Below are 57,671 nucleotides of genomic sequence, written 5' to 3' on the forward strand. Positions count from 1 at the left end.
CCGGAGGGCGGCACCGCCCCGAGCAGCGCCCCGCCGGAACCGGTGAACCTGGCCCGGCGGGAGGAGGAGTTCGGCGGCCCCCTGTGGCAGTTGGGCCAGCGGTGGCTGCTACCGCTGCGCGACGGCCGGCTCGCCACGCTGCACGGGCGGGGAGCGCTCTCGCTGGGGATCCTCGCGCCGGACACGGGAGACATCACGGACCTAGCGAGCCCGCACACCGAGTGGACGGCCAAACTCGCCGTCGCGGGCGCGGACGGCCGGACCCTCGTGGGGATCGCCGCCTCCCCCGACATCCCGGCCGAGGTGGTCGCCGTCTCCCTTTCCGACGGAACGTGGCAGCCGCTGAACAGGGCGTCCGGAGCGGCCGAGGACGACCCCCACCGCGCCTACTTCCCGAATCCGCGGGAACGGCGGTTCACCGGCCCGGACGGACGCGAGATCCACGCCAGTCTGTACCCGCCGCGCAACCCGGACGCGGCCGCGCCGCACGGGGAGCTCCCCCCGTACGTCGTCTGGGCCCACGGCGGTCCGACGGGCCGCTCGCCCATGGTGCACGACCGGGAGATCGCCTACTTCACCAGCCGCGGTCTGGGCGTCGTGGAGGTGAACTACGGCGGTTCCACCGGTTACGGCCGCGCCTACCGGGAGCGGCTCCGCGGGAACTGGGGGGTCGTCGACGTGCAGGACTGCGTGGCGGTGGCCCGGGAGCTGGGCGAGGAAGGCTCCGTGGACCCGCAGCGGCTGGCCATCCGAGGCGGCAGCGCCGGGGGGTGGACCACCGCCGCGGCGCTCGCCTTCACGTCGGTCTTCCAGTGCGGGACGATCCTGTGCCCGATCGTGGACCTGGTGGGATGGCGCACCGGCGAGACGCACGACTTCGAGTCGCAGTACCTGGAAACCCTGGTCGGCCCGTGGCCGCGGGAGAGGGAGCGCTACGAGCAGCGCTCGCCGGTGAACCACGCCGCCTCCGTCACAGCGCCCTTCGTCCTCCTCCAGGGGTTGGAGGACGAGATCTGTCCGCCCGTGCAGTGCGAACGGTTCCTCGCGGGCTTCGAGGGCCGCGACGTACCGCACGCCTACCTGACGTTCGCGGGTGAGCAGCACGGCTTCCGGAAGGCGGAGAGCGTCCGCGCGGCGGTGCAGGCCGAGCTCTCGCTGTACGCCCAGGTGTTCGGTTTCGAGACGGACGCGGCCGCGGTCGCGCTGCGGCCGCACGGATGAGCCCCGGCCTCACCCGGCCGCCGCGGTTGCGGCCCGGCGACCGGGTCTCCGTCGTGGCTCCGTGCAGCCCGGTGGCGCGCGACCAGCTCACCACGGCGCTGCGGACCCTGCGCTCGTGGGGGCTGGATCCGGTTCCCGCACCGCACCTGTGGGACCGTCATCCCGGCTTCCGCCACCTGGCGGGCGAGGACGCCAACCGGGCGCGGGACCTGCGGGATGCCTGGCTGGACCCGGACACCTCAGCGGTGTTCTGCGCCCGCGGCGGCGACGGCGCGCACCGGGTCCTGGACCTGCTGGACTTCGACGCGCTGCGGCGGGGGCGGGTCAAACCCCTCGTCGGGTTCAGCGACGTGACAGCGTTGCACGAGGCGTTCGCCGTCGAGCTCGGAGCCGCCACCCTGCACGGTCCGGTGCTGGCGAGCAGGTACTTCGCCGAGGACGCGGTCAGCGCGGAGGAACTGCGCGCCACCCTGTTCGACCCCCGGTCCCGGCAGCGGTTGACCTCACCGCGGGCGCGCCCCCTGTTCGGCGGAACCGCGCGCGGGGTCACGCTCGGCGGCAACCTGAGCCTCCTCAGCGACAGTGTCGCCGCCCCGCACAGCCGCCCCTCGGCAGCGGGCGGGCTGGTGCTTCTGGAGGACGTGGGTGAGGACGTCTCGCGGATCGACAGGATGGTCACCCACCTGCTGCGCAGCGGGTGGCTGCGGGACGCGGCCGGGGTTGTGCTGGGCTCGTGGACGGACTGCACCCCGGACCCGGAGGCGGTCCGGAGACTGATGCGGGAACGGCTGGCTCCGCTGGGTGTGCCGGTGGTGTGGGGACTGTGGTTCGGGCACTGCGGCGGGCAGCTCACCGTCCCGCTGGGGGTCGGCGCGACACTGGACGCGGACGCCGGCACGCTCACGCTGGACGAGCCCGCCCTGCGGTGATCTCAGGGGCGCGGCTCGCCGAGGAAGGCGCGCAGCAGGACCTCGCTGCCCTCCAGGTGTTCGCCGATGGCGGCGCGGGTGGCGTCCGGGTCCTGGGCGAGGATCGCCTCGACGATGGTGCGGTGCTGGACGTTGCTGTGTTCCAGGTTCCTGGCCAGCATCGGCATCGCGTTCAGCAGCTCGTTGATCCGCATCCGGACGTCCGCCAGCGTCGTCGACAGCGAGGCCGAACCGGCGAGCTCGGCGATGGTGAGGTGGAAGTCGGTGTCGTGGCGGCGGTAGTCCTCCACGGCGGCCGCCTCCACCTCGGCGAGGCGTGTGTTCAACAGCTGGCGCTGTTCGCTGGTGAGGCCGGTCTCCGCCAGTCGGACCCCCGCGCCGACCTCGAGGACGCGGCGGAAGGCGAACAGGTCCTCCAGACCGCCGTCGAGGGTGTGCAGCACCCGCAGCGCCTCCTCGCGGCTGGGCCGGGGTGGCACGTAGGTGACGAAGGTGCCTCCGCCCCGGCCGCGGCGAGGCTCGACGTACCCGGCCTCCTGGAGTGCGCGGATGGCCTCGCGCAGCGTGATCCGGCTGATTCCGAGTCGGGCGGCGAGGTCGCGTTCGGCGGGGAAGCGCTCGCCGGGGACCACGACGCCCAGCTTGATGGCCGAGAGCAGCCGCTCCACGGTCTCCTCGAACGCGTTCCCGCCGCGGACCGTGCGGAAAACGGCGCCGAACGCCGGGCCGACCTGTGGCTCCGCCCCGTCCTGCATCGCGCCCTTTCCGACAGTTGCCGCTCCCGCCCCCACCCTAGGCCCTGTGGGACGGACGCTCGTCCCGCCGCGCGTCGCGCGGCGCCGCGCCGGCGGCGCAGCAGCCACCGGCCGTGCCGGCTCGGCGCTGGCCACGCCGCCCGCGACGAACAGCGTCCGCCGCACGGGGCCCGGAACCGCCCGGGGGTCAGCTGAGTTCGGACTCGGCGCGCTCGAGCATGGCGAACTCCTCCTCGGGGGCGTTGGCCACGAGCCGGTGCCGGGAGTAGGTCAGGAAGTAGACGAGGAACACGGCGAATATGGCCGCGGCGATACCCGCGCCCACCATGTCGACGAAGAACGTCGCCGCCACCGCGCACAGCGCCAGTGCCAGCGCTGTTCCGGTGGTGAGGGTTCCTCCCGGTGTGCGGAAGGGGCGCCGCAGTTCCGGTTCGCGGCGGCGCAGCACGATGTGCGACACCATCATCAGGGCGTAGGAGACGGTGGCCCCGAACACCGCGATGTTGATCAGCTTGTCGCCGTTGCCCACGGCGGTGGCCAGCGCGAACCCGATGGTTCCCGGCACGATCAGGGCGAGGTAGGGGGTCTTGCGTTTTCCGGTGACCGAGAGCCACCGGGGCAGGTAGCCGGCGCGGGAGAGCGCGAACAGCTGCCGCGAGTAGGCGAAGATGATGGAGAAGAAGGAGGCGACGAGGCCTGCCAGGCCGACGTAGTTGACGATGTCGGCGATCAGGGGGTTGCCGCCGTAGGCCTCCCGCAGCGCCTCGGGCAGGGGGTTGTCCGAGCTGGCGAGCGCGCTCGCGCCCGCCCCGCCGGGTGCGAGTACCAGCATGCAGGCGGCCGTCACCAGCAGGACGCCCATACTCGCGATGATGCCGCGCGGCATGTCCCGGGCCGGGTTGCGTGCTTCCTCCGCGGCGAGGGGGACTCCCTCGACGGCGAGGAAGAACCAGATACCGAACACGAATGCGCTGAGCACCCCGGCGTACCCGAACGGGAGGAAGGCGCTGGCTCCCGCCGCGTCGGTGGGGGTGATGTCGACGAGGTTCCCCGGGTCGAACCGGGGGATCATGCCGACGGTGAACACCGCCAGGGCGAGCATGGCCACCCCGGTGATGACGAACATCAGTCGCAGCGCCTCACCGACGCCCCACACGTGGATGCCGACGAACACCGCGTAACAGGCGAGGTAGACCGGCCAGGCGTTGGTAATCCCGAACAGCCCGAGCGCCTCGACGTAGCCGCCGATGAACACCGCGATCGCGGCCGGGGCGATGGAGTACTCGATGAGGATCGCCGTTCCGGTGGCGAACCCGCCGATCGGCCCCATGGCGCGGCGGGCGAACCCGTATCCGGCGCCCGCCGTGGGGAGGGTGGAGGCCAGTTCGGCCAGACCGAGCACCATGAAGAGGTACATCGTGCCCATGAGGACGGTGGCGATGAGCAGCCCGCCCCAACCGCCCTCACCGATTCCGAAGTTCCACCCGGCGAAGTCCCCGGAGATGACGTAGGAGACGCCGAGCCCCGCGAGCAGCAGCCATCCCGCTGCTCCGCGTCTCAGCTGGCGGTTACGTAGGTACTCGTCGTCGACGTGCGCGTAGCCGGCACCGTGTGCATGCGTCGGCGGCCGCTGGGTCATAGTGTGCGCTCCCCTCACGCTGGGTGGTGCTGGGGACCGTCCCCCGCCCCTATCCCGCCGGTTCCGGAAGGCCGCGAACCGAAAGGTATAAGGTCGGTCCTTTCTGTGATTTGAGCGATCATGCGCCGGGCACAGCGCAGCTGTCAAGGGAGGTTGCACCCCATTGACACTCCGCTGGGGAGCTGCTTCCATGCAACAAATGGTTTGCTTCTGAGCCTTAAGGAGGCTCCAGGGTGCACGCGAACGACAACGGCCACCCCCTCGCCCTGGGCGAGCTGCGCGCCGCCATCGAATCCGGCGAGATCGACACGGTCCTGGTGGCCTTCACCGACATGCAAGGACGACTGCAGGGGAAACGGCTCTCCGGACGCTTCTTCCTCGAGGACGTACTCGAACACGGCACCGACGGGTGCGACTACCTGCTCGCCGTCGACGTCGAGATGAACACCGTCGGCGGCTACGCCATGTCCTCCTGGGAGACGGGCTACGGCGACTTCGTCATGCGTCCCGACCTCGCCACCCTGCGCCGCACACCATGGCAGCCCGGACAGGTCATGGTCACCGCAGACCTCACCTGGCACGACGGCTCTCCCGTCGCTCCCTCGCCCCGGCAGGTCCTCAAGGCCCAGACCGACCGGCTCACCGAGCGGGGCTGGCGGGCCATGGTGGGCACCGAACTGGAGTTCCTCGTCTACCGCGACTCCTACGAGGACGCCTGGGACCGCGGCTACCGGAACCTCACCCCGGCCAACCGCTACAACGTCGACTACTCCGTGCTGGGCGGCGCCCGCGTGGAACCACTGCTGCGGCGCGTCCGCAACGAGATGGACGGGGCCGGGCTGTACGTCGAGTCGGCGAAGGGCGAGTGCAACCCGGGACAGCACGAGATCGCGTTCCGGTTCGACGAGGCCGTCGCCACCTGCGACCAGCACTCCATCTACAAGAACGCGGCCAAGGAGATCGCCGCCCAGGAGGGCATGGCCATCACGTTCATGGCCAAACCCAACGAACGCGAGGGCAACTCCTGCCACATCCACATCTCCCTGCGGGGCGCCGACGGCACACCCGTCCTCGCTGACAGCGACGGACTCTCCGCCGCGGGCCGGCACTTCCTCGCAGGCCAGGTCGCCGCGCTGCGCGAACTCACCCTGCTGCTGGCGCCCAACATCAACTCCTACAAGCGCTACGTCCCCGGAAGCTTCGCCCCCACCACGGCGGCGTGGGGACGGGACAACCGCACCTGCGCCCTGCGCCTCGTCGGCCACGGCCCCAGCCTGCGGGTGGAGAACCGCGTCCCCGGCGGGGACGTCAACCCCTACCTGGCGACAGCCGCTCTCATCGCGGCCGGGCTCGACGGGATCGACCGGGAGCTGGAGCCGGGAGAGCCCTGCGACGGCAACGCCTACGCGGGGGAGGCGCCGAACGTTCCCGGGACGCTGCGCGAGGCCCTGGAGCTGTGGGAGAAGAGCGAACTCGCCCGCACCGCCCTGGGCGACGAGGTCGTCGACCACTACGCCAACTACGCGCGGGTGGAGCTGGCCGCGTTCGACTCCGCGGTGACCGACTGGGAGATGTACCGCTGTTTCGAGCGGTTGTGAGGACGGCGGAAGAAAAGGAGCACCACAGTGACAGAGCCCTCGTCGATCGAGGTGATCGACCCGGCCACCAACGAGACGGTCACCACCGTCGCCCTCGCCTCGGCGGAGGAGACCGACGCGGCGGTGGCGCGGGCGCGGGCCGCGCAACCGGCGTGGAGCGCGCGACCTCCCGGGGAGCGGGCCGCCCTGCTGCGCGCGTTCGCCGCCGAGATCGACACGCACCTCGACGAGCTCGCCGAGCTGGAAGTGCGCAACGCCGGCCACCCGATCACCCAGGCCCGCGCCGAGGCCGCCCAGGCGCGGGACGTCCTCGCCTATTTCGCCGGCGCTCCGGAACGCAACTCCGGAAAGCAGATCCCCACCCCGGGAGGATGGAGCGTCACCTTCGCCGAACCGCTCGGCGTGGTGGGGGTGATCGTGCCGTGGAACTTCCCGATGCCGATCCTCACGTGGGGCGCGGCCCCCGCGCTGGCGGCGGGCAACACCGTGGTGGTCAAACCGGCCGAGCTGACACCGCTCACCGCCGTGCGGCTCGGGGAGCTGGCGCGGGCGGCGGGCCTCCCCGAGGGGGTGCTGCAGGTGGTTCCGGGCACGGGCGCCGTGGCGGGCGAACGCCTGGTGCGCCACCCGGACGTCGCCAAGATCGCGTTCACCGGCTCCACCAGCGTGGGTAAACGCATCATGGCGGCGTGCGCCGAGGACATGAAGCGCGTCACGCTGGAGCTCGGCGGCAAGAGCGCCAACATCGTCTTCGCCGACGCCGACCTGGAACGGGCGGCGGCCGCCGCCCCCTACGGCGTGTTCGACAACGCCGGCCAGGACTGCTGCGCGCGGTCACGGCTCCTGGTGCAGCGCTCCGTGTTCGACAGGTTCATGGAACTGATGGAACCAGCGGTCGCCGGCGTGGCCGTGGGGGACCCGTGGAACACGGGCACCGAGATGGGGCCCCTGATCTCGGCGGCCCACCGCGACCGGGTCGCCTCCTACGTCCCCGACGGCGCCCCGGTCGCGATGCGGGGCTCCGTGCCCGACGGCCCCGGCTTCTGGTTCCCGCCCACCGTGCTGGCCCCGGTGTCCCCCGCCGATCCCGCGGTGACCGACGAGATCTTCGGTCCCGTGGTGGCGGTACTGCCGTTCGACACCGAGGAGGAGGCCGTCCGGATCGCCAACACCACCGACACCGGCCTCTCCGGATCCATCTGGACCCGGGACGTCGGTCGGGCGCTGCGGGTGTCCCGCGGTGTCGCGGCCGGAAACCTCTCCGTCAACTCGCACTCCGCCGTCCGGCACTGGACCCCGTTCGGCGGGGTCAAGCAGTCCGGCATCGGCCGGGAGCTCGGACCCGACGCGCTGGACGCGTTCACCGAGACCAAAACGGTGTTCGTCGCCGACGACACCTGACCCGTCATCAACCACGACCAGGGGAGCACTGAGAGAATGCAACGTTTCGCGCAGCGTGTCGCCGTCATCACCGGCGCGGGCGGCGGGATCGGCAGGGCGACCGCACTGCGGATGGCGAGCGAGGGGGCCCGCGTGGTCGCCGTCGACGCCGACCACGCAGCGGGCAAACAGACCGCCGAGGAGGCCGGGGGGCTGTTCGTCCCCGCCGACGTCACGGACGGCGAGGACGTCCGGCAGGCGTTCGCCACCGCCAGGGACACCTACGGCAGTGTCGACGTCGCGTTCAACAACGCGGGCATCTCCCCCTCGGAGGACGCCTCCATCCTGGACACGGACCTGGAAACCTGGAAACGGGTGCAGGAGACCAACCTGACCTCGGTGTACCTGTGCTGCCAGCACGCGTTGGAGCACATGCGGACCCAGGGGCGCGGTGCGATCGTCAACACCGCCTCCTTCGTCGCCACCATGGGCGCGGCCACGTCCCAGATCTCCTACACCGCGAGCAAGGGCGGGGTCCTGTCCCTCAGCCGGGAGCTGGGCGTGCAGTTCGCCCGCGAGGGCATCCGGGTGAACGCGCTGTCCCCCGGGCCGGTGAACACGCCGCTGCTGCAGGAGCTGTTCGCCAACGACCCGGAACTCGCCCAGCGGCGCCTGGTACACGTACCGTTCGGCCGGTTCGCCGAACCGGAGGAGATCGCCGCCGCCACCGCGTTCCTGGCCAGCGACGACGCGTCGTTCATCACCGCCGCCAACTTCGTCGTGGACGGCGGTATCTCCGGCGCCTACGTGACGCCGCTGTGAGCGGGAACCGCCCCACGGAAGGAGAAACCGACGTGGTCCGCCCCGTGATCGGAGTGTCGGGCTATGCCGAACAGGCACGGTGGGGGCAGGCGTGGGACATGCCGACCACCCTCCTCCCCCGCGCCTACGTCGACTCGCTGGTCGACGTAGGCGCCGCACCGGTGGTGCTGCCGCCGGTTCCGGAGGCGGCGGTGTCGGTGGCGGAGCGGCTGGACGGTCTCGTCCTCGCCGGCGGGGGCGACATAGGACCGGAACGCTACGGTGCCGCGCCGGACGGCAACAGTACCGGCGTCCAGCGGTCCCGGGACGGTTCGGAACTCGGCCTGCTGGCGGCCGCCCTGGAGGCCGGGATCCCGGTGCTCGGCATCTGCCGCGGGATGCAGGTCCTGAACGTGGCCCGGGGCGGGACGCTGCACCAGCACCTGCCCGAGGTCCTCGGCAGCGACGAGCACCGGCAACGGCTCGCCCGGTTCGACCCGCACCCGGTGACGGTGGCACCGGACACGCACACCGCTCGCGCTCTGGGACGGACCGAGCTGGACGTTCCCTCCTACCACCACCAGGGCATCGCCGAGCTGGGAGAGGGCGTCGTCGCCACGGCCTGGGCCGCCGACGGCACCGTGGAGGCTCTCGAGTACGCCGGGACACCCGGTGTCCTGGGGGTGCAGTGGCACCCCGAGATGGGCACGGACCCGAGCCTGTTCGGGTGGCTGACCTCCCGCGCCCGGGCCCCCGGACGGCGGAAGGGGGAGACGGCGCGCTGACGCTCACCGTCGGGGCTTCCGGCGCGTCACCGCGGTGCCGCCGGGTCGGGTACCGGTTCCCGCCCCGGCGGGCGTCCTCGACGGGGTCCGGCCCCCTCACGCCCCGCTTCCGTCCGAGAGCGCCCAGTGGCATGCCACGTGGGAACCGGTACCGCCGGGAAGGACGCCGGGGTCCTCGTCAGCGCACCGCTCGGCCACCCCAACGCGTTGGGCCTCCCCCGAGGCCAGAACCGGGCAGCGCACGTGGAACCGGCAGCCGCCCGGGATCCGCGCCGGGTCGGGTGGTTCCCCGGACAGGATCTCCGGCCTGTCCGCGCCGGACTCCGGAAGCACGGACAGCAGCGCCTGGGTGTAGGGGTGGCGCGGGGCCGAGAGCGTATCGTCCACGGCCCCCGACTCGACCACGCGTCCCAGGTACATCACCGCCACCCGGTCGGCGATGTTCCACGCCAGCCCCAGGTCGTGCGTGACGACGAGGGCCGCCAGTCCCAGCTCGTCCCGCAGCCGCAGCAGCAGCTGCAGAATCTCGCCGCGGACGGAGGCGTCCAGGGAGGCGACCGGCTCATCGGCGATGATCACCTCGGGTTCCAGCACGAGGGCGCCGGCGATCACCACCCGCTGGCGCTGCCCGCCCGAGAGCTGGTGCGGGTAGCTCAGGAAGAACCGTTCCGGCGGACGCAGTCCGGCGCGGTACAGCGCGTCGGACACCCTCCGCTCCTCGCCCGGGGTGGTTCCCTCGTGTATGCGCAGCCCCTCGGCGACCGCCTCGTAGACCGTGTGCCGGGGGTTGAGCGCTCCCGTCGGGTCCTGCAGCACGAGCTGCACCCGCCTCCGGTAGCGGCGCAGCGCACGAGCGGTGTAGTCCAACCGCGCCCCGTCGAACACCACACGTCCGGCCGCGGGGCGCTCCAACCCGAGCAGGGCGCGGGCGAGCGTGGTCTTGCCGCACCCGGACTCGCCCACGAGCGCGACGATCTCACCCGCGTGCACGTCCAGGTCGACCCCGTCGACAGCACGGGCGGGCGCGCCTCCCCCGCCCCTCCCGGCGAACTCCACCCGCAGTCCGGCCGCGCTGAGCAGTGGTGCCCGCGCGCTCCCGGCGGGCGCCGCGACGTCGTCTCGTGCGGGGTGGGTGGTCACCGGGTCTCCTCGAATTCGGCGTCGGCGGAGTACACGCGCACGCAGGCCGAGCTGCGGTCCGGCGCCGCGGGCCACAGCACCGGATCCACGGTGGAGCAGCGGTCCTCGGCCACCGGGCAGCGCGGCCGGAAGGCGCAGCCGCTGGGCAGTGCCGCCGGGTCGGGCGGGTCGCCCGGCAGCCCCTGCGGGTTGCGGCGGGACCGGGGGTCTCCGATCCGCGGGAAGGCCGCGCTGAGCGCAGCCGCGTAGGGGTGGCGGGCGTCGCCGAACACCTCCTGGGAGGGCCCCTCCTCCACGACCCGTCCGGCGTACATCACGGCGAGGCGGTCGCACGTGTCGGCCAGCACCGTGAGGTCGTGGCTGATCATGAGCATGCTGATGCCGTGCTCCCCCACCAGTTGGCCGAGGAGCCGCAGGATCTGCGCCTGGATCATGACGTCCAGCGCCGTGGTGGGCTCGTCCGCGATGATCAGGCGCGGCCGGCACGCCAGCGCCATGGCGATCATGACGCGCTGGCGCTGCCCGCCGGAGAGCTCGTGCGGGTAGGAGGAGGAGCGCCAAGGCGGCAGACCCACCTGTTCCAGCAGGGCCCCGACGCGCCGGGACGCCTCGGCCGGTGTGGTGTTCTCGTGCAGCAGGATCGGTTCGGCGATCTGGTCCCCGACCCGCTGCACCGCGTTCAGCGCGTGCATCGCGCCCTGGAAGACGACGGAGGCTCCGGCCCAGCGGACCGCGCGCAACCGTCCCCACCGCATGGCCAGGACGTCCTCGCCGTCGAGGCGGACCTGGCCCTCCAACCGCGCCGAGGCCGGCAGCAGCCGCAGCAGCGCCAGCGCGACCGTCGACTTCCCGCAGCCCGACTCCCCGGCCACTCCGAGGGTGTTTCCGGGTTCGAGCGCGAGGGAGACGCCACGCACCGCGGGGAGCTCACCCGAGGCCGTGCGGTAGGTGACGTGCAGGTCGTCCACGTTGAGGTACGTCACTGGCGCTCCCGCAGTCGGGGGTTGAGCACACCTTCGATCGCGCGCCCGCACAGGGTGAAGGACAGGGCGACCAGTGCGATGGCCAGACCGGGCGGGATCATGTACCACCACACTCCGGAGCTGACCGCTCCGGCGTTGCGGGCGTCCTGCAGCACCCCGCCCCACGAGATCGTGCCCGGGTCGCCCAGCCCGAGGAAGGCCAGGGTCGACTCCATGATGATGGACTCGGCGACCAGCAGGGTGGTCTGTGCCAGCACGACCGGCAGCACGTTCGGGAGGACGTGGCGCTTCATCACGTGCCGGTGGCCCCCGCCGAGGGCACGCGCGCGCTCGATGTAGGGGCGGGCTTCCACCGCTATGGTCTGGGCCCGCACGAGGCGGGCGGTGGTGGGCCAGGCGGTCACGCCGATGGCGATGATGATGGTGAGCGTGCTGCGGCTCATGACCGCCGCCAGCGCCACCGCCATCACCAGGGCGGGCAGGACGAGGAACCAGTCGGTGACGCGCATCAGGACGGCGGAGCTCCACCCCCCGAAGTGCCCGGCGAGGATACCGACCAGTGTTCCCAGGGTCACCGACATGAACGTGGCGAGGAAACCGACGGTGAGGGAGATGCGGGCTCCCCAGATGACAAGGTCCAGCACGGAGCGGCCGAAGTTGTCGGTTCCCAGCGGGTACTCGGCGCTGGGGGGCTCGTAGGCCCCTCCGGGAGCGCCGGTGACGCTCAGCCCCTCCGGCTCCACCAGGAGCGGTGCGGCGAGAGCGAGCAGCACGAACAGCAGCAGGCCCGCCAGACCGACCACCCCGGCGCGGTTGCGCGCGTAGACGCGCCAGAAGTCGGCGACGGCGCGCTTGCGCCGTTCCCACGCCAGCGCACGCGGGGTCAGTCGTTCGGCGGGGTACCCGGAGTCACGCGGCGGCCGTGTCATACGCGCACCCGGGGGTCCAGGAGGGGGTACATCAGCTCGGCGAGCAGGTTCATGATGATCACCGCACCCGCGAAGAGGACGAACAGGGCCTGCACCACCGGCAGGTCGGACACTTCCAGCCCTTCGTAGAACAGGGACCCCAACCCGGGCCAGGCGAACACGGTCTCGACCAGGATGAGCCCGGAGACCACCCGGCCGATGTTGAGGAAGATCAGGGTGACGGTGGGCAGCAGGGCGTTCGGTACCGCGTGCCTGCGCAGCACCAAGGCGTCGCGCAGCCCCTTGGCGCGCGCGGTCGTGAGGTAGTCCCCACCCTTCTCGTCCAGCAGGGAGGAGCGCATGATCATCAGGTACTGGGCGTAGGCCACAGCGACGATCGTGGTGACCGGCAGCACCATGTGGTGCGCCACGTCCAGCGTGACGTCGACGACGCCGCTCGTTCCCGGGCTCATCATGCCCCCGGTGGGGAACAGGCCGGGTACGGGACCGATGCCGGAGGCGAGTACCACGATCAGCAGCAGCCCGAGCCAGAACGAGGGGACCGACCACAGGGTCAGCGCCACGCCGGTGTGCGCCCGGTCGGTGGCCGACCCGCGCCGCCAGCCGGCGCGGGTCCCCAGCACCAGTCCCAACAGCGCCGCCACCAGGGTTCCGGTGCCGAACAGCAGCACTGTGGGGCCGATGCGTTCCCCGATCAGCTCGACGACCGGGGTGCGGTACTTGTAGGAGTTGCCGAAGTCGAGACTGAGCAGGCCGAGGCAGTAGTCCAGGAACTGCTGCGAGATCGGCTGGTCCAGGCCGAACTCCCGGCGCATGGCGACGAGCTGTTCCTCGGTGACGGCGCGCCCCTGGGTCATCGCCTGCACCGGGTCGGCGGGCAGGAGCCGGAACAGGAAGAAACTGGTGAGCATCACCGCCAGCAGCGAGAACGCGGCTGTCGCCAGTTTCCCCCCGACGTAACGCAGCAGCCGCGTCGGGTCGCGACGCGCGCGGGTTCCCCCATCCGGGGCGGCCGTGGCACCGCCCGCGGTCGAGGCCCCGCTCACTCCCGGTCCTCCACGGTCGCGGCTCGCCTGCGCCAGATGACCACGGCCGCACCGGCCACCACGAGCACCACTACCGCGGCGATCCCGGCAGCGGCGGCGGTGGAGATCCCGGACCGCGACTCGTCATCCGCGGGAGTGGCCGACGTCCAGCTCCAGTGGCCGTCCTGCCCCCAGATGTTCCCGTCCGGTTCCGGTTGCACCTGGATGGAGCCGATCTGGTCGGAGCGGTAGGCCTCGATCGCGTCCGGGTAGGCGAGGGTGTTGACGACCGCCTCGTCGTAGAGGATGCGTTGCATGTCAGCCACGTACTCGGCGCGCTGCTCCTCGTCCTCGTACTCGCGCAGCTGCTTCTCGTAGAGCTCGTCGTACTCCTCGTCGCAGAAGTAGGCGTCCCCCCGCATCGTGCCCGGAGTCTCGGGAAGCGCGTCACAGGTGTGGATGCCCAGCACGAAGTCCGGGTCGGGGTTGACGCTCCATCCGGTGAAGATCAGGTCGTACTCCCCCTCGTGCAGGGCGTCGCTGAGAACACCGGGGTCCACGGCGCGGTTGTCCACCTCGATCCCGATGTCCCCGAGGCGTTCCGCCATGATCTTCGCAGCGTTGATGTTCGCCGGCTGGTCGTTGTGCGCGTGCAGGCGCAGTTCCATCCGCTCGCCGTCGGGGGACACCCGCACACCGTCGGATCCCTTCTCGTAACCGGCCTCCTCGAGCATCTCCTCCGCCGCCTGCGGGTCGAAGCCCAGCCGTTGCTCCTCCGGCTGCCAGGAGTACTTGTCGTAACGGGACGGGATGTATCCCCCGGCGGCCTCCGCGTAGCCGCCGTGGGCCTTGTCGACGATCTCCTCCCTGTCGATGGCGCGCATGATGGCCTGGCGCACCGTCTTGTCCTGCAGAGCGGGGTGGCCGTCACCGAACTCGGTGCCGTCCTTGGTCCGCGCCCCGGGATTGATGGTGAACGCCTGGAACCGCTTGCCGGCGGCGTTGTTGACGGTGATGTTCTCCTCGTCGCGCAGCGAGTCCGCCTGTGCCGGTGTCAGCCCGCTGGCGAACGAGACCTCGCCCTTGCGGAGCGCCTCGATCTCGGCGTCCTTGTCGGAGTAGTAGCGAAAGACCAGCCGGTCGAAGTTGGGCGGGTCGCGCCAGTAGTCCTCGTTGGCCTCGAGGGTGACCGACTGGTTGGGCTGGTAGTCCGTGATCTGGAACGGCCCGCTGCCGACGATCGGGAAGTCGTCGTCGTTGTTGAACTGGGCGTAGTCGTCGACGTCCTTCCAGACGTGTTTCGGGACGATCGGGATGTCCAGCGCGAGCATGGTGGACTGGGGCTGCTCCAGCTCGATCCGGACGGTGCGCTCGTCCGGCGCCGTCACCTCGGTGAAGTTCTCCACGAAGTTGCCGTTGGCGGTGGCCGCGCCGTCATCGGACATCATCGTGCTGTAGGTCCAGGCGACGTCCTCGGCGGTGAGCGGCTCGCCGTCGCTCCACTCCACACCGTCCCTGATAGTGAAAGTCCAGGTCAGGCCGTCGTCGGAGGTTTCCCAGGACTCCGCCAGGCCGGGTATGGGCTCGTTGTTCTCCGGGGAGTAGTTGGTCAGGTAGTCGTATGCCAACCGGTGGATACTGGTACTGATCAGGAACTGCGCGAGGAACGGGCTCAGGGAGTCCACCGGCTGTGAGGAGGCGATGGTGAGTGTCTCACCCTCGCCCGCGGTTCCGTCGTCCGCGTGGGCGGCGGGGACGCCGGCGCTCGGCAGCGTTCCGGCGAAGAGCGTCAGGGCCGCGGTGGCGGCCGCCAGCCATCGGGGGGTTTGTCGTCCGGGGGGATCCTGCGGAGTGACCATGGCTGCCTCTGGAGCGTAGGGACGGGGTTGCACCGTCGGTTAGGGGTTATCTACCAGCGGCCGCAGAAAGGCGTCAACGGTACACCGCGGGTCACCACGGTAATTCGCCAGAAGTGCCGGTGAGCGCTACTGTCGTGCCCCATGATGGGGCACTCTCACGCGCTCAGCGGCGTGGCCGGTTGGATGGCGATGGTTCCGCTGCTCCAGGGGACCCAGGCGCTCGGCGTACAGTTCGACCTGGGTCCGGGAGAGATCATCGCCGGTTCTCTCGTCTCCGCCGGGGCGGCCCTCGTCCCGGACCTGGACCACAAGAGCTCCACCATCACCCAGACCTACGGCGTGTTCACCAAGGCCCTCAGCTCCCTGTTCAACTGGTTGTTCGGAGGGCACCGCAACGGTACGCACTCGCTGCTGTTCGCCGTGCTCATGGGCGCCCTGGCGCAGGGGCTTGCCCTGTGGTCGGAACTGGCCGTGCAGATCTACATCTTCCTGCTGGTCGGTATCGCGTTCAACGGCCTGGGCTTCGGCATGGACAAGAACCGCACCGCCTCGGGCGTCATCAACGCGCTGGCGACGGCGGGCATCACCCTGGCCCTCTACGCCTCCGGAGTCGACTACACCTGGGTGGGAGCAGCGGTGGCCTTCGGGTGCCTGCTGCACTTCCTCGGCGACGTCGCCACCGACATGGGGGTACCCCTGCTGTGGCCCCTCACCGACTACCGGTTCGGCCAGGACATCGGCTTCACCACGGACGGCACCGTGGAGCGCCACATCGTCACCCCCGTGCTCACCACGGCCATCGTCCTGTACGCGTTCTACCTGTTCCCCTGGCCCGAGCTCCTACCGGAGCCGGGCATGGCCGGTCTAGGGTGACCGTGTGACACCTGCGACAGAGATCATCAACCCGCACCTGCACGCCTACCTCACGGCGCACAGCACCCCGCCCGACGGGCTGCTCGAGGACCTCGCCTCGGAGACCGCACGGCTCTACCCCGACTCGACCGGCCTGCAGATCTCCCCGGAGCAGGGGACCCTCATGACGCTGCTGGCGCAGCTGTCCTCCGCGCGGGACGCGGTCGAGATCGGCACGTTCACCGGTTACTCCTCGGTCTGCATCGCCCGGGGCCTGCTGCCGGGCGGGACGCTGCTGACGTGCGACGTCAGCGAGGAGTGGGTATCCGTCGCCCAGCGTTACTGGGAACGGGCCGGCCTCTCCGACACGGTCACCCCCCGCCTCGGTCCGGCGCTCGACACGCTGGCGGAGCTTCCCGAGGAGCCACGGTTCGACCTGGCGTTCGTCGACGCCGACAAGGAACGCTACGTCGACTACTGGGAGGCTCTCCTCCCCCGTCTGCGGCCGGGCGGCGCGCTGCTCGTGGACAACGCCCTGGCGGTGTCGCAGGGGAGTGTCACCGACGACCCCCTCCCCACCCCCGCGCTCCGGTACATCCGCGACTTCAACGACCACGCGGCGGCCGACGGGCGCGTGGACGTGGTCGTGGTACCCATCGGTGACGGGCTCACCCTGGCGCGTAAACGCCCCTAGTGTGTTGATTGGTTAGTCCGTTTATGGTTGAGGGCTGAATTTTCCTGGGCCGAAGTTGCCACCGCTGGAGCCGACCGAACAGGAACGAGCTGAGCTTCGGCGGTGGGTCAGACGCCGCAAGTCCGCCCAGGACCTGGCTTTGCGGGCCCGGATCGTGCTTGCCTGCGTCGAGGGCGCCTCCAACGCGGAGGTTGGCCGCGCACGATCACCGATGACCAGGTCGAGGCCGGTAGTGACCGCGCCCCTGGAGAGCAAGCCGGCCACGGGTACGCACTGGTCCACCCGCTCCATGGCCGAGCGCACCGGCCTGGCCCAGAACGCGGTGTGGCGGATCTGGAACACCTTCGGTCTGCAACCCCACCGGCAGGAGCCGTTCAAGCTGTCCACCGACCCGTTCTTCATCGACAAGGCGCACGACGTGGTCGGGTTGTAGCTGGATCCGCCCGAGCAGGCGTTGGTGCTGTGCGTGGACGAGAAATCCCGGCTCCAGGCGCTCAACCGGGCCCAGCCGGTGCTGCCGATGATGCCCGGCACCCCCGAGCGGGCCACGCACGACTACATGCGCGCGGGAGTGAGCAGCCTGTTCGCGGCTCTGGACACCGCGACGGGGCAGGTGATCACCTCGCTGCACCGGCGCCATCGCGCAGCCGAGTTCACAAAGTTCCTGGCCAAGATCGACAGGCAGGTGCCGGCTGGGATGGACGTGCACCTGGTCCTGGACAACTACGCCACCCATAAAACGCCCGAGATCAAGCGGTGACTGGTGTGCCACCCGCGTTTCCACCTGCACTTCATCCCGACCGCTACGTCCTGGTTGAACCTGGTCGAGCGGTGGTCCACCGAGATCACCACCAAGCTAATCCGTCGCAGCAGCCACCGAAGCATCCAGGCGCTGGAGAAGGACATCCGCAACTGGGCGGCAGCGTGGAACGAGGATCCCCGACCGTATGTGTGGACCAAAACGGCCGAGGAGATCCTCGACAGTATAGCTGCGTACTGCGAACGCATCCCAAAACCAACTAACCAATCAGGACACTAGTGGATGTCGGGAGCTCGCTCGCCTTCTACCGGAGGGCTCCACGTCTATGCCCGGCGCACGGACACTCCTTCCGCCGCACCCATTTCAAGGTTTTCATCTTCGGGTGTCCGATTCCAAGCCACTAGGATCACCGCAGTGAGCTGGATCATCACGGAACCCCCTTTTGTTCGCCTGGATCCTAGTATGCGACTTTGTCGCTGAGGATTACTGCATTGGGTGCATATGATCAGCTATCCTCCCATCAGATCCGAGAACGGGAGCGCTTATGAGCGGGCAGGTTGACTGGTCGATCGCTTGGGGTGCGATAGGAGCCATAGCCGGAACCCTGGCACTTGTCATAACATTCGTAAGCAAAATTAAAAGCGGAGCCACAGAGAGGGACGCGGAACCGGATTTCGAAACCCTATTTATCATGGAGGCCCTCCAAGAGCGACACAAGGCAGGAACCTCCTGGAGTATGGAGTATGCAAGATCCATCTCCAAGGCGAGCGGCGAGGCCAGTGATCGACATGAGAGGAGAACGATACCCTGGGCTATCTTGCAAGCCGGAGCTACAATCATAATTGTTATATATGGCGGTTATGGACTGTTTGCATTGGTCGCCTTAACCGCAGGGGCTCCTGTTGCGGATGAAGATGTGATATTTACATTCCTTCTGGTGGCGGCTATGGGTCTTATTCTTTATCGGATCACTTCCTGGCGAGTGACCGCCAATGCAACAAAGAGCTCAAACCTCTACTATCGAATGGTTATATTCGAGCGCATCGGGGAAAGTAAACTTGAGTTCGAAAACGTGGAGATGTATGCGAGCATGCTGGGATGGCCCGGTGATGACTAGAGTCAAGCAATCTACTCTTCAGCCAGCCCTCCAGCCCAAGCAGGGCGTGCGCAAAGTTGATCTGGGGCTGCGGTGGTTCGTTGGCCAGTCGGGACACAAGGCGAGGGCACGGCTTTGATGGGAGATCATCAGGTTGCTGAAGCCTTGACGGTCTACCCGAGAGCCGTGCCCTCGTTTCTGTATCTTCCCCCATTCCCGCCGCACTGCACCAGCCCCCCTTATCCTTGAGTCCCTACGAAGCCGCATCGACGGCCTCTGGCAGACCCTGGAAACGGCCACCGACCCCCGCACCCCCGTGGCGTGCGGTATCCGTTGCCATTACTGTTGATCCTGGCGCTGCTGGCCGCGACCGGCGGCGCGAAGACGTTCCTGGAGACCGCCGAGCATGCCGCGGACCTGCCGGCCTGGCTGCTGAGCGAGCTCGGGGCGTGTTCCTGCGCGGTTACCCCGTCGGGCTGGACCTTCTCCCGGATGCTGGGCAGGGTCGATCACGACGAGCCCGACCAGGCCTTCTCCGGTTGGACGGCCCAGGGTGCAGAGTCGGCCGAGACCGTCACCGTCGATGGCAAGACGATGCAGGCGGCACACACTGGCCAGACCGACATGCCGCAAACCCAGGTAGTAGCCGCGATGAACTCCCACGGCGAGGTGCTGGGCCAGTCCGCCGTGGCCGCCGGTGACGAGAACGCCGCGGCCGAGGCCTTCCACGCCACCCTGAAACGTGAAACCCTCCACGGCCGCGGCCTGAAACGCTGGCCTAGATCGGTGGAGGCCACCCGGTGACGGGGATACCGTCGGCGCGGGACCGGACGGCACGCGGTGGGACAGGGCGCGTCGCACGGCTCCACCCGCGCCGGAACGGCCCGCCCGGACCAGTGGACGCGGCTCCGGTTCCCGTTTCCGGCCGCGAACGCCACCGCCACGTACTACCTTCGGGAAACCATGCGACTGCTGCACACCTCGGACTGGCACCTGGGAAGGTCCTTCCACCGCGAGAGCCTGCTCGACGCGCAGGCGGCCTTCCTCGACCACCTGATCACCACTGTCCGGTCGGAACGCGTCGACGTGGTGCTGGTCTCCGGTGACCTCTACGACCGCGCCCTGCCCCCCGTGGAGGCGGTGCGGCTGTTCGACGAGGCGCTGCACCGGATCCACGCCACGGGCGCGCGGGCCGTGCTCATCGGCGGCAACCACGACTCCCTGGGGCGGATCGACTACGCCTCCGGACTCATCGACACCGCGGGTATCCACGTGCGCGGCTCCCCCGACCACCTCGCCGACCCGGTGGTGATCGAGGACGGACACGGCCCGGTCGCCTTCTACCCGGTCCCCTACCTGGAACCCGACCTCCTCCGGCACCGGTGGGAACTCACCGAACGCAGCCACGAGGCGGCCATGGAACACGCCATGCGCCGCATCCGCGCCGACCTGGCACGGCGCCCCGCGCACACCCGCTCGGTGGTGTTGTCGCACGCGTTCGTGACCGGCGGGTCCGCCTCCGACAGTGAACGCGACATCTCGGTGGGGGGCGCGACACACGTCCCCGCGTCGCTGTTCGACGGGGTCGACTACGCGGCCCTGGGGCACCTGCACGGTAGCCAGCTCATGCGGCCGCACGTGCGCTACTCCGGTTCCCCCCTGGCCTACTCCTTCTCGGAGGAGAACCACACCAAGGGGTCCTGGCTCGTCGACCTGGGGCCCGGCGGGGTGACAGCGGCCGAGTTCGTTCCGGCCCCGGTGTGGCGTCCGATCGCGCGCATCAGCGGCCGGATCGGGGACCTCCTCTCCGAACCGGGCTGGGAGCGCTACACCGACCACTGGCTGCAGGTCACGGTGACCGACCCCGTGCGTCCCACCTTCCCCATGGACCGGCTGCGGGAGCGCTTCCCGCACACGCTCCATCTGGACTTCGCCCCCGACGGGGACGGGGAACCCGCCGACCGGTCATGGGCCCAACGCGTCACCAACCGTTCGGAGCGCGAACTGGCACTGGACTTCGTGTCGTGGGCCCGGGGCGCGGACCCCACCGAGGAGGAGCAGCGGCTGCTGCGCACCGCGTTCGACGACATCAACAGGCGGGAGGTCACACGCTGATGCGCCTGCACACCCTGACAGTCCAGGCGTTCGGGCCGTTCGCGGGCACGGAGACGGTGGACTTCGACAGGTTGGCCCAGGGCGGCCTGTTCCTCATCCACGGCCCCACCGGCGCGGGGAAGACCTCCGTTCTGGACGCGGTGTGCTTCGCCCTGTACGGGCGGGTTCCGGGCGTGCGGGACGCGGCGCGGTCGCCGCACAGCAACCACGCGCCGCCCGACCGGCGCCCCGAGGTGCGGCTGGAGGTGACGCTGCGCGGCAGACGGCTGTCCGTCACCCGCTCCCCGGCATGGCAGCGGCCCAAGAAACGCGGGACGGGCACCACGGAGGAGAAGGCCTCGGTGACCGTCTCGGAGTACGCCCACGGCGCGTGGCACGGTCTGACCAACCGCCCCGACGAGGCCGGGCAGATCGTCAACGACGTGCTGGGCCTCTCCCTGCCCCAGTTCTGCCAGGTCGTGCTGCTTCCCCAGGGGGAGTTCGCGCGCTTCCTCCGCGCCGACGCGCGGGAACGGCGCGAGTCCCTGGAACGGATATTCAGCACCGGCGTGTTCACCAGCGTGGAGGAGTGGCTGGTCGACCACGCCCGCTCGCTCGGTCGCACGGCGACCGACGCCGACTCCGCGGTCGGGGCGGTCGCCGACCTGGTCGCCGAGGTGGGCCGCACCTCCCGCCCGGAGGGCAACGACAGCCGGGTACTCGTGCCGTGGGCGGCCGAGACGGCCCGCGTCGTGGCCGCCGACGCCAGCGACAGCGCGAGCGTGGCCGCCGAGGCGGGTGAGGAACGCGACCGTGCCCACGCCGAGCTCGCCAGCGCCCGGACGCTGGACGAGCGGCAGCAGCGCCACGCCAGCGCCCGCCAGCGCCAGGCCGAACTGATGGACCAGGCCGCGTTTCGGGAGGACATCGACACCCAGCTCGCCGAAGCCGAACGCGCGGCCGCCGTGGTTCCGGTGCTGCGCGGTGAGGAGTACCGGCGCGCCCAGCGGGACAAGGCGGAGCTGGCCGCCGGCGAACGCTTGGAGCTCGTCGACGGGATGGTGGAGGGCGCGGGAACCGGCCCTCCCTCGTCGGTGGGGGCCGAGCCCCTACGCGCGGCCGAGCGTTCCCGCCGGGACGAGCTCGCCCGACTGGAACACCTGCAAGCCGACCTCGATCGCCACGCGGAGATCACCGCGGAGCTGGCGGAGATCGAGGGGAAGGCCGAGGGCATCTACCGTTCGCTGGAACAGTGGCGCCTGCGCAGCCGGGAGCTTCCCGTCCTACGGCAGCGGTGCTCCGACGAACTGGACGCGGCGCGGCAACAGGTCGGAGGGCGCGAGGCGGCCTCGGAGGGGCTGGAGACCGCCCGCCGGGCGCGCGAGGCCGTGCACACGCGGGAACGGTTGCGGTCCGAACTGGCCGAGGCGGAGCAGCGTCGGGTCGATGCCGTGGACACCGCCCAACGGGCGCGCGACGCCCTGTTGGAGGTGCGCCGTGGCCGGATCGACGGTATGGCCGCCGAACTGGCCTCCGAACTGGACGCCGGCACGGCGTGTCCGGTGTGTGGCGCGGTGGAGCACCCCCGTCCCGCCTCGGGGGGCGGGGACCGCCCCACCGCCGAGGAGGAGGAGCGCGCCCAGCGGGCGGCCGACGCCGCCGCGGAGGAGCGCGCCCGGGCGGAGAGCACGGCCGTGTCCCTGGCCGAGCGGTACGCGGCGGCGGAGACCGCCGCGGACGGGATGAGTGTGGAGGCGGCCGAGGAGCTCGTGGGGCTTCGGGAGCGGGAACTGGCGGCGGCGGAGGCCGCGACCGGGCACGTGGACAGGCTCGCCGCGCGGCTCGCGGACATCGACACCGCCCTGACCGACGCGGTTCCGCGGGAGGAGGCCCTCTCCCGCGAGGCCACGGAACTCACCGAACGCCGCGCCACCCTCGCCCGGGAGGCCGAGCGGATCACCCAGCGGTTGGAGGCCGCGCGCGGTTCCGATCCCGACCTGGCGAGCAGGATCGCGCGACTCACCGGGGAGGCGGACCTGCTCGCCTCGGCGGCGGAGGCGGTGCACCACTACGGGACGGAAGTGGCCGAGCTGCGCGCCGCGGAACGGGAGACCGCCCGTGCCCTGGCCGAGTCCGGTTTCGCCAGCACCGCGGAGGTGTGGGCGGCCGAGCTGGGCGAGGAACAGCGGGAACGGCTGCAGGAGCAGGCGCGCGCCCACGACGACGCGCTGGCGGCGGCGCGGGCGGAGCTGGCCGACCCGGAGCTCGCGGCGGCCGCCGACCGGCCGGCACCCGACCTGGCGGGATCCGGTGCCGCCGCGGCCGCCGCCCAGCGTTGGGCCGAGTACACCGCAAGCTGGCGGGACCGGTTGGCCGAACGCGCCAACCGGCTGTCCGAGCTGCGCCTGGAGCTCGACCAGCGGCTGGCGGAGGCGGGTCCGGTACGGCAGCAGCACACGGTCGCCGACGGCCTGGCCCGGCTGGCGGCGGGGACCGGGGCGGACAACCGGCACAACGTGCGCCTGTCCGCCTATGTGCTGGCCGCCCGGCTGGAACGTGTGGTCGCGGCCGCCAACGACCGGCTGGCGACGATGTCGGGGAGCCGGTACGAGCTGCGGCACACGGTCGCCGCCGCGGCCGGGGACCGTTCACGTTCCGGCGGCGGTCTGGGGCTGCGGGTGCTGGACGCGTGGACGGGGCAGGAACGCGACCCGGCCACCCTGTCCGGCGGGGAGACGTTCGTGAGCTCGTTGGCCCTGGCGCTGGGTCTGGGGGATGTGGCCTGCGCGGAGGCCGGCGGGATCGGCGTCGACACGCTGTTCATCGACGAGGGGTTCGGCACGCTGGACGCGGAGACCCTGGAGGACGTGCTCGAGGTCCTCGACGGGCTGCGCGACGGTGGCCGCACGGTGGGCGTGGTGAGCCACGTGGCCGACCTGAGCGCGCGCGTCGGCACCCGGCTCCGTGTCACCAAGTCGCACGGGGGTTCCCGGCTGGAACAGACCTGACCGGGGCCCTCTGGGTGGCTGTCGGTGCGGGTGACACGAGAGCCGGCGCGGCACTGTGGCTACCTGCGTGTGACCAGCGGGGTCACCGCACGCAGGCGACCTGTTCTCCGGTCAGACGATGTCCAGTGGCTGCTTCCGTTCCGGCGGCGGGAAGGCGGCGTCCAGCCGCGTCAGTTCCTCGGCGGTGAGCGCGATCCCGGCCGCGGCCGCGTTCTCCGCGACGTGCTCCTGCCGTGCGGCCTTCGGGATGGCCACGGTCCTCCCGTCGCGGATGGTCCAGGCCAGGGCTATCTGGGCGGGTGTGGCGTCGCGTTCGGCGGCGATGCCGGTCACGGCGGGGTTGCTCAGCAGGTCCCGCCGGAACCGGCCGCCCTGGGCCAGGGGGCAGTAGGCCATGACGGGAAGGTCGCGCTCCCGGCACCAGTCGAGGAGGTCGTACTCGATCCCGCGCGATCCCGCGTGGTACAGCACCTGGTCGGTCGCGCACTCCGGGCCGCCGGGCACCTCCCACAGGTCCCGCATGTCCGCGGTGTCGAGGTTGGACACTCCCCAGCGCCGGATCTTCCCCTCCTGCTGCAGCTCCTGCATCGCCGCCACCGTCTCGGACAGCGGCACGGACCCGCGCCAGTGCAACAGGTACAGGTCGAGGTAGTCGGTTCCGATCCGGCCGAGGCTGCGCTCGCACGCCTCCTTGGCCGCGCGTTTCCCGGCGTTGTTCGGCAGGACCTTGGACACCAGGACGGCCTCGTCCCGGCGGCCGGCCACGGCCTCGCCCACGACCTTCTCGGCGCCGCCGTTCCCGTACATCTCCGCCGTGTCGATCAGGGAAAGCCCCAGGTCGAGCCCGTGGCGCAGGGCGCGCACCTCGGTCTCCCGGTCGCTGGACCGCTCCCCCATGTACCAGGTGCCCTGGCCGATCGGCGGGACCGCAGCGTCGCCGAGGGTGACCGTCGGGGTGTTGGGTGTTGCCACGTGTGGAGACTCCCTAGCTCTCTCGGCACCGGGGTGGCCCCGGTGGTGGTCGTCACATTCGGGGACAAGGTTACGAGCCGGCCTCGGGGATCGGGTCACCCGGTCTGGGGTGGGACAATGCCGGGGTGAGTGCGTTGATCAACATTGCCGTGTTCGGAGTCGTCGGGGCCGTCATGATGGCGGCGCTCATCGGGTTGCTGCTGGCGACCACCGCGCGCCGTTCCGGGGCGTGGGTGGCGTCCGTGTTCAGCACGGTCTCGGTGGTGCTGCTGATCGCCGTTCCCGCTCTGGCCGTGGTCAACGTGCGCGCCACCGTGACCGGAACGGGACTCGGCCAGGCGTGGCTGGTCGCGTTCGCCGTGGTGGCGATCGTCTACGCCGCCAACCTGTTCCTCCTGCCCCTGGTGCGACGGCGTTTCGCCGCGGTGCGGGACGACCGGGGGGCACGGGAGTTGCGGGTCTCGTGGTCCATGCTGGCCGGTGGTGTCGTGCTGTGCGCCCTGCTGGCGGTGTGCGCGACAGCGGTGGCGTTCCCGTTCACCTGAGACCTCCCGGGGTCTCGTTCTCACGCTCCCGGAGCCTCGGGATGACCTCGGCGAGCGCGTCCCGGAAGGGACCGTGCGTGGTGACGTAGCTGAACCCGAACCGTTCACGGTTGGCACGCAGCTCCGCGGCGACCTCGTCGGCCGTGCCCACCAGGACGAAGGGGTTCTCCAGGACGTCTGCGGCGATGTCGATGCCGGGGGCGCCGTACTGCTGGGCCAGCTCGGCGGCCCGTTTCTCCGCGTCGTCGGTGATACCGACGTGCTGGACGAGGACATTGGACTCGATCCGCTCCGCGCGGGCTCCGGCCTGCCGGTGCACGAACTCCACCCGCCGTCGTGTCTCCTCCGGGCCGGCGACCCGGAATGTTCCCATCCGCTCGCCCCTGATCTGGCTCAGCCCCGCGTAGCCGACGATGTCGGCGTGCTGGGCCGCGAGGGCGAGGGTGCGTTCCCCGTGCGCTCCGACCAGCACGGGAGGGCGCGGTGTCTGCGTCGGCAGGGGCTCCTGGCCGCCGGCGAACAGCCGGTCCAGCTCGGCGATACTGTCCCGCAGGCGCCGCACTCGTTGGGCGTGGGGCTGCCAGGGTATGCCGGCGTCGTCGAACTCGGACCTCATGTGCCCGCACCCCAGACCGAGTTCGAGCCTGCCGCCGGACAGCCGGTCGATGGTGGCGGCCTCGCGCGCCAGGACGGCGGGGTTCCAGAACTCGTTGTTGACGACCAGGGTGCCCAGCCGGATCCGGGTGGTCGCGGCGGCCGCGGCTCCCAGGGAGGCGAACGGTGACGCCTGGCCGAGATGGTCACTGGTGTGGACGACGTCGAACCCCATGCTCTCCGCCTCGCGCGCGTACTCCGCCGTGTCCGCGGGGTCCACGCCCTGGAGGTTGACGCCGAACCGGAAGTCTCGCGTGGTTGTCATGCCCCGATTCCACCCGAAAGGACCTCCTCCGTCACGGGAGTTCTCTCTGGGCGATGGCCCCGGCCGTCCCGGCCACCGCCCGGAGGCGGCCGGGCTCCTACCGGCGCCCCTCCCTGGCCCGACGGTCGAGTTCCTGCAGGTAGGCGTTGTAGGCGTCCATGTCGGCGTCGTCCGAGCCGCCGCGTTTGCTGTGCCGCTCACGGCGGCGCTCGATGCGTTCCTCGTCCCGCGACCACTGGACGACCAGCGCGGTCAGCACGACCGAGGTCGGGATCTCCCCGATGGCCCAGGCGATACCGCCGCCGGAGTACTGGTCCTCGGCGAGGCCGTCGTTCCACGGCACCTCGAACTGGCCGTAGTACTCCATCGCCAACGGGGCGGACTGCATCATGATCGTGATGCCGAAGAAGGCGTGCATCCCCATCGCCAGCAGGAGCAGCACCACACGCAGCAGGTAGGGGAGTTTCCGCGGACCGGGGTCCACCCCGATGATGACCCAGTAGAACAGGAAACCGGTCACCAGGAAGTGGACGTTCATCGCCAGATGCCCGAAGTGGTTGTCCATCAGGGTCGGGAACAGCGACGTGAAGTACAGCGCGTAGGGGCTGACCACGAACAGCGGAGCGGCGATGACGGGGTGGGTGACCCACTGGGAGAACCTGCTCTGCAGCAGGATGTTCAGCCACTCCCGCGGCCCCCGGTCCCCGCGCACGGCGGCGGGCCGCAGCGCGCGCAGCGCCAGGGTCACCGGGGCTCCCAGCACCAGCAGGATCGGCGTGAGCATGGACAGCACCATGTGCTGGATCATGTGGGTGCTGAACAGCACCATGGAATAGGTACCGAAGCCGCTGAGCAGCATGGCGACCAGGGTCAGCAGCCCCAGCGCCCAGGACAGGGCCCGTCCCCACGGCCAGCGGTCACCGCGGCGCACCAACCGCGCTATCCCGGCGGCGTACAGCCCGCCGAGAAGCAGCACGGCGACGATGAAGAACAGGTCCGGGCGCCACAGGGTCAGCAGCGTGTGCGCGCTGATCGGGGGCGGCATCGGGAAACCGAGCGTGGCGGTCACCCGGTCCGGGGTGCCTTCGGGCGTGGGCGGCGCGGTTCGGGCGAGGGCGGTGGCCAGCCCCATCACCGCCGCCATGAGGGTGAGTTCGACGCCGGCCAGCCGGACGAACCCGCCCCTGCCCCCGTCCGCGAGGATTCGTGTGACCGTCCATCGGCGGTGCGCCCACCCGATGGCGCCCAGTCCGACGAAAACCGCGATCTTGGCCAGCAGGATCCGCCCGTAGCCGGTGGTGACGAGCTCCTCGGGGCCGAACAGGCGCGTCGCGGCGCTGGCCGTCCCTCCGACGGCGACACCGGCGTAGGCCCACAGGGCCAACCGGCTGAACCGCTCCACCGCTGTCGGCGCGTGTTCGCCACCGCCCCGCAGGCCGTGGAAGGTGACGGCGGCGAGCCCTCCGACCCAGACGCAGACCGCCACGACGTGCAGCGCGACTCCGGTCACGGCGAGCTCGTGGTTGAGCGCCGAGGCCGCGTGCCCGGTCAGCGCGGGGGGAAGGATCCCGCCCAGCGCCATCGCGGCAGCGGCGACGGCGCCGTTGGCGGAGTGCGCCACGCGGCTCACGAACGCGGTGCCCGTGGCCAGGAGAACCACCGCCACCAGCCCCACCCCCTGGTCGGAGGCGCTCGCATGGGCCGTGATGTCCTCCCCGAGGACCTGCGTCGGCGGGAGGCCGGTCAGATCGGACACCTGGAAGACGAGTGTCGCCGCGGCCGCCGCCGCCCACAGCAGTGCGCTCCAGGAGGCCCCGCGCGCGTAGCCGCGCGCTTGGGCGGCCAGTCCTCCGCGGTCCGACGGCAGCAGGAACGCCGCCAGCAGCAGGAGACCGACGGTGAACGCGCCCAGGAGGTGGGTCGCTGTCGTCGCGACGGGCAGTCCCCACCGGGTCACCGGCCCCGGGTCGGGCAGCCCGGGAATGGCTCGGGAGGCCACCGCGCCTCCCCCCAACAGGGCGATGATGAGGGCGATGAGGCAGGAGGCCAGGGCGGAGACGGCGATCACGACAACCGTGTCGGTTCCGCTACCGCGCTTCGGGGCCTGTGGGGTGACCGGGGACGTCACGTGTGCTACTCCGTCGGAGTCGTCGACACTAGTTGTCTCGGTGGTGGCTGACCACCACGGCGGCGATGGCCGCACCGACCAGCAGCCCGAGAACCCCCCAGATCCAGGGGGTGACGGACGTTCCTCCGCCGGCGAGCGCGAGAGCGGCAACTGCGGGGTTCACGTACGGACCACCACCTCGGGCCAGGGTAGACCTATTACTACAGGGCGTCGGCCCCGGGCCGTCGCGAACGGGAAGCGGCACGCCGGCGCGACGACCGGAACGGTACGGAAACAGCGACACAGCCACGTGCGGAGGTACCAGCGTGCCACACTGCGGTGACACACATCTCACACGCCGCGACCGCCCGACGACCGGGTTTCCCGAGGAGTGCGGCCGTGTCCCGCGAAACCGGCGTTCCGCGCCCCGGGAGGAAACGCTCGCGGGGAGAGGCTGCCGACGGAGCGGCCCCGGGAACGGGAACCGCCCGAAACGTACCGAGTCATGGAAGGAGCGGCGATGCCGCACGCCGACCGTGTTATCCGTTCCCAGCGCGTCGTGACCCCGACCGGCGTGGTTCCGGCCGCCGTCAGTGTCAGCGCGGGCAGGATCACCGGCGTTCACGAGCGTGCCGCCGCGCTCAGCGCCGACGAGGAGACCGACCTCGGTCGGGTGGCGCTTCTTCCGGGAGGTGTGGATATCGACGTCGCCGCGCACGCCCCCGGCGGATCGCTCCGGGAGTGCTACACGCACACGGCCGGCGCCGCGCTCCGCGGCGGTGTCACGACCCTGGTGGCAGCACCCGGTCCCGCCGAGCCCGCCATCGTCGACGCGGCAGCGCTCGAATGGCACCGGCGAGCGGCTTCCGCCGCCCCCGCGCACCTGGCGTTCCTCGCCGGAGTCACCGGTGACACCACCCCGGCCGGGATCGCCGAGCTGCACGCGGCCGGCGCCGCGGGGTTCTACTGCTCCCTGTCGGACGGGGGCGGGCCGGACCTCCCCGCCATACCCGAGGGGCAGCTGCGGTCGGTGATGGCCGAGCTCGCCGCCATACCCGCCCCGCTGCTGGTCCACCCCGAGGACGGCGGGGAGATGGCTGCCCACCGTGACGGGGACTCGTCCGACCCCGCCGGGTCCCGGCCGCAGCGTGCGGAACGGCGGGGGCTGGAACGGGTCATGGCGGCCGTACGCGCGACCGGTGCGCCCACGCACGTCTGCCCGTTCACCGCGGCCGACTCCGCCGCCCTGCTGGAAGCGGCACGAGCCGCCAGCCTACCGGTCAGCGCCCAGACCTGTCCGCACTACCTCTGCCTGCCGGTCGGCAGCGCCCCGGAAGGCGGAACGTCCCCGCGGGGACGCCCGCCGCTGCGTTCCGAGGCGAACCGGCAGGCCCTGTGGAGCGCCCTGCTCGCGCGTACCGATCCGGCGCTCACCGCCGTCGGGTCCGGCCACTGTCCCGCCGCCGGAATGGCGACGCTCCCCTGGGCGCTTCCGGCGCTGTGGACCGAAGCCGCACAGCGCGGCCGCGGCCTGGCCGATGTCGCCCGGTGGACCGCGACGAACCCCGCCACGCTCCTCGGGCTGCGCGCCAAGGGCAGGATCGCCGCCGGCCACGACGCCGACCTGGTCGCTTTCGACACCGCCGGCCGGCAGCCCGTCCCGGCGGAGTCGGAGGGTCCGTACGCGGCGCGCCGGCTCTCGGGGCGGGTCACCCGGACCTGGGTAGCGGGACGCAGGGTCCATCCCGCACCGGACCGGGAGCCCGGTCGGGAACGCGCCGGCTCCCCGGCTCAGGGGCCGAACCCCACCGCCGGGGTTACATAGTGTAAAGAAGAAGTGGTATCAGCATTCACGCCGGAGGTTGGCGGGCCGGGCCCGGACACGACACAGTGAATACGTGTCAACGGTGATACGTGAAGGAGAACTACGTGCGCATCGGCGTCCCCCGCGAAATCAAGAACCACGAGTACCGCGTCGCCATCGCTCCGGCCGGCGTCCACGAGCTGGTCATGCGCGGCCACTCGGTCGCCGTCGAACGTGACGCCGGCATCGGGTCCTCCATCTCCAACGAGGAGTTCACCGCCGCCGGCGCGCGCATCCTCGACAGCGCCGACGACGTGTGGGCCGAAGGCGACCTCATCCTGAAGGTCAAAGAGCCCGTTCCGGAGGAGCACCACCGGATGCGGGAGGGGCAGATCCTGTTCACCTACCTGCACCTGGCGGCGTCCCAGCCGTGCACCGACGCGCTCCTGGAGCGCGGGGTGACCGGTATCGCCTACGAGACCGTGCAGCTCCCCGACGGCTCGCTGCCGCTGCTGGCGCCGATGTCCGAGGTCGCCGGACGGCTGGCCCCGCAGGTCGGCGCGACGACGCTGCAACGCCCCAACGGGGGGCGGGGAACGCTGATGGGCGGGGTTCCCGGGGTGCGCCCCACGCGGGTCACCGTCGTCGGAGCCGGGGTGTCCGGGATGAACGCGACCCAGATCGCTGTGGGCATGGGCGCCGACGTCACCCTGCTCGACCTGGACGTGGCCAAGCTGCGGCACGCGGAGGAACTGTACCGCGGCCGGGTGAGGACGGTGGTGTCCAACGCCTTCGAGCTGGAGCGCACCGCCCTCGAGTCGGACCTGCTCATCGGCGCGGTGCTCGTCCCCGGCGCGAAAGCCCCCAAACTGGTCAGCAACGAGCTGGTCTCCCGGATGAAACCCGGTGCGGTGCTGGTGGACATCGCGATCGACCAGGGAGGGTGCTTCGCCGACTCTCGCCCCACCACGCACGACGCGCCCACGTTCGAGGTGCACGACACGGTCTTCTACTGCGTCGCGAACATGCCGGGGGCGGTACCCAACACCTCGACCCACGCGCTGACCAAGGACACGCTGCGTTACACGGTCGCCCTGGCGGACAAGGGGTGGAACCGCGCGCTCAACGACGACCCGGTGCTCGCCGGCGGTCTCAACACCCACGCCGGGGAGCTCACCAACGAGGCCGTGGCCCGGGCGCACGGGCGCACGTACCGCACCGTCGCCGAGACACTCGCCGAGACGGCGTGACCCCGCAGGGAGCGGCCGCGGTCCCCACCCCGGCCGCTCCCCCGCCAGCCTCCCGTCCGTCGGCGCCGCGGTCACGCTGGGGGACACACCCGTGTCCCTCCCAGTCAGCGCGGTCCGGTCCGGCTAGGGTGAGGCGCGATGGCGCGACGCGAACTGTGGACGGGATCGGTTCCGCGCCGGAGCCCGTTCGCGTTTCCCCGCGGATTCTCGGGGCGTCTCGCCGGCCGGATCATGGCCCGCACCAACCGCGCCCGCAACACCGAGGTCAGCGAGGCCCTGGAGATCGGGCCCCAGGAACTCGTCCTGGAGGTGGGACACGGCCCGGGGCTCCTCCTGCGCGACCTGGCGCGGCGGACCGGGGAGCCCGTGACCGGGGTGGACCCTTCCCCGGAGATGGTCGCGATGGCCCGGGAGCGCAACGCCGACCTGGTACGTGAGGGTCGGCTCCGCCTCCGCACCGGTAGCGCCTGTGCCACCGGTGCGGCCACCGACTCCGTGGACCTCGTCCTGTCGATGAACACCATCGCGATGTGGCCCCGCCTCGACGACGGGTTCGCCGAGTTCCTGCGGGTGTTGCGGCCGGGTGGCCGGGTCGTGGTCACCTGGCACCGCCGCCCGCGCCGGTTCGCCCTCACACCGGAGGAACTCGGGACGATCGCGGCGGCGATGCGGCGCAGGTTCTGTTCGCTCGAACGGGTCGTCCTGCGCGAGTCGGTCATGTTCCGCGCCGTCGCGCCACCGGGAACAACGGCCGCCGGTAACGGTTAGGTTCGAGGGCAGGCATTTCACCTGTTCTCTCGTGTTCGTCGACGTAGGGAGGCGGATCCGCGTGTCACGCACGGAACCGGCGGCAACCACCCGGATCGTGGGCATCGAGGCCTTCCTGGTGCGGCTTCCCCTGGTCCACGCCCGGGCCCGGAAGAGCGCGTCCAGGGACCGGCCGCGTTTCGCCCGGCACGCTCTGGTCCGGGTGACCGACCGGGACGGCGCGGCCGGCTGGGGGGAGGTTCCCGACGTCGACACCGCGCTGTGGCAGGCGCTCGTGGAGGAGCACGGCCCCGCCCTGCTCCGGCACTCCTGGAAGCGTCCCACGGAGGTCGAGGACGCGTTCACCGGCCTCGGTGACCTTCCCGCCGTTCGCGCGGGACTGGACACCGCCTGCTGGGACCTGTGGAGCGGGAAGCGCGGAACACCGCTCTCCCACGCCCTGGGGGGAAACCGCACCGCCGTCACGGCGGGGGTGACCCTCGCCCGCCAGCCCTCCGAGGAGTCCCTGGTCAGGGAGGTCAACCGGCACGTCGGCAGCGGGTTCCAGCGGGTCAGGTTGGACGTCGAACCGGGATGGGACGTGGAACCGGTACGCGCGGTGCAGGAACGCTTCCCGTTCCTCGTGCTCCAGGCCAACGCCGAGGGACGCTACACGGAGGAGACGGCGGATCTGGAGGCGTTGCGGGCGCTGGACAGCTACGGCCTGCTCGCCATCGAACAGCCCTTCCCCGCGCCGGATCTGGCGGCGCACGCCCGGCTTCGCCGCGAACTCCGCACACCGGTGGCGCTGAACACCTCGGTCGCCTCCCTCGCGGACCTGGACGAAGCGATCCGCCAGGAAGCCGGCGGCGCGTTGAACGTCCGGATGTCGCGGCTGGGGGGCCTGACCCAGGCCCGGCGCGCGCACGACCGCGCTGTGGACGCCGGATGGGACGTGTGGTGCGGTTCGGACGGGGAGTCCGGCCTCGGGCGGGCGAGCCTGGTCGCGTTGGCCTCGCTGCCCGGCGTCACCCTGCCCAGCGAGATGCCCGGAGCGGGCGGACGGTTCAGCCGGGAGACCGCGCAACCGCCGGTCCGCGCGCAGGACGGTGTCGTTCCCGTTCCGCTGACTCGGCCGGGGGCGGGGCACGACGTGGACCGGAAGGCACTGGACGCACTCACGGAGCGTTCCGCCACGGTGGGCAGTCCCGCCGGTTGACGGCGCCGGGGTCCACCGGTGCCCGGGTCGGCGGTGCCGGTCCCTCCGGGCCCATGGCGCGGAGGGAGCCGGAACGGCGCCGCCGCGCGTTCGTGCCGCACCTCCCGCGCGCGGGAGTGGGCGCGGACCCTTACCCGTACGGGCCGGGAGCGGGTAGCCTAGCCCCGACCACAAACCGGTTGGTCGGTTTGTCGCCAGCTACCCGTAAGGAACCGACGAGTATGCGGACGTTCGCTGACGTATCAGAGCTCGTGGCCGCCCAGGGCGAACACCTGGGCCACAGCGACTGGTTGACCGTGACCCAGGAGCGCATCGACCAGTTCGCGGAGGCCACCGGCGACCACCAGTGGATCCATGTGGACCGGGAACGGGCCGCAAGCGGACCCTTCGGCACGACGATCGCGCACGGCTACCTCTCCCTCTCCCTGCTCCCCCTCCTCGCCTCCCAGGTCTACACCCTGCGTAGGCAACCGAGCATGGGCATCAACTACGGCCTGAACAAGGTCCGTTTCCTGCAGCCGGTGGTGTGCGGGGCCAGTGTCCGGGACGGCATAGAGCTCACGGGGGTGGAGGAGACCTCCCAGGGGCAGCTGTTGACGATGAAGCACCACCTCGAGATCTCCGGTGAGGAACGCCCCGCTCTGGTAGCCGAGTCCCTCTCCCTCGTCGTCCCCTGAGACCGGCCCTCCCGCGCGGTTTCCCCGGTACCGGCACGCCCACACACGGCGCGGATCCCGTCCGGCGGACGCTGATCGTGACGAGCGGCGCGCACGCGTCCGTTCGGACGGGAGCTAACACGCCTCTGGCTCAGGAATGCCGGAGCACGGCAGGACAACGGTCTATGCTCGCCTGGTCACCGTACGTAGTGTGATGACCAGGAGGCGACATGGTCCGCGATCGGCGTGACTCCGGCTCCAGTGACCGGGAACTCGGGATGGACGCCCGGATCGACCGGCGTGACTTCTTCGACGGGGTCGCGGCCCTCGCCGTCGGAGGCGCCGCGACGGCCGCCTTCTCCGGTTGCGCCCCCGAGAAGCGGGACTTCTCGATCAGCCCCAGCCGCCCCGACCCCTACCCGACCAGTGACTATCCGCCCGGTATGACCGGACTGCGCGGCAACACCGACGCCGCCCTGAGTATCCCGCACACCCTCCGGGACGGGAGGCTCGGCAACGTCACCAACACCGAGTCGGTCACCGACACGGGGGAGCACTACGACCTCGTGGTCGTGGGCGCGGGGATCAGCGGCCTCGCGGCGGCGTACTTCTACCGCAAGCGCAATCCCGGCGCCACCGTCCTCATCCTGGACAACCACAACGAGTTCGGCGGACACGCCCGGCGAAACGAGTTCCACCCGCAGGGAAGGGACCAGGTCCTCATCGGGTACGGCGGCACGCAGGCCATCGACACCCCGTCCATCTACAGCGACGTGGCCATGGGACTGCTACGGGAGCTGGGGATCGACGTCTCCCGGTTCAACGAGTACTTCGACCGGGAGTTCTACGGTTCGTTCGGGCTCGCCGAGGAGGGCGACGCGGTGTTCTTCACCGCCGAGGACTTCGACCGCGACCACCTGGCCGTACGGGCCCCGCACATGTCCACCCGGGAGTGGCTCGCCGACGCGCCGATCAGCCAGGCGGGGCTGGAGGACCTGGCCGCGCTGCTGGAGGAGCCCCGGGACTGGATGCCCGGCCTGAGCGACAGCGAGAAGAAGGAACGGCTCGCCGGGATGACCTACACCGAGTACCTCAGCGACGTCGCCGGGCTGGGTCCCGAAGCGGTCGCGTTCTGCGGGACGCTCACCAGCGACGAGTGGGCCGTTCCCGCCTCGGACTGGAGCGCGCTGGACGCGTGGGGCGACGACCTCCCCGGATTCGAGGGCCTGGGGCTCGACGCGTCCGAGGCCTACCCCCTCAACTCGTACTCGATCCGGCGGTTCTGGCACTACGAGGACCCCTACATCCACCACTTCCCGGACGGGAACGCGAGCATCGCCCGGTTGCTGGTGCACCGGCTCGTCCCCAACGCCGTACCCGACGCGGACACCCTGGACATGGACAGTGTCGTCCTCGCCGAGTTCGACTACTCCGAACTGGACAGGCAGGACAACGAGGTACGGATCCGTCTGGAGGCGCCCTGTACCGAGCTGCGGCACGACGGCATGCCGGACAGCGCCGAGCGGGTGAACGTCACCTACTACCAGGACGGGGAGCTGCGCCGGGCGAGCGGCTCGCATGTCGTCATGGCGGCCTGGCACGTGATGGGACAGTACATCCTGCCGGAGGCTCCCAGCCCGCAGCGGGAGGCGATGAAGGACGCGTCCAAGCAGCCGCTGCTCTACGGCAACGTCGTGGTGCGGAACTGGCGCCCCTGGGTCGAGCTGGGTATACGCCACATCCGGTTCACCAGCGGCGACTGGGCGGTGGCCCAGTTGGACTTCCCGGTGAGCATGGGCGGCTACGAGCACTCGCAGTCCCCGGACGAACCGATCGTCATCCAGATGATCAGCGCGCCCTCACCACCGGACAGCGCACCGGCCAAGGCCGCCATCTCCGCCCGGCACGACCTCCTCAACCGCCCGTTCGACAGTTACGAGCGCAGTATCCGCGAGACGCTGAACCGGGCGCTGGGCGACGGCGGGTTCGACGCCAAGCGCGACATCGAGGCGATCACGGTCAACCGGTGGGCGCACGGCTACGCACGCGAGTACGCTCGCCCCTACGACCGGTTCTGGCCCTATGAGCGGACCCCGGCGGAGGTCGCGCGGCGCCCGTTCGGCAGGATCAGCATCGCGAACTCCGACGCCGCCCCCAATGCCTACACCGACATCGCCATCGACGAGGCGCACCGTGCCGTCACCGAGCTGCTGGACGGGCAGCGGTAGGCGGGGAGCCCCGCCGCGAGGGAGCGGGAGAGCCTGGCACAGGGGCAGTTCGCTGGGAGTGGGAACAGATTTTATTCCACAACGGAACTGTCGGATAGGTGACACCGGGATATCCCGGCGGCTGCTGATAGTTTTCTACCAGAGAGCAAGATCGCTCGATCCATCGCACAACCGCGTCAGAGGAAGGTGCGTACATGCCCGCGCCATATTCGCTTCCGGAACTGCCGTACGACTACTCGGCGCTCGAGCCGCACATCTCCGGCAAGATCATGGAGCTGCACCACGACAAGCACCACCTCGCCTACGTCAACGGGGCCAACACCGCCCTGGAGAAGCTGGCCGAGGCGCGCGAGAGCGGCGAGTTGAGCACGGTGAACATGCTGGAGAAGAATCTGGCGTTCAACCTGGCCGGCCACGTCAACCACAGCGTGTTCTGGCCCAACATGTCGCCCGACGGCGGCGACAAGCCCGAGGGTGAGCTGGCCGCCGCCATCGACGACCAGTTCGGGTCCTTCGACGCCTTCCGCGCGCACTTCAGCGCCGTCGCCACCGGCGTGCAGGGCTCCGGCTGGGCCATCCTCGCCTGGGACATCCTCGGGCAGCGCCTGATCATCGAGCAGCTCTACGACCACCAGGGCAACCTGGCGGCCGGCTCCTACCCGCTGCTCATGCTGGACATGTGGGAGCACGCCTTCTACCTGGACTACCACAACGTCAAGGCGGACTACGTCAAAGCGTTCTGGAACGTCGTCAACTGGGCGGACGTGCAGCGCCGCTTCGACGACGCCCGCAAGGTCCAGTTGGCCTGACCCGCGTGTCGGGCGGGTCGGGCGGTGCCGCACGGCGCCGCCCGTCACCGTCCCGCCTCCGTTGCCGTTTCCGCGCCGGTTCGGCGCCCCTCGGCACCGCCCCGACGCTCAGCGCCAGTGCTCGGCCTCCGTCGGGGGAGGGGGCGCCTCCCCGGCGCTGTCCCGCCCGTACTCCGCACGGGCACGTCTGCGGCGCAGCAGGTCCCAGCACTGGTCGAGGGACTCCTCGAGCTCCCGCATCCGTTGCCGTTCCTCCGGTGTCAGACGGTGTTCGCTCTGCTGGCGGAGGTCGTGCTCCTCGGTGACGAGTTCGTTGATCCTACGCAGAATGTCGCCCTCGTAGCTGCCCGTCTCGCTCATGCGGCCATACTGCGTCCCCCGTCCCGGTGAAACAAGCGCCCGGTGTGCGCGTCGCCGCAGCGCACAGCAAATACCGCCCCTCCCGCGGCAGACGCGTTGCCCCGTGGAGGCCCGCCCGACCGCTCCGGCCCTCGCCGCGGGGGCAGCGACACCACTCCGGGAAACACCGATACTCGGGAGAGCGTTGTTCCGGGAACAGACACCCTAATACCGTAAGGGGTATATTTATGGCGGAGCGGAACGAGGGCCAGACGAGCGAGACAATGGCGACCTACGGGTATCACGACAACAAACAGAGCCACCTCAACCGGCTGCGCCGGATCGAGGGACAGATCCGCGGACTGCAGCGCATGGTTGAGGAGGACGAGTACTGCATCGACGTCCTGACCCAGTCCGCGGCGGTGAACAAGGCGCTTAGGTCCTTCGCCCTGTCCATGCTGGACGAACACCTCAAGAGCTGTGTCGGACAGGCCGTGGCTGACGGCGGGGACGAGGCGGACGAGAAGGTGCGGGAAGCCTCCGAGGCCATCGCGCGCCTCGTGCGTTCCTGACACAGGCGCGCTCCCGCACCGGCGGCGACCACCGCGACGCCCCCGGTCACGTCTGCGGCATGTCCCGCAACCGGGCGCTCTCCTCACGCGCCTGGGCGGGATCCAGGTAGCGGTGCGCCTCGGAGTCGACGAACGTGGAGGGTTTCCCCTGGGTGAATCCCAGGCGGGAGACCTCTCCCCCGGTCAACGCTCGGATCGTCCAGTTCGCCAGCACCCGGGCGCGTGCGGGTACCGAGGGCACGTCCCAGAGGTGGTAGGCGCGGGTCACCACGAAGGCCGGGAGCCCGGACAGGTCGTAGCCAAGGGGGCGGGCCACCGCGTCGCGGCCGCCGAGGTCCACCACCAGCCCCATGTCCTCGTGCAGGAACGTGTATCCCGGTTGGCCCAGCAGGGAAGCGATGACGTTGTCCGCGACCGTCCTCCCCTGGCGCTCGGCGTACTGGGCGGTGGGTGGGCAGAGCGCGCCCTCCTCGTCGGTGGAGAGATCGGGTACGGCAGCGGCGTCGCCGACCGCGAATACCCGGTCCAGCTCCGGGACCGCGAGGTCGGAACCGACCTCCAGCTTTCCGCGGTTGGTGGATGCCCCCAGGGACTCCATCAGCGGGCTCGGTGACGTGCCGGCGGTCCAGATCAGCGTGCGGCACGGCAGGGTGCGGCCGTCGGTCAGGGCCACCTTGTTCTCGGTCACCTCGCGGATGGAGACCTCGAGCTTCACCTCGATCCCCAGCCCGCGCAGCAGGTCCAGCGCCTTCTCCCCCAGCCTGGTACCCAACTCGGGCAACAGGCGGGGAGCTATGTCGACCAGGTGCCAGCTGATCGCCGAGCGCAGCTCCGGGTAGCGCTGCGCGGCCTCCTCGGTGAGCCGCCGCAGCGAGGCTGCCGTCTCCACCCCGGTGTAACCGCCCCCGACAACGATGAACCGGCAGCGTTCCTCCCGTTCCACGGGATCGCGGCTCGCGTTGGCGAGCTCGAGCTGGGCCAGCACGTGGTCCCGCAGGACCACCGCTTCGGCGAGGTTCTTGTTCCCGAACCCGTGCTCGGTGAGACCGGGTATGTCGAACACGCGGGTGAGACTCCCCGGGGCGAGGATCAGCCGGTCGTAGCGTTCGTAGGTGACCTCGTCGGAGATCTTGCGCACGATCACGCACTGGCTCTCGGTGTCCACACCGATGGCCGAGCCGGGCACCAGGCGGGTGTTGTTCAGCATCCGGTGCAGTGACACCGCCAGGGACTGCGGGGTGAGCAGCCCGGACGACACCTGTGGCAGCAGCGGGCTGTAGAGCATGTAGTCGTTCGGCGTGACGAGCACGAGCTCCGCGTAACCCTTCGGAATCCTGCTCTCGAGTCGACGAAGCGCGTGCACTCCGGCGAATCCGGCGCCGATCACGACGATACGCGGCCGTGACATCGTGGACCACTCCCCCTTACGCTAGCGCGTGCCGAGTCGGCAGGTCCGGCCGAGCGCAGCCGCCCTTGGCGGACAGACGGTTTCGCTGGCGCACTGCCCCCACCACCCGCTATCAAACGTACGCCCGCCGGGACCAAGAGTCACCGGGCAACGCCCGGTCACGGCCATCGGTGCCGTGGCGGGCGGTCGGACCGGACGCTCCGGGGCGTCGTGGCCCGGCCGGTGTCACCGTTCGGCGCCGGCCGATCCCCCGCACGGGGTGCGCAGCGCCGCTTCCCCCATCCGCAGCAGCATCGTCGACATCCGTTCCGCGGAAAGGGTCCCCGCGCTGTGGGGGGTGGAGTTGAGCAGGCCGAAGGTCGCGTGCACGGCGGCCCGCAGCACCGGAGTCGGCTCCGCCGGACGCAGCTGCGCCAGCACCCCCACCCACACTTCGACGTAGCCGCGTTGCAGCTGCCGGATCCGCCGCCGCTCGGGGTCGGGAACGTTGTCCAGCTCGCGGTCGTGCACGGTGATCAGCGCTGGTTCCTCCAGTGCGAAGGCGATGTGGCCCCGCAACAGGTTCTCCAGCGCCCGCTCGGGGCTGCTGGCAGCGGCGACGCGTTCCGTTCCTCCGGTGGCCAGGCGCTCGCTGATGTCCAGCAGCATGGCGGCGAGCAGGGCCTCCTTGCCCGGGAAGTGCCGGTAGAGAGCGGGACCGCTCGTGCCCATCGCGCGGCCGAGATCCTCGATGGAGACGCCGTGGAACCCGCGCGCGGCGAACAGTTCCGCCGCGGTTCGCAGGATCTCCGTTCGGCGCGTCTCCCCGGTCACGCGCGCCATTGTTCCTCCCGGGGTCGTATCCTCTGGACACCGATGTTAATGGTCATTAACATCGGGTGCCAGCCGTTAGCGATCATTAACATCACTGGCCGGAGGGACAGCATGAGCAGCGCCCCGGTACTCACCTCGGCGGTCGACACCAGCAGCGCCGCCTTCGCGACCAACGCCGAGGAGAACCGCGCTCTCGCCGCCGAGTTGCGGGAACGCGTCACCGCCGCGGCACGGGGCGGACCGGAGAAGGCCCGCAACCGACACGTGGAACGCGGCAAGCTACTCGCCCGGGACCGGGTGGACGCCCTGCTGGACGCGGGCTCGCCCTTCCTGGAGCTCTCCCCCCTCGCCGGTCACGGTCTCTACGGCGAGGACGGACAGGACGCCCCCGCGGCCGGGCTGATCACCGGAGTGGGGCGAGTGTGCGGCAGGGAGGCGGTCGTCGTCGCCAACGATCCCACGGTCAAGGGCGGCAGCTACTACCCGATGACCGTCAAGAAGCACCTGCGCGCCCAGGAAGTCGCCCTGCACAACCGGTTGCCGTGCATCTACCTGGCTGACTCCGGCGGCGCGTTCCTGCCGATGCAGGACGACGTCTTCCCCGACCGGGAGCACTTCGGCCGGATCTTCTACAACCAGGCCACCATGTCACGGTTGGGAATCCCCCAGCTCTCGGCGGTACTGGGCTCGTGCACCGCCGGCGGCGCCTACGTTCCGGCCATGAGCGACGAGGCGGTGATCGTGCGCGACCAGGGGACGATCTTCCTCGGAGGGCCTCCCCTGGTCAAAGCCGCCACCGGGGAGGACGTCACCGCGGAGGAGCTGGGCGGCGGGGACGTGCACACCCGCGTTTCCGGGGTCGCCGACCACCTCGCGGACGACGACGCCCACGCCCTGTCCATCCTCCGCAACGCCGCGGGGACACTGGGACAGCCGCCGGAGGCGGCCTGGCAGCTGCGGGAGCCGCGCCCGCCCGCCCTGGACCCCGGGGAACTGTACGGCGTCATTCCCACCGACACCCGCACCCCCTACGACGTGCGGGAGGTCATCGGCCGCGTCGTCGACGCGAGCGAGTTCACCGAGTTCAAGGCCGAGTACGGCACGACGCTGGTCACCGGGTTCGCGCACCTGCACGGCCATCCGGTCGGCATCGTCGCCAACAACGGCATCCTGTTCGGCGAGTCGGCCCTGAAGGGAGCGCACTTCGTCGAACTGTGCGACCGACGCGGCATCCCCCTCGTGTTCCTGCAGAACATCTCCGGGTTCATGGTCGGCCGCGACTACGAGGCGGGCGGCATCGCAAAGCACGGCGCCAAGATGGTCACGGCTGTGGCCTGCGCACGGGTGCCGAAGTTCACCGTCGTCATCGGCGGCTCCTTCGGGGCGGGGAACTACAGCATGTGCGGGCGCGCCTACTCCCCCCGCTTCCTGTGGATGTGGCCCAACGCCCGGATATCGGTGATGGGAGGGGAGCAGGCCGCCTCGGTGCTGGCCACGGTCCGCCGGGACCAGTTGGCCGCGCAGGGGCAGGAGTGGTCCTCCCAGGCCGAGGAGGAGTTCAAGGACCCCATCCGGGAGCAGTACGAGCGCCAGGGTAGCCCGTACTACTCGACCGCGCGGTTGTGGGACGACGGAGTGATCGACCCCACCGACACGCGCACCGTGCTCGCCCTGGCGCTGGCAGCCGCCCGTCACTCGCCCCTCGAACCCGTGGGCTACGGCGTCTTTCGGATGTGAGGTTGGTAATGGCACAGTCACACACCCGCGGCACTCCCCTCGAGGGCCGCACGCTCCTGGTGGCCAACCGGGGCGAGATCGCCGTTCGGATCGCACGCACCGCGCGCCGCCTCGGGATGCGCACGGTCGCGGTCTACAGCGACGGCGACCCCGACGCGCGCCACACCCGCGCCGCCGACGCCGCGGTACGCCTGGGGGGAGCCGACCTCGCCGAGAGCTACCTCAGCAGCGCGGCCGTCGTCGATGCCGCCCAGCGGAGCGGTGCCACCATGGTGCATCCCGGCTACGGCTTCCTGGCGGAAAGCGCCGAACTCGCCCGTGCCTGCTCCCGGGCGGGCCTCGTGTTCGTCGGCCCCCCTGCCTCGGCCATCGAGACGATGGGGGACAAGATCCGGGCCAAGACCGCCATCGCCGACGCCGGTGTCCCCCTCCTCCCGGGGTTCGCCGAAGAGGCGCGGCAACCGTTGGACGACTCCGAACTCCACCGTGCGGCCGAGGAGGTCGGTTATCCGCTGCTGATCAAGCCCGCCGCCGGAGGCGGCGGCAAGGGGATGAAGAGGGTCGCCGAACCGGCGGAACTCACCGCCGCGGCCGCGGCGGCCCGGCGCGAGGCCCGCTCCTCGTTCGGGGACGACACGCTGCTCGTGGAGCGGCTCGTACAGCACCCGCGGCACATCGAGATCCAGGTGCTGGCCGACCGGGAAGGCAACACCGTCCATCTGGGCGAACGCGAGTGCAGCCTGCAGCGCCGGCACCAGAAGATCGTCGAGGAGGCGCCCTCCCCGCTGCTGACCGGCGAGCAACGCGCCGCGATGGGCGAGGCCGCCGTGGCCGCCGCCAGAGCCTGCGGTTACTCGGGGGCGGGAACGGTCGAGTTCGTCGCCTCCGTCCCGGAACACGACGGCCCCACCACCGCGAGCGAGGCGCCACCGGAGGTGGAGTACTTCTTCCTGGAGATGAACACCCGGCTGCAGGTCGAGCACCCGGTCACCGAGGAGGTCGTCACGGTGGCCGGGCGAAAGCTCGACCTCGTCGAGTGGCAGCTGCTCATCGCCGCCGGCGGGGAACTGCCGTTCTCACAGGACGACGTCGGCCTGACCGGACACGCGGTCGAGTCCCGCGTCTACGCCGAGGCCCCCGACCGCGACTTCCTCCCCACCGGCGGGCGGGTGCTGCTGCTCAGCGAACCCGCCGGCGACGGGGTCCGCGTCGATTCCGGGATCGGTTCCGGAACCGACATCACCTCCGCCTACGACCCGATGCTGGCGAAGGTCATCACCCGCGGGCCGGACCGCGACGGGGCGCTCGCCCTGATGGACAGCGCGCTGGCGGACTACACCCTGCTCGGCTGCGGCACCAACGTCGCTTTCCTCCGCCGCTTGCTGCGCCACCCCGAGGTGGTGGCGGGAGAGCTCAGCACCGAGCTCACCGAGCGGGTACGGGCGGAGCTCACCGCGCAAGACGCCGACGTTCCACCGGGGATCCACGCGGCCGTCGCCATGGACCGCCAACTCGACCTGGAACCGGCGGGGCCCGTACCCGACCGGTTCGACGTACCCGACGGGTGGCGTCCCGGCGGAACCGCCTGGACCACATGGCGGCTGAGCGCCTCCCGGGGCGCCCCGGTGCCCGTGGCGCTGCGGCGCCTCGCCGCCCCGGAGGCACCGCCCGCCACCGCCACCGGCACCGGGCCGGTGGACTACGAGGTGAGTGTCGGCAGCGCCGAGCCCGTGACCGCCCGCGCCTGGCGCTCCGCCGACGGCCGCACGCTCGCCGTGCACTACGACGGCTGGTCCGTGCGCTACACCCGCGCCGCGGACGGGGGCACGCTGTGGCTGGGTTACCGGGGGCGGACGTGGTCCCTGCGCGAGGAGCCCGCGCTCGCCCCGATCCGCACCGTCCGGACCACGCGGGACGGGGCGGTGCGCAGCCCCATGCCGGGCACGGTGCTCTCGGTCCCCGTGTCCCAGGGGGAGAACGTCGCGGCGGGCTCCCCCGTGGTGATCGTCGAGGCGATGAAGATGGAGCACACGGTCACCGCGCCCATCGCGGGGGTGGTCTCCCGTGTGGACGTCGTACCGGGCCGCTCCGTGTCCATGGATGCGGAGATGGCCACGATCACTCCGCCGGAAACGAGCGGGACCGGCGAAACGCAGGACGGCCCCGAAACATCCACCACGACCCGCGAGGAGTGAGCGCGTTGACGCACGGACTCTCGGCAGAGCACGAGGAGCTGCGCCGCACAGTGGAGACGTTCGCCCGGGAGGAGGTGGCGCCGGTCATCGGTGACTTCTACGAGCGTGGCGCCTTCCCCTACGGGATCGTCGCGGCCATGGGACGCATGGGCCTGTTCGGCCTGCCGTTCGACGAGGAGCACGGTGGAATGGGCGGGGATTACTTCGCTCTCTGCCTGGCGCTGGAGGAACTCGCCCGCGTCGACTCGTCGGTGGCGATCACCCTGGAGGCGGGTGTCTCCCTGGGGGCCATGCCGATCCACCGGTTCGGCACGGAGGAGCAGAGGAACCGGTGGCTGCCACGGCTGTGCTCCGGGGAGATCCTCGGGGCCTTCGGGCTCACCGAGCCAGGGGGCGGTTCCGATGCCGGCGCCATCCGCACGACCGCCGAGCTGGTCGGCGGTTCGTGGGTGATCAACGGGACGAAGTCGTTCATCACCAACTCCGGGACGGACATCACCGGACTGGTGACGGTGACCGCCGTGACGGGTGAACGCCCGGACGGGCGTCCGGAGATATCGGCGATCCTCGTTCCGGCGGGAACGCCGGGGTTCTCCGTCGGCCAGAAGTACTCCAAGGTCGGCTGGAACGCCTCGGACACCAGCGAGTTGGTGTTCGACGACTGCCGCGTCCCGGAGGCCAACCTGCTCGGGAAGCGCGGCCGCGGCTACGCCCAGTTCCTGGGGATCCTGGACGAGGGCCGCATCGCCATCGCGGCGCTGGCGACGGGCCTGGCGCAGGGGTGCGTGGACGAGAGCCTGCGCTACGCGGGCCAGCGGGAGGCGTTCGGCAGCCCCATCGGGGACTACCAGGCCATCCAGTTCAAGATCGCCGACATGGAAGCACGGGCACACACCGCCCGTCTCGCCTACCACGACGCCGCTTCCCGCATGCTGGCCGGCGAACCGTTCAAACGCCAGGCCGCCATCGCCAAACTCACCTCGTCCAACGCCGCCATGGACAACGCCCGGGACGCCACCCAGATCTTCGGCGGGTACGGGTTCATGAACGAGTACCCGGTGGGGCGGTTCTACCGGGACGCCAAGATCCTCGAGGTCGGGGAGGGCACCTCGGAGGTACAGCGCATGCTGATCGCCCGCGACCTGGGGCTTCCCGCCTGAACCCGGCGGTGCCCGGCTCGGGCGCCGTCCGCGCGCAACCGGCGGAGGAGCCCGTTACCCGCGCCTTGTCGGGGCCGGGACGTTCAACCGGCTGGTGATCTCACCGAGCAGGCGGACCTGTTCGTCCGACAGCCGGTCGAAGACGCGCTCCCGGACCTTGGTGGCGTGGCCGGGTGCCGCCGTGCGCAACGCGTCCAGCCCGTGCTCGGTGAGGACGGCCCAGTTGCCGCGCCGGTCGCCCTCGCAGTGCTCGCGGCGGACGTATCCCGCGTTCTCCAGCCGGGCGATCTGGTGGGACAGCCGGCTCTTGGACACGATCACGGCGTCGGCGAGCTCCCGCATCCGCATCCGCTGGTCGTCCGCCTCGGAGAGGCTGACCAGGATCCCGTACTCGACCAGTGTGAGACCGCTGCGCTCCTGCAGGTCGCGGTCCAGCTCCTGTTCGATCTGGGACTGGGCGCGGAGGAAATCGCGCCAGATCCGCTGTTCGTCACCGTCGAGCCACCTGACCGCGTCCATGTGTGCCATCGTATTCCGTTCCAGGTGGGCGGGTTGACAACGGCCCCGCCCGTCCGGAACGGGACGCCGTCGCCGGGTCATACCTTCCGGAGCCAGCTCCGGGCCTCGTCGACCACGTTCGGCGGTAGGGCGTGTCCGCCGGGGTGTTGGGTGACGGTGACGTCGGCCCCGCGTTCGGTGAGCTGCTCCGCCAGCAGGTGCGCCTGGTCGATCGGGGTGATGGGGTCGGCCGTGCCCGCACCCAGGAACACCGATGTTCCGGAGAGGTCGACCATGTCCGGCTGCCGGTCCTGGAGCGGGGCGGCTGCCGCCAGCAGCACGGCGCCGCGCAACAGTCCCGGGTGCAACAGCAGCGCGGCCGCGGCGATGTTCGCGCCGTTGGAGAAACCGACGGCGAGGATCCGCCGCGTGTCCAGCTCGTGCTTCGCCGCCACCGCGTTCACGAAGTCCGCGAGGTCGTCGGTGCGCGCGACCACGTCGTCCACGTCGAAGACGCCCTCGCGCAGCCTCCGGAACCACCGGTTGGCGCCGTTCTCGTTGACCTGACCGCGGGGGGACAGCAGGGCGGCCCCCGGATACAGGGTCCGTCCCAGCCCGAGCAGGTCGTGCTCGTCGGCGCCGGTGCCGTGCAGCAGCAACAGCGTCGGCGCTCCCGGTTCGGTGGCCGGGTGGAACACGTAGGGCACGTCCGTGCTGGTCATGATCATTCCTCTGCTTTCAGCTCGGGAAGGGCGTTCTCGATCTGGGCGCGGTTGGGCTCCAGCCAGGGCGGGAGTTTGAGTTTCCGGCCCAGTTGGAGCAGCGGTTCGTCGTAGTCGAACCCGGGGCCGTCGGTCGCGATCTCCAGCAGTACACCTCCCGGCTCGCGGAAGTAGATCGAGGTGAAGTAGGACCGGTCGCGCACCTCGGTCACCCCCACCCCGTCGTTGGCCAACTGCTGTTGCCAGGCGACCTGCGCCTGTTGGTCCGGGGCGCGGTAGGCGACGTGGTGCACGGTTCCGGCGGCCACCAGGCCGCGTTGGACGGCCGAGTCGGCGAGCACGTCGACCACGGTTCCCACACCCTGGGCCGCCTCCCTGGTGTGGAACCGGTAGCGGTTGCCCTCCTCAGCGGCGAGCTGGAAGCCCAGTTTCCCGTTGAGCATGCCCGCGGTGCGGTCGAGGTCGTGCTCGGTCAGGGTGACGCCGCGAATACCGCGGATGGCGTGCTCGGTGGGGACCTCGCCGCCGTCCCACGGGTCGGTGTCGTGGTGGTCGGCGCTGGCCACCAGCTCGATCGCCAGACCGTCGGGATCCTTGAGGCTGAGTACGTCCTCGTCGAGCCGCTCGGTGGGGCGGGTGGTGGCCACACCGAGCGAGTCCAGGTGGTGCTCCCACCAGCCGATGGATCCCTCCGGCACCGAGAAGGACGTCGTCGTCGCCTGGCCCGCGCCGACACGGCCCCGGGGGGCCTCCGGCCACGGGAAGAAGGTGAGCACCGTGCCGGGGTTGCCCGCCCGGTCCCCGTAGTACAGGTGGTAAGTGTCCGGGGCGTCGAAGTTCACCGTCCTCTTGACCAACCGCATCCCCAGAGCGTTGCGGTAGAAGTCCGCGTTGGCCTGCGGGTCGCTCGCGATCGCCGTGACGTGGTGGATTCCCGCGGGACGCTGTGTCATGGCCACTGCCCTCCTCATCTCTAAGCCAGTTTCATCCTAGGAAACAGTTGAAATTTGAACAACATTCCCGCCGGCCCTCCCCTCGGAGGTTACGCTCATATAGTTGAAGATTGAATAAAATGGGAACCGTTTCCCAGTCACACGGCGCCGCCGAGACGAAAGAGCACCACATGGCCAGCTGGAACCCGGAGTTCACCCACGAGGGGTTGCCGATGCGGGTCCGCATGCGCCCGGGCGCGCTCGCCGACCTGCCCGGTGAGACACGGTCGCTGGGCCTCGACCGCCCGCTCGTCCTCTCCACCCCCGGCCAGGAGAGGACCGCCCGCGCGGCCGCCGACGCGCTGGGCGAACGCACGGCCGGTGTCCACCCGCACGCCGCCGCCCACGTCCCCACCGCCTCCGCCGACGCCGCCAACGCCGCGGTCCGCGCCGCCGGCGCGGACGGATGCGTCGCGATCGGTGGCGGCAGCGCGATCGGCCTGGGCAAGGCGGTGGCCCTACGACAGCGGCTTCCCGTCGTCGCCGTCCCCACCACCTACGCGGGTTCGGAGATGACTCCCGTGTGGGGTATCACCGGCGAGGACGGCAAGCACACCGGCCGCGACCGGGGCGTCCTCCCCGCCAGTGTCATCTACGACCCCGAGTTGACCACCACGCTGTCGCCACACACCTCCACGATGAGCGGGATCAACGCCATCGCCCACGCCGTCGAGGCGCTCTACGCCCCCGACTCCTCACCCCTGACCGCCCTGATGGCGGAGGAGGGCGTACGCGCACTGGCCGAGGCCCTACCCGCCGTGACCGCCGACCCGAGTGACACGGCAGCGCGCGGGCGCGCACAGTACGGCGCCTGGCTGTGCGGCTCCTGCCTGGGAACGGCCACCATGGGGCTGCACCACAAGCTCTGCCACGCACTGGGAGGCATGCTCGACCTGCCGCACGCGGACACGCACGCGACCGTGCTGCCCCACGTACTCGCCCACAACGCGCCGGCCGCTCCCCGCGCCCACGCAGCGCTGCGGCGCGCCCTCGGCAGCGACGACCCCGTATCGGCGCTGCGCGCGCTGGCCTCCACGGCCTCCGCGCCCACGACCCTGGCCGAGCTCGGCATGACACGCGCCGACGTCGAACCGGTCACCGAGCGGGTGCTGGCGGCCCCCTACGCCAACCCCCGGCCGGTGACCGCCGAGGGAGTGCGCGGGATCCTGCGCTCCGCCATGGGCACGCCCTGACCCGCCCCTGGCCCTCCGGAGGAGCACGGCCGGCACCGGGCTGCACGGGCCGGTGCCGGGTCACGACACCCGCTCGCCACCCAACCAGGTGCCGCGCTCGGCGACCGCGCCGATACGCGTCTCGTCGACCGAACGCGGGTCGTTATCCAGCCACACGAGGTCGGCGTTGGCTCCGGGTGTCACCGTTCCCCAACCGTGCTCCGCACCGGCCTGGTACGCGGAACCCGCCGTGTATGCCTCCAGCGCCTCCTCCACCCCGATCCGCTCGTGCGGCAGCCACCCACCGGGCGGGTAGCCGGCGGGCGTACGGCGGGACACCCCCACCTGGATCCCGTCCAGCGGCCGGTGGCTGCTGACCGGCCAGTCACTGCCGAAGCTCAACCGCGCCCCGCTGTCGCGCAGGGATGCCGCCGGGTACTGCCTGCAGGAGCGTTCCTCCCCCAGACGCGGGATGGTGAGTTCGCGTTGGATGCCGTTGTACTGGGCCCACAGCGGTTCCAGGTTGGCGACCACCCCGAGCTCGGCGAACCTGTCCAGGTCCCGGGGATCGACGAGCTGCGTGTGCGCGATGACGGGGCGCCGGTCCCACGCGGGGTTCTCCCGGCGGGCGTGTTCCACCGCGTCCAGCGCGCTGCGCACGGCGGCGTCCCCGATCGCGTGGAGGTGCACCCGGAAGCCGCGCCGGTCGAACGCGGCCACCCCGGCGGCGAGCTCCGCGGGGGACCACGTCGGCGTCCCGCACTCCCCGGGCGTGTCCTGGTAGGGCGCGAGCAGGGCCGCGGTGCCGCCCTCCACCACCCCGTCCACGACGAACTTCACCGTGCGGGCCGTGAGCATCCCCGCGGCGGCGGGCTCCTCCGCGACGCCGGCGCGCACCCGGGCGAAGGCGTCCAGCTGGTCGTGCCAGGCCCCCGGAACGGCGCGCAGCGCCAGGTCGGCGCGGGTGCGCAGCAGCCCGCGCCGCAGGGCAGCGCGGTACACCTCGACGTCCTCCGGGTCGACCCAGGCGTCCTGGACCCAGGTGACGCCGGTGACGGTGTAGCGCCGCCCCGCCTCGCTGAGCGCCCGCACCCGGTCCTCCAGCGTCACCGGCGGCGCGAGGTCCAGCACCGGTAGGAGAGCACCCCACTCGCGCAGTGTTCCCAGCGGCGCCCCGTCGCCGCGGCGCACGATCACGCCGTCGGAGGGCTCCGGTGTGTCGGCCGTGATTCCCGCGCGGCGCAGCGTCTCGGTGTTCACCCAGGCCGTGTGGTAGTCGGAGGCGCGCAGGACCACGGGACGGTCCGGTACCCGGGCGTCCAACCAGCGCGCGTCCAGCTCTCCGCCGGGGGCGATGGTGGGGTCGTAGCCGCCGCCCACGATCCACTCGGCCTCGGGGTGCTCCCGCGCCCACCGGCCCACCGCGTCAGCCACCCGTCCGGGGGTGTCCAGGCCGCGCACCCGCGGCCCCTGCAGTTCCAGACCTCCGACCACGGGGTGGGCGTGGCCGTCCCCGAAGGACGGCATGAGGAAGCCGCCCTCCAGGTCGACCACCTCACCCGCTCTGGGGGCCAGCGCGGCGGCCTCCGCCCCGAGGGCGACGATCCGCCCGCCCCGTGCCGCGAGGGAGTGCGTCCGCGTGCGGCCGCGGCCGGACCACACCGTCCCGTTGGTCCACACGGTCATGTCGCCTTCGCGCACTCGTGAGCTCCGTTACCTGCCCGGCTGCCTGACACCACGGATGGTAGACGCAGAGAGCGACCGCTCCCTCCCACCGGACGGACGGGGCGGGAGGGAGCGGTGTGTACGCGACGACCGGGACCGTTTCCTAGTCCATACGCCGCACGCGCCGCCACGCGAACACCATGACGGCGGCCGCCGCGGCCAGGCAGAGCGCGGCCTCCGCCCCCTGCGCGATCCAGAACCACTCCCGGGCGGGAAGGAACTCCGTACCTGTGCCCCGCAGCCCGTCTACTCCGCCCCCTTCCGCGGCCGTGTCCACCTTGCGGGAGAGTTCCCCGTCCGTGGTGATCGCCAGGGCCAGGGCCTGGGGACGCACGTAGTCGGCCAGGGCGTAGCACGCACCGCAGACGAGCAGGGTGAGCGCCATCGCGGGCACGGTCCGGCGCAGTACCACCCCGGCAGCCACCCCGACGGCCAGGAACAGCAGCGCGTAGCCCAGGGCCACCGGCGGATAGATGCTGTAGTTGGACCCCAGCTCAACCGCCGGTAGGTACGAGTCCGCCAGCCGCTCCCCCCATCCTGCGGCGATACCGGGCAGGGCCGGCACCGAGCCGAGCCGCTCCCAGGAAACCCAGTATCCCCCCTGTAACAGGTTGACGGACCACGCGTGCCACACGAGCAGGGAACTGGCCACAGCGGCGACCACGGCCGCCACCACGGCCGCCAGGCCCACCTGGGCGGTGAACCACCGCCGCCGGGAGACCGACTGGGTGAACACCATCCGGTGCGTCCCCTCCTGGAACTGCCTGGCGAGCAGTGGCGCTCCCCAGAAGACACCGACCAGTAACAGGACCGCACGGACCAGGAGGTCCGACGTTTCGGGCATCTTCAGATAAAGCGACCCCAGGAACGGCCACAGGTCGTCGAACACCTGAACGTACACCGCGCCGGCGACCGCCAGCACTACCGCGGCGGCGACACCCAGGCGCTGCTGGCGCCACGTGAGCCACAACACACCGTTCACGACAGCACCTCGGCTTCCTGCGTCACGGTCTCCCCCAGCGCCGCGGCCGTGTACAGCTCCGCGACCTCCGGATTGCGCATGTGGGCGAGCACGACCTCCTCGGCGGTGACCCGCTCGGGGTACCAGTCCGGCGGCAACTCCCCGTCGGAACGCACCAGAGCGCCCGACCCGCGGCCGGTCTGCCACGAATCGACAACCGTGTGTCCGGACTCCGTGCCCGTGTCGGCGCTTTCGGCGTCCTCCGCGCCGGGGACCGTGGTGACGCGCCGGTGGGCCCGGGCGATCTCCTCGGGTTCCCCCGCGAGCTGGACGCGCCCCTGGTTGAGCAGGAGCAGGTAGTCGCACACTCCGTCCATGTCGGGGAGGGTGTGTGAGGAGATCACCACGGTCAGCTCCCGCTCCGCGGCCTCGGCCAGTACCAGTCCCAGCACCTCGTGCCTGGCCACCGGATCCAGTTCGGCCAGTGGCTCGTCGAGCAGGACGAGGTCAGCGCTCTTGCCCAGGGTGAGCGCCAGCGCCACCAGGCCGCGGTGTCCTCCCGACAGGGTGTTGACCCGGGCCGATCCCGGTATGTCGCCCACGGCCAGTACCCGGCGGGCCAGACTCGCGTCCCACGAGGGATTGAGTTCCCGCCCGGTGCGCATCATCTCGTCGACGGTGAAGCTGCGGAACAGGGGTTTGTTCTGGTCGAGGAAGGAGACCCGCCGGCTGCCTTCCCCCCTTGCCACGGGGGAACCGAGCACGTCCACCGTTCCCGTCGTCGGTTCGGCGATCCCGCACACCAGGTCCAGCAGGGTGCTCTTGCCCGCTCCGTTGGTTCCGACCAGGAAGCAGATCCGCCCCCGGGGAACCGACACGGAGCAGTCGCGTAACGCCCACGTCCCTCCGTAACGCTTGCCGAGACCACTGGTACGCAGAGCCGGCGTCGCGGCCGGTCCGGTCATTCCTCCTCCTCGCTCGTGTCGGCAGTGTCGGTTTCCGGCCGCGCGAAGCACTCGCCGGCGACGGAGTCGACCAGGGCGGCCACATCCTCGGCTCCGAGGCCCGAATCGCGGGCACGCCGCATCCAGGCGACGAGGTCGGCACGCAACCGGGAGTCCGCCGAGGCCTCCGAACGCGCCAGTGATCCGGTCACGAACGTTCCCCGCCCGCGTACGGCCTCGACCAGCCCCTCGCGTTCCAGCTCCCGGTAGGCCCGCAGCACGGTGTTGGGATTGATCGCTGTCGCGTTCACCACCTGTTTCGCCGTGGGCAGCCGGTCACCGGGCAACAGAGCGCCCAACCGCATGGCGCGCTTGGTCTGTTGCACAAGCTGCATATAGGTGTCGACGCCTGAGTTGCGGTCGATGCGGTACTCGATCACACCCACCACCATTTCACTAATTGATTAGTTCAATGATGGTATACGTAGCCCCTGGAAGGAATCAACCTGTGCGCGCACGCCCCTGGGCCCGCCCGCCGAGCGCACGCTGGACGGGCGGTGGTCGCTGGCACTCCGCTGGAGCGCCCTGTGGCTCGCCGGCCCCTCCGGTCGCAGGAGAGCGGGTCCGTACGGACCAGCCCCAGCGGCGGACACGGGTAGGACGCGTGGAGCTGTCCCGGGCCACAGGCCGGCCCGTCCTGCCGGAGCGGCCGGCCCACAGCACCCGTCAGGCCCCGCGGGGCCTGACGGGATCACCGGACGCGGGACCTGGAGCGCCCCCTACGCGGGTTCGGTCCGCGGACCACGGAAGCCGCGGCGCAGGAGGGCGACCCCGACGCCCAGCACCCAGACCGTGGCAAGTCCGACGAAGGGCAGGAGGATCTCGAACGAGACGCCGGGAAGCCGCAGGAACAGCGCCGCACCACCAGCGAACCATCCGAGGGTTCCGACGATGCCGACCGAGCACAGTACGCGTGAGTGCTCCCCGCTGCGCAGCATCGCCAGGGCGTAGAGAGCCAGCGCCAATCCGAGGAGCGTCTGGGACAGGATGGAGGTACCGCCGACGAGCCCTTCCGTGACCCGGCTGTCGACCAGAGCGGCGGCGGCGCCGCGCTCGCCGGACGACCACTGCTGGGCGACCACACCGCTGCTGAATCCGTCGTGGGCGTAGTTGACCGCGAACACGGCGGCCGCCGCCACCAGCACGGGGTCGGCCATCCGCGCGATCGCCCCGCTTATCGGATCTGTCAGGGTGCGACCAGCCGTCGTGAACGCCACGGCCCAGCACAGTACCCCGAGCACGCCGGCCAGGGCCGCGGCGAACCACCACGGATTCCCGGCGATGTAGTCGAGAGTCCCGAGCGGATCGCCGCGCGGGATGTCCTGCCGCTACTGGAGGAGGTTGCTGACGATCGTCAGGACACCACCGACCAGAGCCAGGATTCCCGACGACGCCATCCGGAACCGCTGCGTTCCGCCATCCTGTGTCGCCCGCCCCTGCACGGGTTCTGACATGGCCCTCATCCACCCTTCCGCATGTGTCACGTGCGGCCGCGATCGGTACTCACCGGAGAGGATCCCGCGGGCGGGGCCTGTCGCCATCCGGCCTGTCCCCTGGATCTCGGCCCGGGGATCCCGGACATCACCCCCAGGACACCCGTGCGCGGGACCACTCGGTGAAGGTGGTCGGTCCGGTCACCGCAGTGAACCAGCGGGAAGGGCGGTACTGTCCACCACACCGAATCGGGGTCAGCCGTCGGATGTCCGTGCGTCCGTGGACATCCCCGCCACGACCATCGACCTCAGCCAGCTCACCACCCGCGAAGCCACCGGCCCCGGCACCGTCCGGAACCGCTCCGGGAATCTCACCCCTGGTGGGATCGGTACCCCGGAGCTGTACGGGTGGCGGCGCCGAGGCGAGACGAGCACTGTCCTCCTCCCGCTGCCCATGGAGGCGTGGGACGAATCACGGCACCACCGTTGCCACCCGCCGGGAAACCACGGGGCCAGCGGCGGGGCGGCGTCGGGAATAGTGGACACACGCAGGCGGGGCAGCCGGAGGAGGTCCCCGGCCGCCCCGCCTGCGACTAGTGTCCGGCTCCGCTCCCGCGGAACTCAGACCTGCTTGCCCTCGCGCACCGCGGCGACGATCTCGGCGACGGCGTCGTCCACGGGGACGGCGTTGTTCTGCGAACCGTCCCGGTAGCGGAAGGAGACCGCGCCCTTGCTGACGTCGTCGTCGCCGGCCAGCAGCATGAACGGCACCTTCTGCTTCTGGGCGTTGCGGATCTTCTTCTGCATCCGGTCGTCGCCGGAGTCCACCTCCACCCGGATCCCCTGGGAACGCAGTTTCCCGGCCGCGTCCTCCAGGTGGGCGACGTGCTCGTCCGCGATCGGGACCCCGACGACCTGCACGGGTGCCAGCCACGCCGGGAACGCCCCGGCGTAGTGCTCCAGCAGCACACCGAAGAACCGCTCGATCGACCCGAACAGGGCCCGGTGGATCATCACCGGCCGCTGACGGGAACCGTCGGCGGCGGTGTACTCCAGGTCGAAGAGCTTGGGCTGCTGGAGGTCCACCTGGATCGTGGACATCTGCCAGGTCCGGCCGATGGCGTCCTTCGCCTGCACCGAGATCTTGGGGCCGTAGTACGCGGCTCCGCCCGGGTCCAGCACCAGATCCAGTTCCTGCTTGTCCGCGGCCCGACGCAGCGCCTCCGTGGCGCTCTCCCACTCCTGCGGACCGCCGAGGAACTTGTCGGAGTCGCCCCGGGTGGAGAGTTCGAGGTAGAAGTCGCTCAGCCCGTAGTCACGCAGCAGGTCGAGCACGAACGTCAGCAGGGTGTCCAGCTCGTCGGGCATCTGCTCGATGGCGCAGTAGATGTGCGCGTCGTCCTGGGTGAAGCCCCGGGCCCGGGTGAGACCGTGCACGACACCGGACTTCTCGTACCGGTACACCGTGCCGAACTCGAACATCCGCAGCGGAAGTTCCCGGTAGGACCGCCCGCGCGCCTTGAAGACCAGGTTGTGCATCGGGCAGTTCATGGCCTTGAGGTAGTAGTCCTGACCGTCGAACTCCATCGGCGGGAACATCGCCTCCGCGTAGTTCGGCAGGTGCCCGGACGTCTCGAACAGTTTCGCCTTGGACAGGTGGGGCGTGTTGACGAACTCGTAGCCGGCCTCCTCGTGCCGGCGTCGCGAGTACCGTTCCATCTCGGTACGCACCACCCCGCCCTTGGGGTGGAACACCGCCAGGCCGGGCCCGAGCTCGTCGGGGAAGGAGAACAGGTCCAGCTCCGCGCCGAGCTTGCGGTGGTCCCGCTTCTCGGCCTCCTCCAGGAAGGTCAGGTACTCCTGGAGCGCCTCCTTGCTCTCCCACGCCGTGCCGTAGATGCGCTGCAGCTGGGGATTGAGCTCACTGCCGCGCCAGTAGGCCGCCGCGGAGCGCATCAGTTTGAAGGCCGGGACGACCTTGGTGGTGGGAAGGTGCGGACCGCGGCAGAGGTCCTTCCAGCACAGTTCCCCGGTCCGGGGGTGGATGTTGTCGTAGACCGTGAGTTCGCCCGAACCGACCTCCACGTCGGCTCCGTCCGCGGAGTCCCCGGGCCCGCCCTTCAGGCCGATGAGCTCGAGTTTGTAGGGCTCGGTCGACAGCTCCGCGCGGGCGTCGTCCTCGGTGACCGCGCGGCGGTCGAAACGCTGCCCCTGCTTGATGATCTCGGTCATCTTCTTCTCGATGCGCTTGAGGTCCTGCGGGGTGAAGGGCGTCGTCACGTCGAAGTCGTAGTAGAAGCCGTTGTCCACCGGCGGGCCGATGCCCAGCTTCGCCTCCGGGAAGAGTTCCTGTACCGCCTGCGCCAGTACGTGGGCGGTGGAGTGCCGCAGGATCGCGCGGCCGTCGTCGGAGTCGATGGCTACTGGTTCCACGGAGTCACCGTCGCTCAACTCCGTGGCGAGGTCGTGCAGTTCGCCGTTCACGCGGGCGGCGATCACGGTCCGACCGTCGGCTTCCAGTGCCTGCCCGGCCGTAGTGCCGGCCGCTACCGAACGCTCGGTTCCGGCGAGGGTGATACGCGGCTCAGATACGGCGGACACGGTAGCTCCTCAGTCGTTGGGGAAGAGAACGTCGTTGGCTGGCGCCGCACGCCGGCCAGGACTGGGTTCCGGGCCGTCTGGCCTGGAACCAGGTTCGGGTGTGATGCTATCTCCTCACCGGCGACTGATCATCCGACATTGCCCTTGCCGAGAGCCCTCACACGTCCGGTCAGCGGTGTCGGCCCGCCCCGCTCCCGGCCTCGCCCGGGAGGTTTCCGCGCTTCCGGGACGTCCGTCGTCCGCTTGCGGACACCCGACGGGCCACGGGACCTCCGGGCCCCATGTGCCCGAGGTCGCTCTGGCCCCCGCGTGCTAGCGTCGGTACCGTATCCCCCATGTCTCCGATGCCACCGACCGGAACAGGCTCGCGACCGGTGACACCTCGACTCTCTTCCGCGACGTTGTCCCAACGGTGGCGGAAAGCACGTGTCCGTCTGCGTCTCTGGCGCCGACGCATGCACTCCCATCCTGTCCTGCACTGGACGTGGCGCGTGGCGGTGGTGCTGGTCGGCGGCCCCATCCTGTTGGCGGGGATCGTCATGTGCGTGACCCCCGGCCCGGGGATCGGCGGCATCGTCCTGGGACTGGCCGTGCTGGCGACCGAGTTCGCCTGGGCAGGCAAGCCCCTGCGGCTCGCCCGACGGTGGGGGCACTACGCGAAGGAGAACGCTGTCCAGGCCCAGCACCGGCACCAGGCGCGCAAGGAGGTTCGGCGCGCCCGCAAGGAGGGCTCCCGAGCGCGCAGTTCCTCGCTGCGGTAGGGCGAGCGCGGCAGTCGGTACCAGGCGGAGAGCCACCCGTCGGTTCACGATACGGGCCTGCCCCACAATCAGGACACTTCAGGCGTGTATTGGACAGCTCCCCCATCCGTGGACATCCCGGATTGGAACACGCCCGCACACTGTCAGGTGCGTGGCGCGGCAGACCAAAAATCCAATAAAACGGGCCGGCCCCGTGAGGTTGGGACCGGCCTGTGCGGTGTGTGGGCGATACTGGACTCGAACCAGTGACCTCGTCGGTGTGAACGACGCGCTCTAGCCAACTGAGCTAACCGCCCTCGGGGTTCCGTCCGCCGTGCGAACCGAACAATTAAAACTCTAGCGCATCCACAGGGGTGGATCGTGCATTCACCCCCGCTACAGCGGCCCACAGGAGGGGTGATGGACGTCACATTTTCGCGAACACGATGTTTGGTCAACAGCACGCAAATCCCGGAACCCCGCCGTGGAGGGAGCTTCGGGAAGAGGAAACGGCATGTGAGCAGCGGTTTCGTCTCCGCTCGTGACGCGGGACACACAAAAATTCGGAAATTCCTGGTTTCCGCAGCTCATTACAGTGACGGAGGATCGGAGAGGCCGCGAGGCGCTCCCCATCCACGATCCGAGAGAAAAAGTCTCCTGGTCACGCGTCATAGCACGCGGCCGGCCGCGTTGGAGCGGGCGAGACGAGAACAGCCCGCTCACAGCGGGACCGGATGAGGAAAAGGTTTGGCGAACATGAACAGTAGTGACACCACTGCCAGCGCCGAGCTGGGT

The 57,671-nt window shown here is 70.7% G+C and carries 51 protein-coding genes, 1 tRNA gene and 1 pseudogene (2 of these 53 running past the window's edge); 28 read left to right on the forward strand and 25 right to left on the reverse strand.

The genetic code is table 11. The annotated features are described in order from the left end of the window. Both FHX37_RS09930 and FHX37_RS09935 read left to right on the forward strand, forming a co-directional pair. On the forward strand, positions 1–1,221 hold the 3' portion of the coding sequence (locus FHX37_RS09930) for a S9 family peptidase (RefSeq protein WP_141923653.1). 819 nt of this gene lie to the left of the window's left edge; only the last 1,221 of its 2,040 coding nucleotides appear in the window; the start codon falls outside the window, past its left edge; its stop codon occupies positions 1,219–1,221. Then, positions 1,218–2,150: a S66 peptidase family protein gene (locus tag FHX37_RS09935; RefSeq protein WP_141923654.1), complete on the forward strand. Its 933-nt coding sequence runs from the start codon at positions 1,218–1,220 to the stop codon at positions 2,148–2,150. The genes FHX37_RS09930 and FHX37_RS09935 overlap by 4 nt, the downstream gene beginning before the upstream one ends. Before the next feature lie 2 nt (positions 2,151–2,152). On the opposite strand, the gene FHX37_RS09940 is transcribed toward FHX37_RS09935, so the two are convergent. Together FHX37_RS09940 and eat are read right to left on the reverse strand one after the other, a co-directional pair. Then, positions 2,153–2,905, reverse strand: a complete 753-nt coding sequence (locus FHX37_RS09940; protein WP_141923655.1) for a FadR/GntR family transcriptional regulator — start codon at positions 2,903–2,905, stop codon at positions 2,153–2,155. Between the two features lie 187 nt (positions 2,906–3,092). Further along, on the reverse strand, positions 3,093–4,544 hold the full coding sequence (eat, locus tag FHX37_RS09945) for an ethanolamine permease (RefSeq protein ID WP_141923656.1): 1,452 nt from the start codon (positions 4,542–4,544) through the stop codon (positions 3,093–3,095). 233 nt (positions 4,545–4,777) lie between these two features. Between eat and FHX37_RS09950 the strand changes: the two genes are divergently transcribed. The 4 genes from FHX37_RS09950 to FHX37_RS09965 are packed head-to-tail and all read left to right on the forward strand — an operon-like array spanning position 4,778 to position 9,108. Next, positions 4,778–6,142, forward strand: a complete 1,365-nt coding sequence (locus FHX37_RS09950) for a glutamine synthetase family protein (RefSeq protein ID WP_141923657.1) — start codon at positions 4,778–4,780, stop codon at positions 6,140–6,142. A gap of 27 nt (positions 6,143–6,169) precedes the next feature. Further along, positions 6,170–7,543 carry an aldehyde dehydrogenase family protein gene (locus FHX37_RS09955; protein ID WP_141923658.1) on the forward strand — a complete coding sequence of 458 codons (1,374 nt, stop codon included), beginning with the start codon at positions 6,170–6,172 and terminating at the stop codon, positions 7,541–7,543. Between the two features lie 36 nt (positions 7,544–7,579). Continuing rightward, entirely contained in the window at positions 7,580–8,344 is a 765-nt protein-coding gene (locus tag FHX37_RS09960) for a 3-oxoacyl-ACP reductase (RefSeq protein WP_141923659.1), read from the forward strand. 32 nt (positions 8,345–8,376) lie between these two features. Further along, complete coding sequence (locus FHX37_RS09965; protein ID WP_141923660.1) at positions 8,377–9,108, forward strand: gamma-glutamyl-gamma-aminobutyrate hydrolase family protein; 732 nt, start codon at positions 8,377–8,379, stop codon at positions 9,106–9,108. 96 nt (positions 9,109–9,204) lie between these two features. On the opposite strand, the gene FHX37_RS09970 is transcribed toward FHX37_RS09965, so the two are convergent. From FHX37_RS09970 to FHX37_RS09990, 5 genes are read right to left on the reverse strand one after another with little or no spacing between them, the layout of a single operon-like run. Next, positions 9,205–10,248, reverse strand: a complete 1,044-nt coding sequence (locus FHX37_RS09970) for an ABC transporter ATP-binding protein (RefSeq protein WP_246062223.1) — start codon at positions 10,246–10,248, stop codon at positions 9,205–9,207. Further along, a complete protein-coding gene (locus FHX37_RS09975; protein WP_141923661.1) occupies positions 10,245–11,231 on the reverse strand; it encodes an ABC transporter ATP-binding protein in 987 nt (328 codons plus the stop codon). Before FHX37_RS09975 ends, FHX37_RS09970 begins: the two co-directional genes overlap by 4 nt. Continuing rightward, positions 11,228–12,160, reverse strand: a complete 933-nt coding sequence (locus FHX37_RS09980) for an ABC transporter permease (protein ID WP_141923662.1) — start codon at positions 12,158–12,160, stop codon at positions 11,228–11,230. The genes FHX37_RS09975 and FHX37_RS09980 overlap by 4 nt, the downstream gene beginning before the upstream one ends. Further along, positions 12,157–13,206, reverse strand: coding sequence for an ABC transporter permease (locus tag FHX37_RS09985; RefSeq protein ID WP_246062224.1), 1,050 nt, complete (start codon positions 13,204–13,206; stop codon positions 12,157–12,159). The genes FHX37_RS09980 and FHX37_RS09985 overlap by 4 nt, the downstream gene beginning before the upstream one ends. After that, entirely contained in the window at positions 13,203–15,044 is a 1,842-nt protein-coding gene (locus tag FHX37_RS09990) for an ABC transporter substrate-binding protein (RefSeq protein ID WP_141923663.1), read from the reverse strand. Before FHX37_RS09990 ends, FHX37_RS09985 begins: the two co-directional genes overlap by 4 nt. A 141-nt stretch (positions 15,045–15,185) precedes the next feature. Between FHX37_RS09990 and FHX37_RS09995 the strand changes: the two genes are divergently transcribed. The 7 genes and pseudogenes from FHX37_RS09995 to FHX37_RS10025 all read left to right on the forward strand — a co-directional run bounded on the left by FHX37_RS09995 (position 15,186) and on the right by FHX37_RS10025 (position 23,548). Further along, entirely contained in the window at positions 15,186–15,917 is a 732-nt protein-coding gene (locus FHX37_RS09995) for a metal-dependent hydrolase (RefSeq protein WP_141923664.1), read from the forward strand. Between the two features lie 4 nt (positions 15,918–15,921). Then, positions 15,922–16,590, forward strand: coding sequence for an O-methyltransferase (locus tag FHX37_RS10000; protein ID WP_141923665.1), 669 nt, complete (start codon positions 15,922–15,924; stop codon positions 16,588–16,590). A gap of 34 nt (positions 16,591–16,624) precedes the next feature. Then, positions 16,625–17,629: pseudogene (locus tag FHX37_RS10005) on the forward strand (IS630 family transposase). A gap of 265 nt (positions 17,630–17,894) precedes the next feature. Further along, positions 17,895–18,467 carry a hypothetical protein gene (locus FHX37_RS10010; protein WP_141923666.1) on the forward strand — a complete coding sequence of 191 codons (573 nt, stop codon included), beginning with the start codon at positions 17,895–17,897 and terminating at the stop codon, positions 18,465–18,467. A 300-nt stretch (positions 18,468–18,767) separates the two neighbouring features. Beyond that, complete coding sequence (locus FHX37_RS24080; RefSeq protein WP_394344490.1) at positions 18,768–19,250, forward strand: transposase family protein; 483 nt, start codon at positions 18,768–18,770, stop codon at positions 19,248–19,250. 159 nt (positions 19,251–19,409) lie between these two features. Further along, positions 19,410–20,561, forward strand: a complete 1,152-nt coding sequence (locus FHX37_RS10020) for an exonuclease SbcCD subunit D (protein WP_141923668.1) — start codon at positions 19,410–19,412, stop codon at positions 20,559–20,561. Continuing rightward, positions 20,561–23,548 (forward strand): AAA family ATPase, encoded by a 2,988-nt coding sequence (locus FHX37_RS10025; protein WP_141923669.1) that lies wholly within the window; start codon positions 20,561–20,563, stop codon positions 23,546–23,548. The genes FHX37_RS10020 and FHX37_RS10025 overlap by 1 nt, the downstream gene beginning before the upstream one ends. A gap of 111 nt (positions 23,549–23,659) precedes the next feature. On the opposite strand, the gene FHX37_RS10030 is transcribed toward FHX37_RS10025, so the two are convergent. Continuing rightward, complete coding sequence (locus tag FHX37_RS10030) at positions 23,660–24,520, reverse strand: aldo/keto reductase (protein ID WP_211351791.1); 861 nt, start codon at positions 24,518–24,520, stop codon at positions 23,660–23,662. 125 nt (positions 24,521–24,645) lie between these two features. On the opposite strand from FHX37_RS10030, the gene FHX37_RS10035 reads away from it, so the two are divergent. Then, on the forward strand, positions 24,646–25,065 hold the full coding sequence (locus FHX37_RS10035) for a hypothetical protein (protein WP_141923670.1): 420 nt from the start codon (positions 24,646–24,648) through the stop codon (positions 25,063–25,065). Here FHX37_RS10035 and FHX37_RS10040 read toward each other — a convergent pair. From FHX37_RS10040 to FHX37_RS23850, 3 genes are all read right to left on the reverse strand, one after another. After that, positions 25,058–25,984, reverse strand: a complete 927-nt coding sequence (locus tag FHX37_RS10040) for a TIGR03621 family F420-dependent LLM class oxidoreductase (RefSeq protein ID WP_141923671.1) — start codon at positions 25,982–25,984, stop codon at positions 25,058–25,060. The two genes, FHX37_RS10035 and FHX37_RS10040, sit on opposite strands and share 8 nt — an antisense overlap. Before the next feature lie 97 nt (positions 25,985–26,081). Beyond that, the gene (locus FHX37_RS10045) at positions 26,082–28,112 is read right to left on the reverse strand and encodes a cytochrome c oxidase assembly protein (RefSeq protein ID WP_141923672.1); all 2,031 of its coding nucleotides are present in this window, start codon (positions 28,110–28,112) and stop codon (positions 26,082–26,084) included. Positions 28,113–28,140: 28 nt separating this feature from the next. Further along, the gene (locus tag FHX37_RS23850) at positions 28,141–28,275 is read right to left on the reverse strand and encodes a hypothetical protein (protein WP_281288288.1); all 135 of its coding nucleotides are present in this window, start codon (positions 28,273–28,275) and stop codon (positions 28,141–28,143) included. A gap of 336 nt (positions 28,276–28,611) precedes the next feature. Here FHX37_RS23850 and FHX37_RS10050 point away from each other — a divergent pair, with 336 nt between their 5' ends. The 7 genes from FHX37_RS10050 (at position 28,612) to FHX37_RS10080 (ending at position 36,804) form a co-directional block, all read left to right on the forward strand. Next, positions 28,612–29,916, forward strand: coding sequence for a dihydroorotase (locus FHX37_RS10050; RefSeq protein ID WP_141923673.1), 1,305 nt, complete (start codon positions 28,612–28,614; stop codon positions 29,914–29,916). Between the two features lie 104 nt (positions 29,917–30,020). Next, positions 30,021–31,145, forward strand: a complete 1,125-nt coding sequence (gene ald, locus FHX37_RS10055; protein ID WP_141925169.1) for an alanine dehydrogenase — start codon at positions 30,021–30,023, stop codon at positions 31,143–31,145. A gap of 138 nt (positions 31,146–31,283) precedes the next feature. Beyond that, the gene (locus tag FHX37_RS10060) at positions 31,284–31,913 is read left to right on the forward strand and encodes a class I SAM-dependent methyltransferase (RefSeq protein ID WP_141923674.1); all 630 of its coding nucleotides are present in this window, start codon (positions 31,284–31,286) and stop codon (positions 31,911–31,913) included. Between the two features lie 61 nt (positions 31,914–31,974). Next, positions 31,975–33,111 carry an enolase C-terminal domain-like protein gene (locus tag FHX37_RS10065; protein WP_141923675.1) on the forward strand — a complete coding sequence of 379 codons (1,137 nt, stop codon included), beginning with the start codon at positions 31,975–31,977 and terminating at the stop codon, positions 33,109–33,111. Between the two features lie 221 nt (positions 33,112–33,332). Beyond that, positions 33,333–33,788 (forward strand): MaoC family dehydratase, encoded by a 456-nt coding sequence (locus tag FHX37_RS10070; RefSeq protein ID WP_141923676.1) that lies wholly within the window; start codon positions 33,333–33,335, stop codon positions 33,786–33,788. Between the two features lie 209 nt (positions 33,789–33,997). Beyond that, a complete protein-coding gene (locus tag FHX37_RS10075) occupies positions 33,998–35,995 on the forward strand; it encodes an NAD(P)-binding protein (protein ID WP_246062225.1) in 1,998 nt (665 codons plus the stop codon). Between the two features lie 194 nt (positions 35,996–36,189). Beyond that, a complete protein-coding gene (locus FHX37_RS10080; protein WP_141923677.1) occupies positions 36,190–36,804 on the forward strand; it encodes a superoxide dismutase in 615 nt (204 codons plus the stop codon). Positions 36,805–36,912: 108 nt separating this feature from the next. On the opposite strand, the gene FHX37_RS10085 is transcribed toward FHX37_RS10080, so the two are convergent. Further along, positions 36,913–37,164: a DUF2630 family protein gene (locus tag FHX37_RS10085; RefSeq protein ID WP_141923678.1), complete on the reverse strand. Its 252-nt coding sequence runs from the start codon at positions 37,162–37,164 to the stop codon at positions 36,913–36,915. A 263-nt stretch (positions 37,165–37,427) separates the two neighbouring features. Here FHX37_RS10085 and FHX37_RS10090 point away from each other — a divergent pair, with 263 nt between their 5' ends. After that, on the forward strand, positions 37,428–37,715 hold the full coding sequence (locus tag FHX37_RS10090) for a metal-sensitive transcriptional regulator (protein ID WP_141925171.1): 288 nt from the start codon (positions 37,428–37,430) through the stop codon (positions 37,713–37,715). 46 nt (positions 37,716–37,761) lie between these two features. Here FHX37_RS10090 and FHX37_RS10095 read toward each other — a convergent pair whose 3' ends face one another. Next, a complete protein-coding gene (locus tag FHX37_RS10095; RefSeq protein ID WP_141923679.1) occupies positions 37,762–39,123 on the reverse strand; it encodes an NAD(P)/FAD-dependent oxidoreductase in 1,362 nt (453 codons plus the stop codon). Between the two features lie 225 nt (positions 39,124–39,348). Further along, on the reverse strand, positions 39,349–39,945 hold the full coding sequence (locus FHX37_RS10100; RefSeq protein ID WP_141923680.1) for an SACE_7040 family transcriptional regulator: 597 nt from the start codon (positions 39,943–39,945) through the stop codon (positions 39,349–39,351). A gap of 102 nt (positions 39,946–40,047) precedes the next feature. Here FHX37_RS10100 and FHX37_RS10105 point away from each other — a divergent pair, with 102 nt between their 5' ends. Genes FHX37_RS10105 through FHX37_RS10115 form a run of 3 tightly spaced genes read left to right on the forward strand, consistent with a single transcriptional unit; the run spans position 40,048 to position 45,028 of the window. Next, positions 40,048–41,673 carry a carboxyl transferase domain-containing protein gene (locus tag FHX37_RS10105; protein ID WP_141923681.1) on the forward strand — a complete coding sequence of 542 codons (1,626 nt, stop codon included), beginning with the start codon at positions 40,048–40,050 and terminating at the stop codon, positions 41,671–41,673. An 8-nt stretch (positions 41,674–41,681) separates the two neighbouring features. After that, positions 41,682–43,868 (forward strand): acetyl/propionyl/methylcrotonyl-CoA carboxylase subunit alpha, encoded by a 2,187-nt coding sequence (locus tag FHX37_RS10110; RefSeq protein ID WP_141923682.1) that lies wholly within the window; start codon positions 41,682–41,684, stop codon positions 43,866–43,868. A 5-nt stretch (positions 43,869–43,873) separates the two neighbouring features. Further along, positions 43,874–45,028, forward strand: coding sequence for an acyl-CoA dehydrogenase family protein (locus FHX37_RS10115; RefSeq protein WP_141923683.1), 1,155 nt, complete (start codon positions 43,874–43,876; stop codon positions 45,026–45,028). Between the two features lie 54 nt (positions 45,029–45,082). On the opposite strand, the gene FHX37_RS10120 is transcribed toward FHX37_RS10115, so the two are convergent. The 3 genes from FHX37_RS10120 to FHX37_RS10130 all read right to left on the reverse strand — a co-directional run bounded on the left by FHX37_RS10120 (position 45,083) and on the right by FHX37_RS10130 (position 47,201). Then, positions 45,083–45,556: a MarR family winged helix-turn-helix transcriptional regulator gene (locus FHX37_RS10120; protein WP_141923684.1), complete on the reverse strand. Its 474-nt coding sequence runs from the start codon at positions 45,554–45,556 to the stop codon at positions 45,083–45,085. A 68-nt stretch (positions 45,557–45,624) separates the two neighbouring features. After that, positions 45,625–46,248 (reverse strand): alpha/beta hydrolase, encoded by a 624-nt coding sequence (locus FHX37_RS10125; RefSeq protein ID WP_141923685.1) that lies wholly within the window; start codon positions 46,246–46,248, stop codon positions 45,625–45,627. A 2-nt stretch (positions 46,249–46,250) separates the two neighbouring features. Then, positions 46,251–47,201, reverse strand: coding sequence for a VOC family protein (locus tag FHX37_RS10130; protein WP_141923686.1), 951 nt, complete (start codon positions 47,199–47,201; stop codon positions 46,251–46,253). Between the two features lie 119 nt (positions 47,202–47,320). On the opposite strand from FHX37_RS10130, the gene FHX37_RS10135 reads away from it, so the two are divergent. After that, complete coding sequence (locus FHX37_RS10135; RefSeq protein ID WP_211351792.1) at positions 47,321–48,433, forward strand: maleylacetate reductase; 1,113 nt, start codon at positions 47,321–47,323, stop codon at positions 48,431–48,433. 60 nt (positions 48,434–48,493) lie between these two features. On the opposite strand, the gene FHX37_RS10140 is transcribed toward FHX37_RS10135, so the two are convergent. The 7 genes from FHX37_RS10140 to thrS form a co-directional block, all read right to left on the reverse strand. After that, positions 48,494–50,113, reverse strand: coding sequence for an amidohydrolase (locus tag FHX37_RS10140; RefSeq protein ID WP_246062226.1), 1,620 nt, complete (start codon positions 50,111–50,113; stop codon positions 48,494–48,496). 127 nt (positions 50,114–50,240) lie between these two features. Then, on the reverse strand, positions 50,241–51,119 hold the full coding sequence (locus tag FHX37_RS10145; protein WP_141923687.1) for a hypothetical protein: 879 nt from the start codon (positions 51,117–51,119) through the stop codon (positions 50,241–50,243). Further along, positions 51,116–52,063 (reverse strand): ATP-binding cassette domain-containing protein, encoded by a 948-nt coding sequence (locus FHX37_RS10150; protein WP_141923688.1) that lies wholly within the window; start codon positions 52,061–52,063, stop codon positions 51,116–51,118. The genes FHX37_RS10145 and FHX37_RS10150 overlap by 4 nt, the downstream gene beginning before the upstream one ends. Beyond that, positions 52,060–52,482, reverse strand: coding sequence for a GntR family transcriptional regulator (locus FHX37_RS10155; RefSeq protein ID WP_141923689.1), 423 nt, complete (start codon positions 52,480–52,482; stop codon positions 52,060–52,062). The genes FHX37_RS10150 and FHX37_RS10155 overlap by 4 nt, the downstream gene beginning before the upstream one ends. 339 nt (positions 52,483–52,821) lie before the next feature. Further along, positions 52,822–53,319: a hypothetical protein gene (locus FHX37_RS10160; protein ID WP_211351793.1), complete on the reverse strand. Its 498-nt coding sequence runs from the start codon at positions 53,317–53,319 to the stop codon at positions 52,822–52,824. A gap of 111 nt (positions 53,320–53,430) precedes the next feature. Continuing rightward, positions 53,431–53,556 carry a hypothetical protein gene (locus tag FHX37_RS23855; RefSeq protein WP_281288289.1) on the reverse strand — a complete coding sequence of 42 codons (126 nt, stop codon included), beginning with the start codon at positions 53,554–53,556 and terminating at the stop codon, positions 53,431–53,433. 600 nt (positions 53,557–54,156) lie between these two features. Then, entirely contained in the window at positions 54,157–56,136 is a 1,980-nt protein-coding gene (gene thrS / locus FHX37_RS10165; RefSeq protein ID WP_141923690.1) for a threonine--tRNA ligase, read from the reverse strand. Positions 56,137–56,591: 455 nt separating this feature from the next. On the opposite strand from thrS, the gene FHX37_RS10170 reads away from it, so the two are divergent. Further along, positions 56,592–56,897 (forward strand): PGPGW domain-containing protein, encoded by a 306-nt coding sequence (locus FHX37_RS10170; RefSeq protein ID WP_141923691.1) that lies wholly within the window; start codon positions 56,592–56,594, stop codon positions 56,895–56,897. A 222-nt stretch (positions 56,898–57,119) separates the two neighbouring features. Here FHX37_RS10170 and FHX37_RS10175 read toward each other — a convergent pair. Beyond that, positions 57,120–57,193, reverse strand: a tRNA-Val gene (locus tag FHX37_RS10175). Positions 57,194–57,632: 439 nt separating this feature from the next. On the opposite strand from FHX37_RS10175, the gene FHX37_RS10180 reads away from it, so the two are divergent. Further along, positions 57,633–57,671, forward strand: the beginning of a protein-coding gene (locus FHX37_RS10180; protein WP_141923692.1) for an SsgA family sporulation/cell division regulator. 381 nt of this gene lie beyond the right edge of the window; the window shows 39 of its 420 coding nt (coding positions 1–39); it begins with the start codon at positions 57,633–57,635; its stop codon lies beyond the right edge, outside the window.

Source organism: Haloactinospora alba (assembly GCF_006717075.1).
In the GTDB taxonomy this organism is placed as follows: domain Bacteria; phylum Actinomycetota; class Actinomycetes; order Streptosporangiales; family Streptosporangiaceae; genus Haloactinospora; species Haloactinospora alba.

Coding starts and splice junctions, on each gene's coding strand:
- FHX37_RS09935 (WP_141923654.1), top strand. CDS start 1,218: ATGAGCCCCGGCCTCACCCGGCCGCCGCGGTTGCGGCCCGGCGACCGG.
- FHX37_RS09940 (WP_141923655.1), bottom strand. CDS start 2,905: ATGCAGGACGGGGCGGAGCCACAGGTCGGCCCGGCGTTCGGCGCCGTT.
- eat (WP_141923656.1), bottom strand. CDS start 4,544: ATGACCCAGCGGCCGCCGACGCATGCACACGGTGCCGGCTACGCGCAC.
- FHX37_RS09960 (WP_141923659.1), top strand. CDS start 7,580: ATGCAACGTTTCGCGCAGCGTGTCGCCGTCATCACCGGCGCGGGCGGC.
- FHX37_RS09980 (WP_141923662.1), bottom strand. CDS start 12,160: ATGACACGGCCGCCGCGTGACTCCGGGTACCCCGCCGAACGACTGACC.
- FHX37_RS09990 (WP_141923663.1), bottom strand. CDS start 15,044: ATGGTCACTCCGCAGGATCCCCCCGGACGACAAACCCCCCGATGGCTG.
- FHX37_RS09995 (WP_141923664.1), top strand. CDS start 15,186: ATGATGGGGCACTCTCACGCGCTCAGCGGCGTGGCCGGTTGGATGGCG.
- FHX37_RS10010 (WP_141923666.1), top strand. CDS start 17,895: ATGAGCGGGCAGGTTGACTGGTCGATCGCTTGGGGTGCGATAGGAGCC.
- FHX37_RS10020 (WP_141923668.1), top strand. CDS start 19,410: ATGCGACTGCTGCACACCTCGGACTGGCACCTGGGAAGGTCCTTCCAC.
- FHX37_RS10025 (WP_141923669.1), top strand. CDS start 20,561: ATGCGCCTGCACACCCTGACAGTCCAGGCGTTCGGGCCGTTCGCGGGC.
- FHX37_RS10040 (WP_141923671.1), bottom strand. CDS start 25,984: ATGACAACCACGCGAGACTTCCGGTTCGGCGTCAACCTCCAGGGCGTG.
- FHX37_RS10050 (WP_141923673.1), top strand. CDS start 28,612: ATGCCGCACGCCGACCGTGTTATCCGTTCCCAGCGCGTCGTGACCCCG.
- FHX37_RS10060 (WP_141923674.1), top strand. CDS start 31,284: ATGGCGCGACGCGAACTGTGGACGGGATCGGTTCCGCGCCGGAGCCCG.
- FHX37_RS10070 (WP_141923676.1), top strand. CDS start 33,333: ATGCGGACGTTCGCTGACGTATCAGAGCTCGTGGCCGCCCAGGGCGAA.
- FHX37_RS10075 (WP_246062225.1), top strand. CDS start 33,998: ATGGTCCGCGATCGGCGTGACTCCGGCTCCAGTGACCGGGAACTCGGG.
- FHX37_RS10080 (WP_141923677.1), top strand. CDS start 36,190: ATGCCCGCGCCATATTCGCTTCCGGAACTGCCGTACGACTACTCGGCG.
- FHX37_RS10085 (WP_141923678.1), bottom strand. CDS start 37,164: ATGAGCGAGACGGGCAGCTACGAGGGCGACATTCTGCGTAGGATCAAC.
- FHX37_RS10090 (WP_141925171.1), top strand. CDS start 37,428: ATGGCGACCTACGGGTATCACGACAACAAACAGAGCCACCTCAACCGG.
- FHX37_RS10095 (WP_141923679.1), bottom strand. CDS start 39,123: ATGTCACGGCCGCGTATCGTCGTGATCGGCGCCGGATTCGCCGGAGTG.
- FHX37_RS10100 (WP_141923680.1), bottom strand. CDS start 39,945: ATGGCGCGCGTGACCGGGGAGACGCGCCGAACGGAGATCCTGCGAACC.
- FHX37_RS10105 (WP_141923681.1), top strand. CDS start 40,048: ATGAGCAGCGCCCCGGTACTCACCTCGGCGGTCGACACCAGCAGCGCC.
- FHX37_RS10110 (WP_141923682.1), top strand. CDS start 41,682: ATGGCACAGTCACACACCCGCGGCACTCCCCTCGAGGGCCGCACGCTC.
- FHX37_RS10120 (WP_141923684.1), bottom strand. CDS start 45,556: ATGGCACACATGGACGCGGTCAGGTGGCTCGACGGTGACGAACAGCGG.
- FHX37_RS10125 (WP_141923685.1), bottom strand. CDS start 46,248: ATGACCAGCACGGACGTGCCCTACGTGTTCCACCCGGCCACCGAACCG.
- FHX37_RS10130 (WP_141923686.1), bottom strand. CDS start 47,201: ATGACACAGCGTCCCGCGGGAATCCACCACGTCACGGCGATCGCGAGC.
- FHX37_RS10135 (WP_211351792.1), top strand. CDS start 47,321: ATGGGAACCGTTTCCCAGTCACACGGCGCCGCCGAGACGAAAGAGCAC.
- FHX37_RS10150 (WP_141923688.1), bottom strand. CDS start 52,063: ATGACCGGACCGGCCGCGACGCCGGCTCTGCGTACCAGTGGTCTCGGC.
- FHX37_RS23855 (WP_281288289.1), bottom strand. CDS start 53,556: ATGTCAGAACCCGTGCAGGGGCGGGCGACACAGGATGGCGGAACGCAG.
- FHX37_RS10170 (WP_141923691.1), top strand. CDS start 56,592: ATGCACTCCCATCCTGTCCTGCACTGGACGTGGCGCGTGGCGGTGGTG.